We start from the raw sequence: 56,370 nt of genomic DNA on the forward strand, positions 1-56,370 counted from the left end.
GCCTGTGAGCCGCGCGTTGGAGCACCACAGTGTGGGTGGGGACGGCTAGATTCGGCCTCATGAGCACGCCCGACGTGGAGGTCCGCCGCTCACGTCGCCGCCGTCGCACGGTGTCGGCCTACCGTGACGGCGAGCGCATCATCGTGCTCATCCCCGCGTCGATGAGCAAGCGTGACGAGGCCACCTGGGTGGCCGACATGGTCGCGAGGATCGAGCGCCAGGAGAAGCGCAGGCTGCGCTCCGACGACGAGCTGGTCGCCCGCGCGGCCAAGCTCAACGACCTCTACTTCGGGGGCCTGGCCGTGCCGACGTCCGTGCGGTGGGTGACCAACCAGAACGCCCGCTGGGGGTCCTGCACGCCGGGCGACCGCACGATCCGGCTCAGCGACCGCCTGCAGCAGATGCCCGCCTGGGTGGTCGACTACGTCATGGTCCACGAGCTCGCGCACCTGCTGGAGGCCAACCACACCCCCGAGTTCTGGGCGTGGGTCGACCGGTTCCCGCGGGCCGAGAAGGCCAAGGGCTACCTCGAGGGCTACTCGGCCGGGGCGCGGCTCGAGCCCCCACCCGGCGGCGCGGACGAGCCGCTCGACTGAGCGTCCCCGGGGCTCGTCGCAGGCCTCAGCGGTCGCGGACCCGCGCCACCGCGACGTCGATGAGGGCGTACATGTCCTCGAACGTCTCCGGCAGCGCGTCCACCGGCCACCAGCGCACGTCGAGCGACTCGTCGCTCGTCGCGTGGGAGCCGTCGGGGTCGGCGACGGCGAGGAAGCGCACGTCGAGGTGGTGCACGGTGCCGCGCTCGGAGCAGAACTCGACGGCGTGCGCGTCGAGCGACAGCGGCTCGGGGTCGAAGTCGAAGACCGTCAGCCCCGACTCCTCGACGAGCTCACGTCGCGCGCCGTCCGCGAGCGAGGCGTCGCCGGGCTCGAGGTGGCCGCCGAACGCGAGCCACGCCCCGGCCTTGCGGTGGTGGTTGAGCAGGACGGCGTCGGCGCCGGGGGAGACGACGATGGCGCCCGCCGTCAGGTGATCGGGGAAGCAGGCCTTGGCGAGGCCGTCGGAATGGGCCGCGAGGTGCGTCAGGTAGCGCTCGCGGAGGGCTTCCTGACCGGGGGACGGCGGCGTCCAGCCGGCCAGCACCGCGACGGCGCTGGCGTGGAGGTCCGGGTTCACTCGGCCGGTCGGGGGGAGTCGCCGGACCCGGGCCCGTCGAGCAGGTCGCGCAGCTCGGCGTCGAACTGCTCCTCCGAGAGCTCGCTCGGTGCGTCCGACCCCTCGCGGAAGCCCAGGGGGTCGTCGAGATCTGCCGCGCTGGGCAGGAGGTGCGGCGACATCCACACGCCGTCGCGGGCCTCGGCGCCCTGACGGGTCCGCAGCGATCCCCAGAGGGTCGAGGCGTCGCGCAGCCGTCGGGGGCGCAGCTCGAGGCCGACCAGGGTGGCGAAGGTCTGCTCGGCCGGGCCGCCCGCGGCGCGCCGGCGGCGTACGGTCTCCTGCAGCTTGGCGGCGGCGGGCATCCGCTCGGCGGTGGCCTGGCTCACGACCTCGTCGACCCAGCCCTCGACGAGCGCGAGCGTGATCTCGAGCTTCTCCAGCGCGGCCTTCTGCGCCGGCGAGGGCTCGGGGTCGAACAGGCCCCCGGCGAGCGCGTCCTGCATCGCCTCGGGGTTGGTCATGTCGATGTCGCGCAGCTTGGACTCCATGCCGGAGGTGTCGAAGTCCATGCCCGCGCCGTACTCGGCGACGGCGCCGATCAGGTGGTCGCGCAGCCACGGGACGCCCGCGAACAGGCGCTGGTGCGCGGCCTCGCGCAGCGCGAGGTAGAGGAGGACGTCGTCGGCGGTGACGTCGGGCAGGTCCGCGGCGAAGGCGTCGACGTTGGTCGGCAGCAGCGCCGCCTTGCCGATCGGGCCGAGCGGGAGGCCGATGTCGGAGGCGCTCAGCACGTCGCCGGCGAGCGCACCGAGACCGCTGCCGACCTGGGAGGCGACCATCGCGCCGCTGGCCTTGCCGAGCATCGCCATGAGGGGTCCGGCGAGCTGGCGCATCTCCTCGGGCATCGCCTGGCCGAGGGCGGCGGTGGCGGAGCCGGCGATCGGCTCGACGAGCACCTTCCACACGTCGATGGTCTCCACGATCCACTCCGCCCGCGACCAGGCCGCGGTGGTGGTCACGCCGGAGGGGAACTCGGTGGTGGTGTCGAGCCAGTGGTCGGCGAGCCGCACGGCGTCGGCGACGGCGCCGGACTGCGCGGCGCTCACGGTCGGGTCGGGCTCCTGCGCGGCGGCGCGGCGCGCCAGGTCGGTCACGGTCTCCCAGTTGACGGGACCGTCGTGCGGCGCGAAGAGGCCCTGCATCTGCGCCATCAGGGCGTTGAGGTCGGGCATCTGCCCGCCACCCGCGCCGAAGCCGCCCATCTGCGAGAAGATCTGCTCGAAGGGCGTGCCTTTGAAGGGGTTGTTGTCGTCGGGGCCCTGACCGGACGGTCCGGAGTCTCCGGGGGTGTCACTCATGGGAGCAACGGTACCCACCGCGCCCAGCCTCGCCGCCCGGCCGCACGCCTACACTCGCCCTCGTGAGCGACCTCGTCCCCGATCCCGTGCGCCTCGTGGACATCCGCGACACCCCCCTCGACGTGGCGGAGGTGGTGGCGTCCCTCGGCGACCCCGGGGCCGGCGGGCTCACGCTGTTCGTCGGGCAGGTGCGCGACCACGACGGCGGCAAGGGCGTCACCGCGCTGGACTACTCCGCGCACCCGACAGCGCTGGCCAGGCTGGAGGACGTGTGCCGCCGGGTCGCCGACGAGCACGACGTCCGCGGCGTGGCAGCCGTCCACCGCGTCGGCCAGCTGGTGATCGGCGACCTCGCCGTCGTCGTCGCCACGACCGCGGCCCACCGCGGCGACGCGTTCGCCGCGTCGCGAGCCCTCATCGACACCCTCAAGGCAGAGGTGCCGATTTGGAAGCACCAGGTCTTCGACGACCGGACCGAGGAGTGGGTCGGCACGCCGTAGGTCGTCCGCACGGGGTTTCGACACGCTCGCTGCGCTCGGCGCTCAACCGTCGAGGTGCGCCTACCCTCGTGGTGTGGAGATCCTGCTGTGGCTCGTGCCCGCCGTCGTCGCGACGGCCCTGGCGATGGCCTGGGTCTCGTGGGTGGGCCGCGACGGGCGCGGCGAGGTCGACCGCGACGTCGCGGTCGAGAAGCTCGGCAAGGCACTCGCCAAGGACCTGCCGGCCAGCAGGCGGCGTACGCCGACCCGCACCGAGCAGCAGCCGCGTGACCGCAGCACCGGCATCGCCGTACGCCCCAGCCACGGGGTCGGCCGCGACGGCGACGCGACCCGCCGCGCCTCCTGAGCCACGACGTGGCCGGGACGCCCCGGCCACAGCCTGCATTCTCCGTTGTTGCGGTCGTTTGAGAGAGTTGCGCCCATGAGTCAGCGGACCAGGGCGGGGATTCTCGCGCTGTGCCTGCTGGCCGTGCTGTGGGGGACCGCCGCATTCGTGCCGCTTCCCTACGTCACCTACTACCCCGGACCGACGGTCGACATCCTCGCCAAGAACGGCGACCAGGAGACCGTCCAGGTCACGGGGCACCGGGCCTACTACGACGACGGCGAGATGAGGATGACGACGGTGTACGTCAGTCAGCCCCAGGAGCGCGTCACCCTGCCCACCCTGCTCAGGGCCTACTTCGACCCCGACGCGGCCGTGTGGCCGCGGTCCTCGATCTACGCCCCCGACGAGACCGACGAGTCGAGCGACCGTCAGTCCGCCGTGGCGATGGTGTCCTCGCAGGACACCGCGTTCGCCGCGGCGCTCACCGAGCTGGGGGAGGAGGTCGACCCGGTCGTCGAGGTCCTCGACGTCACCCCCGACCTCCCGGCGGCGAAGGTCCTGGAGGTGCGTGACGTCCTGCTCGAGGTCGGCGGCACGACCATCACCGAGCCGCAGGACGTGGTCGACGCCGTCTCCGGCGTGAAGGCAGGCGACCCGATCACCTTCGTGGTGCGCCGCGACGGCAAGCGGATGAGCGTCGAGATCACGCCCGAGCAGGTCGACGGCAAGCCGCGGGTCGGCATCACCCCGGGCGTCGGCTACGACTTCCCGTTCCAGGTGAAGGTCGACATCGCCGACAACATCGGCGGCCCCAGCGCCGGGTTGATGATGTCGCTCGCGATCTACGACACCCTCACTCCCGGCTCCATGACCGACGGCGCCGACATCGCCGGCACCGGCACGATCACGCCGGACGGCAAGGTCGGCCCGATCGGCGGCATCCAGCAGAAGGTCGCCGCGGCCCGCGACGCCGGTGCCGAGCTCTTCTTCGTCCCCGCCGACAACTGCAACGGCGTCGGGGGAGTGGACACCGGCACGATGCGGCTCGCGAAGGCGACCACGATGCGCAACGCCGTCCAGACCCTCGCCGACTGGGTCGACGACCACGACGCCGCACTCCCCACCTGCGAGGACACCGACTCATGACCGAGCGACCCGACGACCTGCCCGGCGAGATGGCCGCCGACGCCACCGTCCTGCCCGAGGACCCGGCCCTCGCTGCGGCCGTGCTGGAGATCGAGGCGCACGTCGCCCAGGACGGCTGGGACCAGCCGGCCCGGCTCTACGCGCTCGTCGACACCGCGAGCCTGGTCGCCCAGGAGCCGGCGCTGGCCGCCGCGATGTCGATCGACGGTCCCGGCGACGACGGCTCCTTCACCTCGATCGAGCAGGAGGGCCTGCCCCCCGGGCAGGCGCTCGAGGAGGCGCTCCACACGATCGCGTGGCCCGACAGCGTCAGCGGCTGCGCGGCCGTCATCGAGCGCCTCGTGCTGCCGCCCGACGTCGACGACGACATCCCCGACGACCCGAAGGCCGCCGAGCTGTTCGCACGCGAGCACCCCGACCGCCAGGAGGTCCGGATGGTGGCCGGCGTGACCCGCGCCGGTGCGTCGTACTGCGCCCTCCGGCTGCGCGCGCACGACGACGAGCAGTCGGTCGTCAACGGCACCGAGCTGGTCCCCGGGCTCCTCGAGCTCCTCCACGCGACGCTGCACGACACCCCCCCGAACTCCCAGAACCACGACGACACACCCCCCGACACACCCGAGCAGGGACAGGCATGAGCTCTCCTTTCAACAGACCAGGCGGACCGACCGGACCCGACGGCCCCCAGCGGCCCGGCGGGCAGGGAGGAGGCGGTGGCCAGGGCGGTCCCGGCGGCTCGGGTGGACCACGGTCCGCGGCGCCGTCGCGCCGGCCCGGCGCGCTCGTCATCACCGCGATCATCCTGATCCTCCTCTTCATGCTGCTCAGCGGCTTCGCGTCCTTCTGGACCGAGCGCCTGTGGTTCGGCTCGGTCGGCTACCGCGAGGTGTTCACGACCCTGCTGCTCACCCGGATCGGGCTGTTCCTCGTGTTCGCCGGCCTGATGGCGGCCACCGTCGCGGTGACCCTCGCGATGGCCTACCGCTTCCGCCCGGTCCTGTGGCCGGGCATGCCGGGCATGCCCGACGACGGCATGGACCGCTACCGCGAGGTGCTCGTGCCGCGGATGGGCTGGGTCATCGCGGCGGCGGCCGTGATCATGGGTCTCTTCGCGGGAGCCTCCGCGACGGGTCAGTGGCGCAGCTACTCGCTGTGGCAGCACAGCCAGTCGTTCGGCACCAAGGACCCCTACTTCGGCAAGGACGTCGGGTTCTACGTCTTCGAGCTGCCGTTCTGGCACTACCTCGTCGACTACGCGATGGCCCTCGCGGTGATCGGCCTGCTGGCCACCATCTTGATGAACTACCTCTTCGGTGGCATCCGGCTCTCCGCGCGACCCGGCGAGCGGCTCACCAGCGCCGCCCAGATCCAGGTGTCGTCGCTGCTGGCGATGTTCGTCATCTTCAAGGCGGTCGACTACTGGCTCGACCGCTTCGACCTGGTCACCACCACCGGCTCGATCTTCACCGGCATGGGCTACACCGACGACAAGGCGGTGCTCCCGGCCAAGGAGATCCTGGCCGGCATCGCGATCGTCTGCGCGATCCTGTTCCTCGCCAACATCTGGCGCCGCACCTGGCTGCTGCCCTCGGTCGGCGTCGCGCTGTTCGCGCTGTCGGCGATCATCCTCGGCCTGATCGTGCCGACCCTCGTCCAGGCGCTGCGGGTCAACCCCAACGTGCCCGATCGCGAGGGTCCCTACCTCGCGAAGAACATCGAGGCGACGCGCCAGGCGTTCATGCTCGACCAGATCGAGGAGGAGCGCTTCACGGGCACGCCGCTGGGCCAGGACGGACGGCTCCAGGCTGTGGACGGCATCACCTCCTCGGTGCCCCTGGTGGACCCGAAGGTCGTCAGCCAGACCTTCCAGCTGCAGCAGCAGGTCCGTCCGTACTACTCGGTCGGCGACGTGCTCGACGTCGACCGCTACAACCTCGGCGGCATCGACCGCGCGATCGTGCTCGGCGTGCGCGAGCTCGACCAGGACGGCATCGCGCAGGACAACCAGACGTGGGCCAACCTGCACACCGTCTACACCCACGGCAACGGGATCATCGCGGCGTACGCCAACCAGCGTCCCGAGGACGACGAGCGCCAGTCCACCAGCGTCCAGTGGGCCGAGGGTCAGGAGGCCAACCAGAATGCACTGTCGAGCATGTCCGACGGCTACGAGTCGCGCGTCTACTACGGCGAGATGAGCCCGACGTACAGCATCGTGGGCTCGCGTCCCAACGCCTCGCCGATCGAGCTCGACCTCACCACCGACTCCACCACGACGGACGCGGCGGACGAGGAGGACCGGGCCACGACCTACACCGGCCAGGGTGGGGTGCCGATCGGCAACATCTTCAACAAGCTGCTCTACGCCGTGAAGTACTCCGAGCCCAACCTGATCCTCTCGGGGCGGGTGCACGCGGACTCCAAGATCCTCTACGACCGCAAGCCGCGCGAGATGGTCGAGAAGGTCGCTCCGTGGCTGACCGTCGACTCCGATCCCTTCCCGGCCGTCATCGACGGGCGCATCCAGTGGATCCTCGACGGCTACACCACCACCGACAAGTACCCCGGCTCACAGCGGGCGTCCTTCGAGACGATGACCGAGGACGCGCTGCAGGACGACAACGCGTTCGCCACGCTGCCGACCGACGAGGTCAACTACCTGCGCAACTCGGTGAAGGCGACCGTCGACGCCTACGACGGCACGGTGACGCTCTACGCGTGGGACGACGAGGACCCGATCCTCAAGGCCTGGTCGGAGGTCTTCCCCGGCACCGTGCAGCCGAAGGACGCCATCCCGGACTCGCTGATGCCGCACCTGCGCTACCCGGAGGACCTGTTCAAGGCCCAGCGCTACCAGTACCAGCGCTACCACATCACCGAGGCGCAGGCATGGCTCGAGGGCTCCGAGCGCTGGGAGGCGCCGAAGGACCCGCAGGCCACGGACAAGCGGCAGCCGCCCTACCGGCTGTTCACCGACAACGACGGCAACCAGACCTGGTCGCTCACCTCGGTCTACGTGTGGCCCAAGCGCGACAAGCTGGCCTCCTTCATGGAGGTCAACAGCGACGCCACGTCGGACGACTACGGCAAGATCTCGGTCAAGGAGCTGCCTGACGAGGGCACCGACGGACCGCGCCTGATCGCGAACACGCTCAGCACCGACGACGAGGTCCGCGACAAGCTGCTGCCCTACACCAACGGTGACGCCGACATCATCTACGGCAACCTGCTCACCCTGCCGGTGGCCGACAGCTTCATGTACGTCCAGCCGCTCTACACCCGACGGCAGAACGAGTCGGCGTTCCCGGTCCTGACGTTCGTCCTGGTGTCCTACAAGGGCAACGTCGGCATCGGCACCACGCTGACGGCCGCGATCGGCGACGCGCTGGACGCCTCGTCGAACGGCGGGTCCTCCGACGGCGGTGACGGTGGGGACGGCGGGTCGACCGAGACGCCGACCGAGTCCCCGACCGCCGAGCCGACCGAGACGCCCTCGGGCGAGCCGTCGACCAACCCCCCGTCGGGCAATACCCAGCAGCAGATCCGCGACCTGCTCCAGCAGGCCGAGGACAGGTTCACGCAGGCCGACCAAGCGCAGCGCAACGGCAACACCGTGCGGTGGGCCGAGCTGATGGAGGAGGCCCGCCAGCTGATCGAGGAGGCTGTCGCACTGGCCGACTGACCCCGATTTGGGTCTGCCCCGACCGCCCCTGTAGTGTTCTGTTCACCGACGCGGGGTGGAGCAGCTCGGTAGCTCGCTGGGCTCATAACCCAGAGGTCGCAGGTTCAAATCCTGCCCCCGCTACAAAAAACAAGGCCTGACCTGCGGAAACGCAGATCAGGCCTTGTTGCTTGGTGGGGCTGTTCCCCACTAATTCCCCACTTCGAACTCAGACGGCGCGCAGTCTCGGGCTGTTGCTCGGCAGCACCATGACGCTCGCCGCCCGTGTGGGCTGCGTCTTACGGCCCAAGTAGCCAGCCGTGACGTTGGTGTCTGCGTGGCCGAGTTGGTTGGCAATCTCGGCCAGGGCACAGCCGTGCTCATCCATCCATGACGCGACGGTGCGCCGGAAGGTGTGGGTACCTGCCCACTGCACACCGGCTGTCGCGAACACTCGTCGCAGTGCCTTGGAGACGTTGTTGCGGTCGCGGGGCTGGCCTGCCTTGGTCGCGAAGTAGGTCACGCCGAAGACCAGTCCTTTAGTCCCGTAGTTCTCAGCTCGGGTACGCAGTCGCTCAGCGAGGTCTGGCGACATTGCGAGCACGCGGTCAGCCTGATCGGTCTTGGTTCCTCGGACGTGAACGGTGGCCGCGTCGAGGTCGAGGTCTGTCCAAGAGACGCAGTGCAGCGCCTCGTGGATGCGCACGCCGGTCCCGAAGAGGAATGCAGAGAGGTCGCCCACGTCGGCCTTGGCCGTGTCGGCAGTCTCCTGCACCAAGAGGGCTTCTTCCGGAGTGAACGCGCGTCGGGTGTCGAGATGCCGCTTGCCGCAGTCGTAGTCGCAGTCCTCGTTGCTGCACTTCCTGTCACCGGCGCTACCGGGCTTCACCCCCGGAGTGCGGACACGGTGCATCACGCTCGACGGGATAGCGCCACGACGCTCCGCAAGCGCGAGGATGCCGCTCAGCACCTTGCGCGAGCCCTTGGCAGCCGCCGGGCCGCGCTCGTCCGCGATGGTCGTCAACCATGCCTCGATGCGCGCCACGTCGTTGGCCCGTCCGATGGTGAGGTTGGCGAGACTGCTGCCCTTGACGGAGTTCTTCACGTACCCGCGATAGTCGCGCATCGTGTTGGTGCTCTTGCCCTCACGGTCCTTCCAGTCCAGCCACACGTCAGCGGCCTGAGACACGCTCGTCTTGTCGTTGAGCACGGTGTCCCCGCCCCGGAACTCCTTCTCGGCGGCATCCACCTTGGCTTGCAGCGCGCGCCGGATGGTCTCCTCCGACTTCGACTTGACGCTGACTGTCACCTCGCGACGGGTGTTGTTGTCGTCGCGGTAGTACCCGCGCGCCTGTGACGTCTTCGGCATGGTCGGGTGCGGAACAACAGTGATCTTGCCGAGGGTGTAGGGCAGTGCTGCTGGTCGTGCCATGTCGTGGGTCCTCCGTGTGGTGGTCGCTGACGACCATCCTCTCACAGTTTGTGGGGAATAGTAGTAACGGTTCAAAAGTGCCGCGCGCGCCGGGAGCGTCGGCGTGTTGCCGTGCAATGGATGGTTTGGTTCGCCGTCGTGTCGGGACAATGAGCAGCATGCGAACTGAGCGATCTGCGGAAGAGGTACGGCGCGCTTGCCAGGAACAGATCGCCCTACTTGTGCGATCTGCCGCTAGGTATGACTTGGGCGACCACCTTGAACACCTGACCATGGCCACGCGGCTCAGGGTCCTCCTGCACCACAACCCGAAGCGCCGATCGCATGCCCTGCTGGCGCAGGCGGGGGTGCTGGATCAAGCCGTGTTCACGAGCACTTGCGCGGACTTCGCGCCGGAGGACTACATGCCTCAGAAGTCGAGTCTCACGTTGACCAGAATGGACTTCGACCCCCGCGGTTGTGATGGTTTATATGTTCCCCGGTTGAACAATTTCCAGCCGGCGTTCCCTGCCAAGAGTCTTCCTCTGCGCCTGCAAGTTCATCGTCTGACGCACAAGATTGAGGTACGGAGGTCGGGCAGGGGTTGGCAGTTCGATGCGTGGTGGAAACAACCGGTCCTACGAAACATGCACAACAACTCCTTCACGCGGTCTGACTTGGTGTTGGTGACCGCCAACCAGGACGGCGGCGCACACTTCGACCCATCGCTAGACGCTATGCATCACGCGCTGACGCGCGGCAACTCGATGGGCATGTTCGCAGAAGATGTCCCGTTCGAGTCACCCGTGCCCCCAGCTCTACGCCAGATCACTTGGGAACTGCACGCGGCATTGGCTGAGCGTCGTCCTGAGATGTTGGAACTGTTGCGGCCCGATGAGCGTGTGCTGGCGTCCGCTGAATCTCTGTAGCTGAGGGTGCGGACGTGCCGGTGTTCGTTACGACGCCGGCACCGTCGCGGTGGGCCGGAACTAGGTCACGTAGAGCGGAGCGCCAGTACCAATCACGCGGAGTTCGATGCTCGGGTTCGACGCCAGTGCCTCGGATCGGCTGACGCAACCGCCAGGTCGTCTCGCGAGAGTTCGGCCAAGTCACCGGGCTTTGTCGAAGCAAGCCGACGAGCCGCTTGGAAGAGGTATCGCTCCTGTTCAAGAATGGCACGCACGCGAGGTCCCCCGAACAGACTCGCTTCCGCGAGGAGCGGGTACGCCCGCTGAAGCCAAGCGTCGTGCATGTCGTCCATCTGCTCAGGGTTGTTGATGTTGGTGTCGTCTGGCGGATCGAGCCGCCACCGCATGAGGCCGACGTATGCGTTTGCGCGGCGCTCCCACGCACGGGCGCGATGTTCCCGTCTCGTAATCGATTGCTGGGTAACCAGCACACCCAGCAACACCAGTACGCCCGTCAAGAGTGCCGTAACTACTGACGCCATGGAGGCAGCCTAGGGTGCGCCGTTCTGACAGCGTGCGGCCTCACGGGTTGGAGTTGTCGACTGGGATTCGTGATCCCACTAGCGTTCCTGACGTGCGCGAGACCTGGCTGACCATGAAGGAGGCGGTGGCAGCCAGCGGTGCAAGTGAGAGCACGATTCGCAGGCGGGTTCGAAGAGGTCAGTTGGCAGCTTCGCAGACGCGACCGCTGGTGGTGTCCAAAGCCTCACTAGAGGCGTACATGAGCGCGGAGTCGGACTGGCTCACTTGGGCCCAAGCATGCGAAGTCGTGGGTTGCAGTGAGCCGACTCTGGCACGTCTCATCCAGTCTGGGAGCATTCAGGTACGCGAGGTCCCCAGGGGGGTGCCGTCCCTAGAGTTGAGTTCAGTGCGGGCTGCCGGAACGGTTTGGCGGCGCAAGAGACGGACTGCAGCGAAGCGACGTGACAGGCGGGAGCGGCGGTCGACGAAGTTCGACCCTCCGGACGACGGCCAAGTCTGGGTGGGCTCCGCGGTTGCTGCGGCGGCGCTAGGGATCACTGCGAGCGCTGTGAGGCAGAGAGTCGCTGCGGGGACGCTTCCAGGAGTGATCAAGGCCAGCAAGCTTTGGTTGCGTCGCTCAGACGTCGAGGTCGCCGCCGCCTCTAGACAGTTCCAGGAGCGTGCGCTCCGGGCTGATGCTGAGGCTTGAGAAGAACGGCGAGCCTCGTGTGACAGTCGTACGACCAAACTAGGCTGGGCGTGTGCTGACTTCGCTCCCGACACCGTCCGGTTCAATCACCGCCGCCGAGTTCTTCGCAGGCATCGGTTTGGTTCGGATGGGACTTGAGTCTGCTCAGGTCGATGTGGTCTTCGCTAATGACATCGAGGCTGACAAGTACCAGATGTACGCCAAGCAGTTCGGAGAGGCCGCTGCGTCCCACTTTGCGCTCAAGGACATCGGTAAGGTCAAGAGCGAGCACATGCCGAAGGTGGACTTGGCCTGGGCGTCGTTCCCCTGCACGGACCTGTCTTTGGCCGGGAACCGCAAGGGTCTGAAGGGCGTCCAGTCGGGCACCTTTTGGGAGTTCACGCGCATCTTGGACGAGATGGGCGAGGACGACAGGCCGGGAGTGGTGGCTCTTGAGAACGTTGTTGGTTTGGCGACCTCACACAACGGCGACGACCTTGTTGCGGCCATCCGAGAGTTGAACCGCTTGGGCTACTCCGTCGACGTGCTCACGCTCGACGCTCGACGTTTTGTGCCGCAGTCTCGGCCGCGCCTCTTCCTGGTCGGCGCTAAGACTCCTCCGGATGATGTGGTGGATCCGAACAGCGAACTCCGCCCCGACTGGCTTCAGATCCCGTACGGAGACCCTGCGCTGAAGATGCATCGCGCGGCGTTGCCTGCGCCCCCGGCCCCGCTGACCAGCGGCCTTGGCGACTACGTCGAGCGCACCGGAGTCGAATGGTGGGACGACGAGCGAACCGAACGCTTCATCAGCTCGATGTCCGAGTTTCAGGCTGAGCGCCTCACAGCCCTCAAGAGGCAGAAGTCCACCACCTACCGCACGGCGTACCGTCGCACGCGCAACGGCGTGGCTGTGTGGGAGGTACGACCGGACGACATCTCAGGATGTCTGCGAACAGCTCGCGGCGGTTCCTCGAAGCAAGCCGTGGTGCGGGCTGGTCATGGCAAGGTCAGCGTGCGATGGATGACTCCGCGCGAATACGCGCGTCTCATGGGTGCGGGCGAGTACGACATCGACGGCATCCGGGCCAATCAGGTTCTGTTCGGCTTCGGTGACGCTGTGTGCGTTCCCGTCGTGGGTTGGCTTGCGGAGAACTATCTAGTTCCCCTCGTTCGCGGCGACCTTGCCGCCAAGTCCGACGCACGCGACCTGAAGGCCGTGTGACAGGTCGATGTCCAGCCAGAGCAAGGCTTCGATTTCGCACGCCGTGGCGCGTCCAGCCCGCGGCGACATCCCAGCGCCCATCGTCCAAGAGTTTCGTCGCCTGCTGAAGGTTGCTCTGGATGCTGAGGACACTCAGGGGCGCGCGTGGTCTAACGCCAAGTGGGGCGTGTACGCGTTCTACGACTATGACGGTGAGCCGATCTACGTCGGTCAGACCAACGAGCGGCTTCGAACTCGGGTCCGCCGTCACCTCACCAACCAGCGCACGGATGCAGTGGCAATGCGCATTCTGGATGTATTCGAGGTGGCTGAGCTGGAACTGTGGCCGCTCTGGGAGATGGAGCAGTCGCCGGCGTCCGATCGTGAATCGCGGGATCAGCTCAACGCTATTGAATACAGCGCCTACTTGGCCGCCATTGAGCGGAGCAAGTTCAAGGCCATCTTGAACGAGAAGATTCCGCCACTGTCCGACCCCGTCGAGCTGCCAACCTCCCACCGTTTCGCACTCGTAAGCGACGAGACGCGAGCTGAGCGAGGCCACCCCGACGTCAGGATTGCCCGCCGCGCCGAGACGATCGCTCGGCTGGCTGCGGTGGCACATGAGCGTGGCGAGGTATCGGACGGGCTTCGGCGAGTACTGGTGATCCAGGCCGTGCGCTTGGCGTACCTGTCAGCCGTGCGGCTCGCCGAGGTTGAGGGGCGTGCTGAGCCCGATCCTGCCGCCATTTCAGTGGAAGGACTTGTGGGCTCAGTGCTCTACGAACACGCCGATCCTGAGGGCGAGATGGATGCCTGAGGGCGACGCTGAGATTCCCATGTACGGAAACTCGTACAAGGCTGGCGAGATCGTCGCAGAGCGAATGCTTGTTCCGATCGGGGATTGGTTCGAGGACAAGCGCACACGGGCTGGCCGGGTGAACACGAATGTGATGACGGTCGGATTGATGCTGACGGAGCACATGGCGACAGTCGGGCTCCCCATGACGGAGGCCGACTTCCTCGCAGACTCCCAGGTGCGAGGACTCGGCGGGCGGCGGATCGAAACAATCCTGTCGAACCGCGGGGAGTTTCGCCCGTTTACCTCTGAGGGTGGTCGGACATCGCGCGGGAGCGCGCCCTTGGCTCGTCAGTTGGCAGCCGTCCTGAACCGCGCTGCCGAGAACAGTGGTTACCACCGCGTCGGCAGCCTGTCGCAGGAGCGAGCGCGGGTCAGAATCCAAGAGTGGTTTGTGGCGCGACTTCAGGTCGAGTACTTCAACCAGCAAGGCTTGAGAGCGGATCTTGATCCCCAGTTGCCGATGAGCGCGAGCATCGCGGCGCTTCTGGACGTCGCGCGCCGTCGGGGAGGCAATCTCGCGGGTGCCGTTGCGCAACATCTGGTGGGGGCCAAACTCTGCCTGCGATTCCCGAGCCAAGACGTAGAAAATATGGGCTACACGGTGGCTGATCAGCAGACCGACCGGGCCGGTGACTTCACAGTCGGCGACACTGCAATCCACGTAACGATGGTCGCGGGCTTTCCGCTCTTCGAAAAGTGCAAGCAGAACATTCGAGACGGGTTCCGACCACTGATCCTTGTCCCCAGCTACTACCTAGTTGGCACGCGGCAACAGGTCAGCATGCAGATGGGTGGCGAACGGATGTCTGTTCAAGCTGTTGAAGACTTCGTCGGTACGAATGTTGAGGAGATGGGCGGCCTCACGAGTCTCGGCATTAGGGGAAGTTTGCGAGACCTCTTGATGACGTACAACGAGCGAGTTGCAGCTATCGAGCCCGATCCCTCGCTTCTCATCGTCATCCCCTCCAATCTCTAGAGTGATGCGGAGACTACGGTTGCCGGGTGGCACCTGAATCGTGGGCCAGTTCGCCAAGCACGCGGACTGCAATGCGAGCCAATCGCTCACGCGACACCGGTCCGGAGATGGCCCTGCGCCGGGCGCTACACGCGCAAGGTCTGCGCTACCGCCTCAATGCGCGGCCGTTGCCTCAGATTCGGCGAACCGCGGACATCGTCTTTCGATCCAAGCGCGTGGCCGTCTTCGTCGACGGATGTTTCTGGCATGGATGCCCCGAGCACTATCGCGCGCCCAAGGCGAACGCGCAGTACTGGTCCGCGAAGGTCAATCGGAATGTAGCCAGAGACATCCAGGTCGATGAGATATTGCGCGATGCGGGATGGGTCTCAGTCCGAGTCTGGGAACATGAGGCGATCCCGAGCGCGGTCCAAAAGGTGACTGATGCGCTGACCGACTGCTCGGGGAGTCAGGAGGGCCGCTGAGCCCGAAGGCGAGCCTTGGTCACGCGGGACTTGGCGTTGTGCGCTTCCCTACATTCGTCGCAGCGGCATCCGACGTCGTAGCGGTAGGACGAGCCGTGATCGCCTGCGTCTGCCAGCTCGCCAGACCGCCGCACGCGCGCCATGTACTCGGCATGGCGGACTCGGTGCGCCTCGCGACAAGCGTCGCAGCGGCAGCCGAGGTTCCCGTAACCGTTGGCGGTACCGTGGCGCGGGTCGTCGTCGGCCAACTCAAACTGACTCTGCATAGGAGCATGCTACGTACGGCTTCTAGCCGTCTTGGCAGAACAGCCCTGCGTGAATCGCTAGGCTGCAGCGGTGTCGCCTGGATCTCGTGTGCATCCCTTTGCCCTCGCCGTGAGTCTCGTCAGCTTGTCTGTCGGCCTGCTCGTTGGCGTCACATTGGTGGTCCGAGAGCTGACGGATGACACCCCCGGTCCTCAAGACGCGAGTGTCATCGCTGCCCTAGTCTTCGCTGCGGTCGCAGTCGTAGCGGGATTTGTGGCCCTGCGCAGGGTGGTCGCCCAGTCCGAGCGACCGGGATCAGTCCGGGTTCACGCGCCGCTCTGGGAGGCAGACGATCTGCGAATGGCGTCGCTTAGGGAGTGGGCTTTCGACACGCTCTTGGCGCTGCCCAACTCGATCGGTAGTGACGCGCATGCGCGTGCCGCGCTGTTGGAAGTTGAGGAGGGTCTTCAGGACTTGAGGGACGAGATGGACCTCATCAGTGTCGACCTACCTGACATCGACATGCTGGAGGCGTATGCCCCCTTGCAAGAGCAATACCGTGCGCTCCAGCAGACGGTTGAGGCGGCTCGAGAACCCGTAAGGCACAGCGAGCGGCGAGTTACGGACTACCTAGATCGACTTCTGTCAATCCGATCCGAACTGTTGAGCATGGGCTACTCGGCGGAAGCGGGCGATCTAGGTGATGCTCTTCGAGGCCATCTAGAGCACACCTACTACTGGGACTATCTTGCACAACATTCCGATGCTTCGGGCCGGCCCGATCGGGATTCACGATGAGAGCGCCGCGACGTGGCGAATCACTTATCAGCAGTGCCGAGGGCGACATCATCCGCTCTGGCGCGCCGACGTCGGGCGTGCTGGTCCCCGTAGCCAGTTCGGGCAATATCGCTGCGCCTCACGCTCAGGCACTTATCCAGCCACCCAGGCAGCCACCCAACCAGCCACCGAGCCAGCCCTCACATGGTCTGGACCTCGTCACGATCCTCACATTGATCATCGCGGCGATCGCGGCGATCGGCGGCCTCGGTGCGGGAGTTAGCGCCGTTGCTGAGTGGCTCGAACCGGAACCGGTTGCGGTGGTCGCTTGCTCCGCTTATGTCGACGACATTCGTGATCTAGTCGAAGATGGAGCGCCGCCCGAACTCTTTACCTCGTGGCACGAAGCCGAACTTGAGGGTCGCTGTGGGGACGCGGACGACATCGCCACGACCTGGTACGAGGTGATCTACCAGGACGACCCCTCTGGAAGCGGAAGCGGGTCCTAGGACTGGATGCCCGCAGCCCGCGTCGGGTGGGGGTATGGCCCACTGCGTTGCTGAGGATGACCGGCCTGTCATAGCAGAGTGCAAGTTGCCACCATCAGAAGCCTTTATGGTAGCCCGCATCCTGAAGCGGCATCCCGTCTAGCGGCCCAGAATATTTACGCCACCATCAAGAGTTTCTGGGTCGATAGACGGCAGGAAGGGCTCCCCTGGCTGAGCAGACCGAGCGGGGAGCCCTTCCCGTCTTTGGGTGAGGCTTAGCTGATCCGGTTCGTGAACGTCAGATCAAGTTGGAGTGAGCGACCGAACCGGGAAGCGGTCACGAAGGGCTTGCTTCCCATCGCCTTGACAGAGGTCAGCCGTCCCAGATGCCCGATGCACTGGCTACCAGCGGCGTTCTCCAGCGCTTCGGTGGCTTCGGCAGGAAGGCGGTTGGTGTCGACGCCGGCGTGACCCGAGTACAGATTCAGTTCCATGCTGATGGTCGTTGTCCTGGTTCCGTCGTCGGCGACCGAGTGCGTCGGGGTGCCGATGTGGTGGACCGCTGCGAGCACTGAGCGCTGCTGGTCGCCAGTGCTGCCAGAGAACTGCGAACCGGTCATCGCAGACTTGGGCGCGTTCCAACGCTGACCGGCTGACGTCACGAATCCGGCGATCTGCTTTCCTGCGGCGTCAAGGTGGGCCGATGTGGGCTCGTGGGTGATGACCGGAACCTCGGGCCAAGCGTGCATCACGTCGAGAGTCGTCGTGTCGATCGCCAGCTCTTCGGTGGGGTAGGACGTGCGCTCACGCGGGGCACTCTTGAGGGCCACCCCGTTTCCTGCTAGTCCGCCCGCGAATCCGTCGAGCGGTCGAACGTAGGTCTGACGGAACAGGATCACTTCCACCTTGCCCGCCAGGCCTCCGCTCCGGTCGGCGTGGGGGATTGAGGGAGTGGTCTGCACGGCGAACAGGGCAGGCAGGCTGTCGGGTGCCTCAGGCATCACAGCCGTAGCCGTAATCGGGATGCCGAGGATCGAACCGCCCAAGGCGTCACAGACGGCCTGCGCCAGGTCGGGTACCTCGTTGACCAACCTTGCTCGTGCGGTCTTGATGCCTCGCTTGGCGGCCTCGTGAAGTGCGACGGTGCGCGAGACGTTGTTCTCTGCGTTGGTCAGGTCAGCGGCTGTGAAGGTGCTGTTGCCGTTCGCCCAAGCGCGCCGGATGGTCTCGGGTACGCCGGCAGCCTCTTCGCGTTCGTCAGCCGTGCGGGACTCGTTCGCGTAGGCGTCAGTGAGTGCCTGCCTGGATGCGGCAGCAGCTTCGGCCAGTGAAGGCGTCTTAGTCGCCTTCTTCGCCAGGGTGGTGCTCAAGATAGTGCTCCTATGAATGTCTAATGGTTCGTTCGTCGCGTAGGTCGCTACGAACGAATGGAACGGCTGGAACGGCTCGGATCGGCTGGACTGACGGGCCATCCCGAAGCGAGACGCGCGGTGAGGCGCGTCGATTTCGCACGGTTCGGGGCAGTGGCGTCCGTGCCTACGGAGCGCCGATACCCCCTTCGGGGGTCCCCATCTTTCGGTGCCGTGGAAGTGAGCCGTGGTGAGTGCTCCTGCCTCCCTACGGGAGTTCGGGAGTGAACGTCGTATCCCTACTACGTAGGTACATCGGTGATGCTGAGTGATCGCTCGATCGGTGGCAGGTCCAACGCTTCCCATGCTTTGCGGAATGCGTTGACCTCGTAGCCTCGTTCGCGTTCGCCTGTGCTGAGTTGGGTGGGCCGGATGCCGTGTTTCCTGAGCATGTTGCCGAGTCGCTGTGGGGTGAGGGCTGGTCGTGAACCCTGCAAGTGGCCCCAGGCGTCGGGGCCGTATTCGTGCAGCCCCTTGAGCAGATCGCCAGTCCGTGCGAAGCCCGAACAGTCGGGGTCTGCCAGATGCCAGATGCCGTAGATGTCTCGGATGATGAGGATGTGCGGGGGGAGGTACTCGGTGGCGTCGGCTCGGTCGGCCTCACGGTCGGCCAGTGCTTGTTCAACTAGGTGGGTGCAGCGGTCGGGCCAGGTTCCGCCGGCTGCCAGTGAGACAGCCATGAGCGGTCCGTACAGCTCTCTGGTTCTTCCTCTTGCTTCGGTCGGGAGCGTGACGGTCTCGGGGCTCGGAAGCGTTGTGGCTTTAGCCCACGCGGTGAGCTGATCGCCCAACGCCGTAGCGCCGTGGGTGAGTCGGCCCCACAACGTCTCTTCGGCTTCTCCGCGCACATCGGGGCTCAGGTGCACGAAGACGCATCGGGATGCGAACGCCGTCGGTAGACTTGGACTGATTCCCGCTAGGGCCACCGCCCCGTAGACGGGTAGGTGCGTGGGTACCCATGCCCCGCCACCTGGCGGCTGCTCCAGGACCACGTAACTGCCGCCTCGTCGATAGCCAGCGTTGACGATGCCGTAGAGGTCGCCATGGCTCCCGCGACCTGACGCTACGTGCATGTCAGCCTCATCGATCAGCAGAGTCTGTCCCGTCGCCAGTCGTGCCATGAGCGGTGCCGTGGGTGCGTTGGCCATGAGGTGTGGGTTGGCTGTCAGACGCTCCAAGTGTTCAAGTGCCGTGGTCTTGCCGGACTCAGGAAGTGCCGACATGAGGACGAGTCGTGCTGAGCTGTCGATCTGGTCGAGGAAGTGCGTATGTGCCGCCCACAGGGTGAGGGCGTCCAAGTCGTGAGGTTCGGTCGGAACGATGAACCGTTCTAGCCAAGTGTGGATCGCATCGAGTGGTGCGGGGTCATGGGTCATCGGCCCACCGAGTCGACGGTCTCCACGATGCGCTCCGACACGTACTCCTCCAGGTCGGAGAGCCGATACACGATCTTGGAGTTGAGCCGCACAAAGCGGGGGCCAACTCCCTTGTACCGCCAGTTGCTCAATACACCCCTTGTGGTGAGCAGGTACTCGGCAGCCTCGTCGGGGCTGAGCATGGTTCGGGTGATGGTTGATGTGGTCACAGGTGGTCCTTTCGGGGCCTTGTGCGGGCATGACAAAGAGACCGACTCCCGGAGTGGGGTCGGTCTGGTGGTGCGCGAAGAGCGGTCTGGATGGGGGCCGAAGAGTGGCCCGTCAACCACGGGTATCCAAGTGATGAGGACTGGCTACCGGAGGACGCGCGGTGACGAAAAGTGCTTGGCCCTCACCAATACAGTCCGCATCAGACCCTCCGTTTGGCAGCATCGGTTCGCCAACTATTTTCTGACGGTCTCGGGTCGCCAGTGCCGTCACTCGCCTGCATGTGCGGGCTGACCTGCACGTTTGCGATCGGGGCAGACCCATCGCCACTCGGAAGAAACTTCAGAAGTTAAGCACTAGTCTAGACCAGTTGGCATGCGCAAGGGCCGGTCCCAGAGATGGGTGCCGACGCTGGGGCCAGGTGACGGTGCGGGAGTTCCGCGTGGCCAAAGCGATCTGCCCTCACTCAGATAGTCGGTCGCGTACCCCCTGAAAGTTGCTATCGCCCGCCCAACTATTTTCTGGCGGATGATCCTGGGGGGAGTGGTCCTGCTCTTGCTGGGTCGGTCCTGAGCGGGGGTGGTCTGGTGTTCGGCCAGGTGTCGTCGCAAACGCGTGAGCAGTCCTCGCCTACCCCGCGATCCGGTAGTAGTGGGTTGAGTGCCCCCGGCATGCTGGGCCACGCTCGGCTGGGTGTGCAGCACGGCGCTTCGCGGCTGTGAGAGCTCGTTGCTTGCAGGGTTCGCCGATCCGACTTCATTCCCCACAAACCCCCGATATTCGTGGGGAATCAGGGTGTTGGCGGGTGTTCAGGTCAAGGGCCGATCGTCGCGAAGAAGGCGTCTGAACTGCACGAATGTGCTCCCAAGTGTTAGCCGGTGTCATGGGTACGGCGTTCCCCAGAGGTCGCAGGTTCAAATCCTGCCCCCGCTACAAGTTTTCAGGCTCGGAGATCACTGATCTCCGAGCCTGAAAGCATTTGAGAATTGATCACCCCGCCACAAACCCGCCAGAAACCCGGCGGCGAGTTGCCACAAACCCCGTACTCCGGAGTTCGTCATGGAGCGGTGTGGACCGCCGCGGAAGCGTGCGATGTCCCCGGCACACCTGTTCGGCATGGAGACCACCACCAGCACCACGCTGAGCACCACTCTGAGCACCCTCGAACCCCTGCTGAGCATCGAGGAGCTCGCCGAGTACCTCCACGTCCCGGTGACGACCATCCGGGACTGGCGCACGGACGGCAAGGGCCCGTGCGCGATCAAGGTCGGCGGTCGTGTGCGCTACGCGACCTCCGACGTCCTGGCTTGGCTGGAGAGCCAGCGCGAGAGCGAACCGGGTCACGGCCCCAGCGGGGGGTGACCTGAGATGCCGCGGCCACGGACACCGATCGGCACGTTCGGCGAGATCCACCTCGAGACCCTGCCCGACGGCCGCGGGTGCGCCTCGACGCGGTTCAGGGACTACGACGGCCAACTACGCCGCGTACAGGCGACGGCGGGCAGCTCTCGCGCCGCTGAGCGCAAGCTCAAGGAGATGCTCGCGGAGCGGGCGGCGCAAGCGCTCGGACAGGGCGACCTCAATCCGTCCAGCACGTTCCGACACCTTGTCGACGTGTGGCTGGCGGACCTCGACCTCGAAGGCGGTCTCGCGCCCAGCACCCGGGACCTCTACGAGCGCAACATGGTGCAACTCGTCCTTCCCGCATTCGAGAACTATGCGCTGCGTGAGATCAGCGTCCGCAAGGTCGACCAGTTCATCAAGACGCTGGCCAAGACCAAGAGCTACAGCATGGCCAAGCAGGCGCGGACCGTCCTGAGTCTCGCCTTCGGCCTGGCAGTGCGCTACGACGCCATGCGCCAGAACCCGGTCCGGGACATTGCGCGTCTCCGCAAGCCCACGACGCAGGTGATGTCCCTCGACAACGCGCAGATCGAACGCATCCGTCGATCGGCGCGGACGTGGCGCCGCGGCCCTGGCGTGGTGGGGCCTCCGCCCGACGGGCAGCTCGAGGACGTCATCGAGGTCATGCTGGGCACCTCCGGGCGTATCGGGGAGGTGCTGGCCGTCCGCCGATGCGACATCAACGTCACCACGACGCCGGCGACCGTCAGGATCTGCGGAACGATCGTGTCTCCGCGAGGCAAGCCCACGCATCGTCAGCCGTTTCCCAAGACCTCCAAGTCGACCCGCACCGTGTCCGTACCCTCCTTCACCGCTGCGGCACTCCGTCGACGGTTGTCGAAGATCGAGTCAGACGACCCAGAGCACCTGATCTTCGTCAGCCGCAACGGAACCCCGCTGACCACCAACAACATTCGCCGACGCCTGCGCGCGGTTCTGGACGGGGCCGGCATCAGTGGCGTGACCCCGCACTCCTTCCGCCGCACCGTCGCCACCGTGATCGACCGGGCGGGTGGCGCGGACCTGGCGGCAGAGATGCTCGGCCACACCTCGTCCGAGATCACCAAAAAGCACTACATCGAGCCCGACGAAGCCGTGAACCCGGTGACAGCGGAGATCCTCGAGTCGCTTGCACCTCGTGAGAACGGCGGCGACCTGGGCTAGAGGTCCAACGCCTGTGCTGAGGGCTCGAGAATCGGATTCCGTTGGGACAGGGCGGCTACCAGTTCGACTCGGGAGGCGTCCGGCCCCAGGGGCACCTGCGCAGTATTGGGAGCAAGCTGCTGGCGAATGACGCGGACGAGTGGCACGTCGTTGGAATCGGGGACCGGTCGGTAGCGCACGCGCACGGGTTGGACGAGGGACCCGGAGCTGGCGACCAGCCGGGGCAACTTCATTCTCTGGACGAAGTCGCCGCGCTCGATTCCTTCCTCGACGATCGAGGCGATCCGTTCGTCGACACCATCGGCGAGCGTCCTGAACGCTTTTAGTGCGCGCGGTTCGATCACCGTGCCGGCGTCGGCGTTGCGCAGGCGTGCCACGACGTGACCGGCCTCGGCTGCGGCCCGTTCGCCGCCACCCCAGATGCCGCCGATGTCTCGCAGCTGGCGCTGGATCTCGGCGTAGGTGGTGGCGCGCGCTTTCCAGAACGGGACCTCGGTCGGATCCGTGCGGCCGACGAGTGCGGACAGGCGAGTCGACAGCACGCGTTGGGAGTCGACGACCGACCGGAGACGCAGCGCGTGCGGGAATCCGCCGAGCCCGGCGAGGACGTTGTGCTCGGCCATGAGCACGCCCAACAGGCCGGCCGGGACGTCACCTCGCATCGGCCGAACTCGGGGGCGCCAGCCGGTGGCGTCGAGGCTGTAGTCGGGCGTCTTGAGGTTGGTGTCCAGGGCAGCAGCCAAGGCCGACCAGCCCAGGCTCGCGGCCTGAGGTATCGACGTCCACCCGTGGACGCGGTGGTAGCGCCGGTCGAGCACAACGAGCGCCTGGACGATCGTCGCGACGTCACCCACCAGTGCGCCTGCCTGTGGATGGGTGATGGCCTGCTCACCCATCCCGTCGAGGTCCGCCTCCGCCAGCGCGGCTGCTCGCGCGACCTGTCGCCAGTGCTCCACAAGCCGGTTCCGGTGGGGGGCGGTCAGCTGGTCCAGGACTGCGGGCGTGGTGTTCACGGCCCCCCGCGCGGCTGCGAGCTGTCGGGCGAGTTCACGAGCGGCGCTGAGCGTGCCAGTTGACTCGAAGGGGTTGGGGTTGCGGGGTGGGAGATTGCTGAAGGACACGGGCAGGGCAAGCTGCAGTCTCTCCGGGCCTGGCGGCGTGCGTACGGCGGACGACGTGGCAGCCTTCTGTCGGTCGAGTTCAAAACATAAGGTGCGCGCGGCGCTGGTGGTAGTGCCACTCATAGGTGAACCAGAAGCGCGTGCCATCACCAGCATCGACTCGCTCCTGAGCGAGATCGCGACCGTGTGAAAAATGGTCGAGCCCACACAAGCGCAATTCGCCATCCGCGAGCACCTCGGCCTCGACCTCCTGGTCCTTGCGCCAGCAGGGTGCGGGAAGACAGAAGCGCTGGCCCTACGTGTTCAAGGGTTGCTGCAGATCACCGATCTCCTCTGCGTCGGGATCGTCAGCGCAGCCGGGACGAACATGGACGAGATGGGCGGCCGGATCGCGGTCCTCGCCGGCGGCCTGGCGGCCATCCAAGTCACAGCGCCTGGTGCGGGGTCGATCCTCACGATCTTCCTGGCCAGCCTTGCAATCATGGGCGCCCTTATCGTCTGGTTCAGCCTGCTGATCCGCAAGGCGCTGCTGCTCATTGCGATCGTGTTCGCGCCAATCGCCCTGGCCGGCGCGAGCTGGGACCACACACGCTCGTGGGTCTCGCGGTGGGCGTCGTTCGTGATCGCGATGATCCTGTCCAAAGTCGTGCTAGTGGTGATATTCCTGCTCGCGACCGCGCAGGTATCGGCGCCCATCGAAGCGGACCTGGAGTCGGTGAGCCAGCCGATCGCGGGCGTGGTGCTGATGCTGCTCGCGGGCTTCGCGCCCTACATCACGTATAAGGCGATCGCCTTCATGGGCTTCGACATGTACCACGCGATGTCGGCCGAGCAGGAGGCCAAGTCAGCGCTGAGCCGCCCGGCTCGGGTGCCGGCCATGCCATCTCTCGGGCGCGCGGGTACCAGCCCGGCGTCGATTCTCACTCGTGGTGGTGGGGGAAGTGGTGGTGGTGCGCAGGGCGGTCTCGGGGGTCAGGGCGCCGGTCCGGCGTTGGGTGGCGGCCCTGGTGGATCGTCTGGTGGGGCTGCTGGTGGTTCGTCGGGCGGGGAGGCCGGGAGCGGCTCGGGCGTAGCTGCTGGTGGCGCGGTTGGAGGTGGCGCGGTCGGAGGCGCCGCCATGCTGGCGAAGGAGTCGGCCACTGCAGGGCCGCGTCTCGGTGAGTACGTCGCGGCGGCAGCGGCACGAGCGGCCTCGGCTGGTGGCGGGTCGTCGCCGTCGGCACCGCCGCACGTCGCGGACACGAGCTTGGCGGACGATCCGGACGGACGGTCCCGCAAGTGAGCGTCCCCGTTCCTCGCGCGTCCGAGTCGGCGCTGACGCCGATCAAGTTCTCGCGCCTTGCTCGACGCGGGGTCCTGTTGGGGCTCTCCGCGATGCAGCTCGCGCTGGTCGGCACTGCGGCGGCGGCCCTGTTGGTCGGGTTGTATCTCGGAGCGGTCGTTTTCGCGATGCCACCGATCGCGGCGTGCCTGATGGGCGCGTTCGTGCCGGTCGGGGGCCAGGCTCTCGTGGAGTGGGTACCGATCGGTGCGGCGTGGGTGTGGCGCTCGGCCGGTGACCAACTCGTCTATCGCCGCCGGATCCTGACGCCGCGCCCGGCCGGCACGCTAGCGCTGCCGGGCGACGCAGCTCGGTTGCGTCAGTGGGTCGACGCTAAGACCGGGGCGGTCATGGTCCACGACCCGCACGCCGCGACCCTCACCTCGGTCGTGGCCGTCACCCACCCGGCGTTCGTGCTCCTCGACCCCGCCGAGCAGGAACGTCGCGTCGTCACCTGGGGACGCGTCCTGGCGACCGCCTGCCGCTCCGGGAGGCTCGCGTCCCTGCAGCTCGACGGGGAACTCGAGGCGCTGCGGATGCTGTGTGATCGCCGTGAAGCACTCACCCGTCGGCGGGTCCAGACCGTCGACCGGTTGCAGGCCCTCTTGGCAGAACTCCTGCCAGGGCAGGCGAAGCTCAATATCACCACCGGCCAGGCCAAGGCGATGCTCGCGTCGGTCCGGCCGCGTGACATCGCGGGCAAGACCCGACGTCGGATCGCCGCCGAGGAGCTCGCCGAGCTGGTCGCGGTCGAGGCGAAGATCAAGAAGGCCACCGCAGAGTTGAAGGCCATCGTCCTGGCCCGCGGCTCACACCTGATGGACCTGCACGGCGTCGGACCCGTCATCGCCGCGCGAGTGCTCACTGACGTCGGGGACGTCACCCGGTTCGCCGACCGCAACAGGTTCGCGTCTTGGACCGGCACCGCACCCCTCGACGCGTCGTCGGGTGAGCAGAACCGGCACCGGCTCTCGCGAGCCGGGAACCGGCGGATGAACCACATGATCCACATCGCTGCTGTCAGCCAGCTCCGCCTCGACACCGACGGCCGCGACTACTACCGGCGCAAGCGAGCCGAGGGCAAGAAGTCACTCGAAGCACTCCGATGTCTCAAGCGCAGGATCTCGGATGCGATCTACCGCCAGCTCGTCGAAGACGCCCAACGAGCCGCGGTCGAGGACCTTGGCACGGGTCCGGGAGGGCACTGCAGCAGCAAGCTCGCGCGGGGTACAAAGCATCCGAAAGGATCTGGTCGCGAGGGCTCAAGCGGGCTTCACTCGGGCCATGAGCCGAAACGAGTTCTCGATGCTGGAGTTCATGTGCGAAGACGCAGTGGCCCTAGGAGGCTTCTGGTCCGAGTTGTTGGAGTTCCCCCTGGACGACGGTGCGAGCAAGGACTACGCGCAGTTCTCGCCACCCGAACCGCAGGCTAAGTGGCTTTTCGTGCGTTCGAGTCCGCACGGCAACAGCGATCGCATGGTCGTTGCGCTCACTTCATACGACCTTGATGTTGACGCTGAACGGGCCGTGTCCCTAGGCGCGACCAACGACGGCCGTCAGGAGTCGGGCGGTTTCGAGTGGGTGGAGATGCGAGACCCGGAAGGCAACCGGTTCACTTTCAACGCACCTCCGCCGAGCTAGGGGTCCCAGCCGACCCACAGGGCGCCTCCGGGCGTCACGAGACCAACTTGCAAGGACACTGACGTCCGTGAGGGACCCGACGGAGCAATGGCGCGGCCCCGGACGGTACGCGGCTACTAGACGATTCCCCTAGGACCGGTGTCTGGCCAGACTCGGTTCAGGTGATCGGCGGGCAGCTCTCTATGCGGCTGCCCACCGGCTGTTCTGGTGTGGCTCACTTCCGGTCTGCAGGGGGCGCCGTGGGACGAGATCCGAAATCGATAGCGGATGCACCGGCCGAAGGTCCTCCAGTGCGACGCGCGTGAGCAGCGGCGTCGCTTCACCGCTCACGTTGCGGTTCATCGTTGGCGTCTGAGCAAGGTTCGAACTCAAGACCCTTGACTGAGAAGTGGTCGCTCTACGGAGCCAAGGTCGGCCGCTCGGGACTCGATAAGCCGCCTTTTACCCGCCACTTACAGTCCGAGCATGATCACTGTGGTCCAGTAGAATCCGAGGCGCACCGCAAGGTGTACCCGCGTGAATCCAGCTAGATCCGCGATCCTCCGCGTCACTCCGTAGCGGCCGATCTCTTCCAGAGGTCGCAGGTTCAAATCCTGCCCCCGCTACCACCAGCACGACGTCAGAACCCCGGACCCTCATGGGTCCGGGGTTCTGTCGCTGTCGGAGGAGTGCGCTCGCTGCTGCGGTCCCGGCTCGGCCTGCTGAGCGCCCGCCCGGCGCCTCAGTGCGACTGGGCCGAGGCTGTGGCCAGCACGTGCAGGAGTGAGCGGAGCTCGCTCGCCGAGAGGCGCGCAAGTGGTGAGTCACGCAGCACCGTGGCGATCATGTCGGATCGGACCTGCACACCCTGCCGCGTGAGGGCGACCACGCGCCGGCGCTTGTCGGAGGAGGCAGTACTCCTGCGCACCAGCCCGGCGCTGTCGAGGCGGTCGAGCACGTAGGTCACGTTGGCCGCACTGCAACGCATCCCCGTCGCGATCTCGCCCATCGTCAGGGGATCGGCCTCGGGGTCCAGCCACCACAGAGCCAGGCCCGAGGTGAGCGACAGCCCATGGGTTCCGAGCACGTGCTCCGCGCTCGCGGTGGTGGTCGTCGCGAGGTCGTGCAGACCCAGAACTGCCCGCTCGAGATCCGTCGGCACGTCGACCCACCCTCCGTGAACCTTTCAGTGCCTGAAAGATAGCATGCGCGATATGCTTCAGTCATCGAAAGAAACGCCATGGAACCCGAGCTCGCTTCCCCGCGCATCCGACCGCGTCGTCGCGATCACCGGCGCCACCTCCGGCATCGGGTTCTTCGCCGCAGAGCAGCTGGTCGCCGCGGGCGCACGCGTCGTCCTGCTCGGGCGCAGTGAGGAGCGGCTCCGGCGTGCCGCACAGGCACTGTCCTCGCCGGCGGGGACGACGGCTCCACGAGCGGGTGCGGCGCGGGTCACCACGTTGTTGCTCGACACCTCCGACCTGGGGTCCGCCCGCGCGGCAGGGCGCGAGCTCGGGAGCCTGCCCCGCCTCGACGCCGTGATCGCGAACGCCGGAGTGGTTCAGCCCGCCGACGAGCGGCAGCTGTCCGTCGATGGCCACGAGATGGTGCTGGCGACCAACCATCTCGGTCACGTGGCGCTCCTGGCGTCCGCGTTCCCCGCGCTCGCGCGCACCCCTGGCAGCTCTTTCGTGTCCTGCGGCAGCTATGCCACGCGACACCGGCCCTTCGTGCTCGAGGACCTGCAGTCCGCGGACGACTTCTCTGCGCGATCGGCCTACGTCCAGTCCAAGCACGTCGTCGAGATCTTCGGCTTCGAGCTCGACCGACAGCTGCGCGCCGCCGGCTCGTCGGTGCGCTCGATCGTCACCCACCCGGGAGGCTGCATCGAGGCCATGACGCCACGGCGTCACGACATCGGCGGGTCTCCGCTCGCGGTGCGGGCAGCAGCATCGCCCTTCGGCCGGATCGCGCAGGGCAAGGACCGCGGAGCCTGGTCGATGGTCAGGGCTGCACTGGACGACTCCCTGCGCAGCGGGAGCTACGTGGGTCCTCGCCGAACTCGCACCGGACGCCCGGTCGTGACCAGCCCGGTGGACACCAGTCGTGACCCGCGGCTCGGGGCCGAGGTCTGGCGGACATCTCTCGCGCTGGCCGGCTCGAACGACCTGCACGACACGATCCGGCTTCTGGCCCCATGATCCTTACCTACCAATGGTAGGTTGACGTCATGACCACCGCACCGCGCACCCTCGTCGTCGTCGCCCACCCTGACCCCGACTCGCTCACCTGGACGGTCGCGGGTCGCGCCGCTGAACGACTGGCCGAGCTCGGGGGCGTCGAGGTGGCCGATCTCCACGGCGAGGGGTTCGACCCCGTGTTCTCCCCGGACGACCACAGGCACTACCGGTCGTGGACGGGAGCGGCGACGGCGGACGTCGTGGCGGAGCAGGCGCGCATCGACCGTGCCGCCCACCTGGTGCTGGTGTTCCCGGTCTACTGGTGGTCGATGCCGGCCATGCTCAAGGGGTGGGTGGATCGGGTCTTCGTCAACGGATGGGCCTTCGACAACGACCCCGACACCGGCATCTCGCCGCGCTTGGGGGACCTGACCATCCACCTCGTGGCGGTGGCCGGCGCGGATGACGGGCTCTACCAGCGTCACGGATACGAGAAGTCGATGCGCAACCAGCTCGAGCACGGGGTCATCGAGTACTGCGGTGCCGTGCCCGGTTCGACCGTCTTCCTCCACGACTCCGAGAACCGGGACCCGGCCGTGCGCGAAGCGGCCCTTGACCGCGCCGTCGCGGAGCTCGTCACGTCCGTCACCACGCCCACGCGGAACCGCCTCGGCAGGATCACCCCATCCGATCCGGCCGCAGCCGGATGAGCTGTCGGTGGGCGGGACGGTCGCACGGTCCGTCGGCCGGGTCCGGGCACGATGCTGTGCCATCATCCTCGCGATGGTGACGCGACGACGCATGACCAAGAGCGACCGGCGCGACCAGCTCGTCGAGGTGGCTCGCCGGATCGTGGTGGAGGAAGGCGCGGACGCCCTCACCCTGGGACACCTCGCCGTGGCCGCCGGCGTCTCGAAGCCGGTGGTCTACGACCACTTCGGGTCCAGGGCGGGGGTCCTGGTCGCGCTCTACGAGGACTACGACCGTCGCCAGACCGCCTTGCTGGTCGAGGCTCTCGACGCCACGCCCACGAGCCTCGACGCCCAGGTCGCGACGGTGGCGCGGTGCCACGTCGCCTGCGTCCTCGATCACGGCGCGGAGATCGGTGGCGTCGTGGCCGCGCTGTCCGGGACGCCGGCCATGGCGGAGGTCAAGCGAGGCTCCGACGCCGCCTACGTCGAGATCTGCCGGCGCGCCTTCGACCGGAGTGCCGCTCCGGCTGCGTGGACCGACGCCGCGGCCGTGGCCTTCCTGGGGGCGGCTGACGCGGTGTCGGAGGCCGCGCTCGACCAGACGATCACTCGCGCCGATGCCGAGTCCGCGCTGGTGGACCTGCTCGCATCCCAGCTGGCGCCCCGGCCAGGCGCCCGGCAGCAGCACTGAGCGGATCGGCCGGACAGGGTGCCCGCCTCCGGCCGCCGACGTCGGCGATCCTCGTGGCGTCAGCTCAGCGCAGGGCGCGCGCGAACAGCTCCCGCAGCTCGGTGAAGTGCCGCTCGGTGGCCGCCTCGTCGTACATCGAGGTGTCCGCCATCGTGTAGCCGTGGGGCGCGCCGGGATAGACGGCGGTGGTCGCCCTGACACCGGCCTCGCGCAGTGCGGTGTCGAAGGCAGCGATGGCCTCGGGAGGCATCGAGCCGTCGTGGTCGGCGTGCCCCGCGACGACCTCGGCGTGCAAGCGCGGCACGACGAGGTGGGGGCTGTCGTCGGCGTCGGTGACGATGCCGCCTCCGTGGAACATGCCGACGGCCCGGACCTGGTCGGGGAGCTGGGCAGCGGCGCGCAGCGCGAGCCGGGCGCCCATGCAGTAGCCGGTGACCCCCAGGACGCTCGCGTCGACATCGGGCTGGCCGGCCAGGGCCGCGACGTACGCAGGGAGGTCCCGCGCCGCCTCGTCCGGGGTGTGCGAGGCGACGAGCGGCATGACCGTGGGGAAGAACTTCTCGCGCTCGCCGGGGAGGCGGAGGTCGGTCGTGGGGGCGATGTCCGCCGCTGTTCCGTGCCGGTAGAAGACGTTCGGCGCCAGCACGGCGTAGCCCCAGTCTGCGATGCGGTCGGCCATCTCCTCGATGCGCGGTCGCAGGCCGATCGCGTCCATGAAGAGAAGCACCCCGGGCAGGGGTCCGTCCTGGGTGGCCGGCCCCGTCGCGTACGCCTCCGCGGTGCCGTCGTCGGTGGTGATCTGGATGCGACGTCCTCGAGTCATGCCGGCCATTGTGCTCTCGCCCTCGCGAACTGCGCCGGGCACCCGGCGGGCTGTTGTCAGGACGACGACTTGCCGATGCCCGGCACCTCGCTCGCGTGCGCGAGCCGACGGAAGGTGATGCGCGAGACCCCGGCCCGGCCGACGTATGCGGTGGAGGCGGGCTCAGCCCTGACGGGTCTTGAGCCGGGGGTTGCGCTTGTCGATGACGTAGGTCCGACCGCGGCGGCGCACGACCTGGGAGCCGGGCTGCTTCTTCGCCGACCGCAGCGAGTTGCGCACCTTCACGACGTCCTCCCGGCCCTGCCGGACGCGGGGCTGATCAGCCCGCGGTGCACGGCGCGGACCAGGCGTCGAGGGACGCGGTGCACCTCGCCGTCGACGGTGACGGCCACGAGGTCGGGTGCCGCTGCCTTCCACTGCGAGCGGCGGTGACGGGTGTTGCTGCGCGACGTGCGTCGCTTCGGGACTGCCATGGGCCCTCCTGGGTGGGGTGCGATGTCGTGCGTGGACGAGGAGAGGGGCGGTCAGGCGACGTCGCGGATGTCGCCGAGCCAGGGCTCGAGCCCGTCCTCGAGGACCCGCCAGCTCTGGGGCGCCCCGGCCGCCTCGGCGGGGGAGAGCAGGATGTCCTCGAAGGCGCGCGTGAGCTCGGCGGGTGGTGTGCCGAGGCCGGTGAACTGCAGCCGGGTGGTCGGCGTACGCCGACCCCAGGGTCCGTACGCGCCGATGCTCAGCTGTCCGCCGGCTCCCGACCACTCGAGCTGGCCGGCCGGCCGGGTCGGCAGCCAGAACGTGCCGCGTGCCCGGAACGGTCCGCTGCCCAGCCGTTCGATCTGGTCGAGCAGGCGGTCGGGGTGGAACGGGCGCGGTGAGCCCAGGCGGAGTCGCCAGGCCAGGCTCTCGCCCAGCGCAGGCAGCTCGGTCTCGAGGACCGGCGAGCACCAGCCCCGGGTGAGGACGTGTTGGTGCCGCCCGGTCGACATCTCGTGCGAGTCGACCTGGTCGACCCCCAGGACCAGGGGCACGCCCGGCCGCGCGAGCGCGCGCAGCAGGTCGGTCCCCTCGCGGCCGGGGTCGGCGTCGAGGACCACGTGGTCGGCGAGCTCGACCTGCGCGCACGCGACCTCGCCGACGCCGCGGTCGTCACCGGGGTTGGAGTGGACGTCGCGCTCGCGCAGCAGGTCGTTGCTGAGCAGGTCGCGCACCAGTCCGTCCGACGAGAGGGCGGCGACCACGCTGCTCAGCCGGAGGTGGCGGGCCAGCCTGCTGTCGCGGCCGAGGACGGTGGCCAGCCGACCGGCCTCGGTGCCCGTCGGCAGGCCGGCCACGATCGTGCTCCACTGGGGGACACGCGCCAGTCGCTCGAGGGTCGGCAGGATGTCCTCCCGCAGTGCGCAGTGGACGCACGCGTGCTCGAGCTGGACCTGCGCCTGCTCGAGCACGCCGGTCACGTCGCTGGCCGTCCGGGTGAGCACCTGTGAGTGCGGGTCGATGCGGTGTCGCACCGACACCGCCCGGGGCAGGTCCCAGGCGAGCGTCATCAGCGTGGAGTCCATCGCCACCGGGTCGACGCCGGTGACCACCACGAGCGAGGTCCTCATGCGCGACGTCCGTAACGCCGCTCGAACAGGCGACCGGTCGAGCGATCGCGGAAGGCCACGTGGCCGCAGGTGGGGTGGATGTCGTGCTTCATGCGTCCTCCTTGAAAACGAGAATCGTTCTCAAGTATGGCACACTCGAGGCGACGGGCAACTCCGCCCGGGACACGACACAGAGGAGCACCCATGAACCGCAAGGACCTCGTCGAGGACGTCGCCACCACGTCCGGGCTGAGCACAGCCCAGGCGGACGCCGCCGTGACCGCCGTCCTGACCGCCATCACCCGGAGCGTCGCCGGCGGGGAGCGCGTCACGCTGCCGGGCTTCGGCTCGTTCGAGCGGCGCGAGCGCGCCGCCCGGACCGGACGCAACCCGCAGACCGGTGAGGCGATGGAGATCGCGGCGGGCGCCTCGCCGGCGTTCAAGCCCGCGACGGCGTTCAAGGCCGCGGTGTCCGCGGGCTGACCTCGCGCCGAGCCAAAAGCGGTGGGGCCGGGTGCGAGGCATCGGGCAGACTCGCGCCGTGCTCCTCACCGTCACCACCACCCACCGGCCCGCCACGGACCTGGGCCACCTCCTGCACAAGCACCCGGATCGCGTGCAGGAGTTCGGCCAGTCCTTCGGGACGGTGACCGTGCTCTACCCCGAGGCCACCGAGGAGCGCTGCACGGCTGCGCTGGTGCTCAGCGTCGACCCGGTGCGCCTGGCACGCTCGCGCGCGAGGAACGCGCCCGACTTCAGCCTGTCGCAGTACGTCAACGACCGGTCGTACGCCGCCTCGTCGCTGCTCGGCGTGGCGATGGCCGACGTGTTCAGCACCGCGCGCAGCGGCACGTGCCGGTCTCGTCAGGAGCTCGCCGACTCCGCCATCCCGCTCGAGATCGGCCTGCCCGTGATCCCGTGCCGGGGTGGCGCCGACATCGCGCGCCGGGTCTTCGAGCCCCTGGGCTGGACGGTCGACGCGGAGCCGATCCCGCTCGACGAGGGCTTTCCCGAGTGGGGTGACTCGCGCTACGTCCGCCTGCGGCTGACGGGCGTCGTACGCCTCGCCGACGCGCTCAACCAGCTCCACGTGCTGCTGCCGGTGCTCGACGAGTCCAAGCACTACTGGCAGGGCGTCGATGAGGTCGACAAGCTGCTGCGCTCGGGTGACGGGTGGCTGGCCACCCATCCCGACGCAGCCCTCATCGCCCGCCGATACCTCGGCCGTCGCGGTCAGCTCACCCGCACCGCGCTGGCCCGTCTGGCCGAGCTCGGCGACGAGGTCGAGGAGGAGGTGGAGCCTGCGGCCGAGGAGGAGGTGCGGCAGCCGGAGGACGCGCGCGTGCCGCTCAACACGCAGCGCCACGACACGGTCCTCGCCGTCCTCGGCGAGCTCGGCGCCCGGTCGGTGATCGACCTCGGTTGCGGGCCGGGCCAGCTGCTCGACCGGCTGGTCGAGCAGGCCGACGTGACCCGCGTGGCCGGGACCGACGTGTCCACCCGGTCGCTGCAGCACGCCGCACGCCGGCTGCGGCTGGACCGGATGGGGGAGCGGCAGGCCGAGCGGATCACCCTGTTCCAGAGCGCGCTGACCTACGAGGACGACCGGTTCGCCGGCTATGACGCCGCCGTCCTGATGGAGGTGGTGGAGCACGTCGACCCGCCCCGGCTCGAGGCGCTCGAGCGGGTCGTCTTCGGCGCGGCCTCTCCAGGGGCGGTGGTGGTGACCACCCCCAACGCCGACTACAACCCGCTCTACGCAGACCTCGTCGGCCTGCGGCACCCCGACCATCGGTTCGAGTGGAGCAGGCAGGAGTTCGCCGACTGGTCCGACCGGGTCGCGGCGACGTTCGGCTACCGGGTCGAGCGGCGCGGCATCGGCGACCACGACGACGCGCTCGGACAGCCCACGCAGATGGCGATCTTCACCAGGACGGAGGACGACGATGACTGAGTCAGCGGACGTCCGGCGGCTGACGCTGCCCGCGATGGGACTCGTCGTCCTCGTCGGCGTCTCCGGCAGCGGCAAGTCGACCTTCGCGCGCCGGCACTTCAGGGCCACCGAGATCGTCTCGAGCGACTTCTGCCGCGGGCTGGTGGCCGACGACGAGAACGACCAGTCCGCCACGACGGACGCCTTCGACGTCCTGCACTACATCGTCGGCACGCGGCTGCGCAGAGGCCTGCTGACCGTCGTGGACGCCACGAGCGTGCAGCCCCCGGCGCGCGCGGCCCTGGTGAGGCTGGCGAAGAGCCACGACGTGCTGGTCGACGCCATCGTCCTCGACGTCCCCGAGTCGCTGGCCCACGAGCGCAACGAGCAGCGCCCCGACCGCGACTTCGGACGGCACGTCGTCGCCCGGCAGGCGCGCGACCTCAGGAAGTCGATGCGCCGGCTCACCAAGGAGGGCTTCCGCCGGGTGCACGTGCTGCGGGGGAGCGACGAGATCGACCACGTCGAGATCGCACGCGAGCGTCCGTGGAACGACCGGAGCGACGTGCACGGCCCGTTCGACATCATCGGCGACGTCCACGGGTGCGCCTCGGAGCTGCGCACGCTGCTGGTCGAGCTCGGCTGGACGCTGGCCTACGACGACGGGCTCGCTGTCGGCGCGAGCCACCCCGAGGGGCGGCAGGCCGTCTTCGTCGGCGACCTGGTCGACCGCGGACCAGACACCCCCGGCGTGCTCCGGCTCGTGATGGGCATGGTCGAGGCCGGCACCGCGCTGTGCGTGTCGGGCAACCACGAGGCCAAGCTGGTCCGCGCGCTGCGCGGCGCCCAGGTGAAGGTGGCGCACGGGCTCGCCGAGTCACTGGCGCAGCTGGCCGACGAGCCGGAGGACTTCCGCGACCGGGCCCTGACCTTCATGGACGGACTGATCAGCCACTTCGTCCTCGACGGCGGCCGGCTCGTCGTCGCGCACGCGGGGCTCAAGGAGAGCTACCACGGCCGGTCGTCGGGACGGGTGCGCGCGTTCGCCCTCTACGGCGACACGACCGGCGAGACCGACGACTACGGCCTGCCCGTGCGCTACCCGTGGGCGCAGGAGTACCGCGGCGAGGCGATGGTCGTCTACGGCCACACCCCCGTGCCCGCGGCGGAGTGGGTCAACAACACGATCTGCCTCGACACCGGCGTCGTCTTCGGCGGCAGCCTCACCGCGCTGCGCTATCCCGAGCGCGAGCTCGTCGCGGTGGAGGCGGAGCAGGAGTGGTACGAGCCGGTGCGACCGCTCGTGCCCGTCGACGACCGCGCCGCCACCGTGCTGCGCATCGACGACGTCGCCGGCACGCGGTGGCTGGAGACCACGCACGCCGGCAAGGTGAAGATCCCGGAGGAGAACGCCGCCGCGGCGCTGGAGGTGATGAGCCGGTTCGCCGTCGACCCGCGCTGGCTGGTCTACCTCCCGCCGACGATGTCGCCTGTCGCGACGTCGCGCCTCGAGGGCTATCTCGAGCACCCGGAGCAGGCGTTCGAGGAGTACGCCTCGTGGGGCGTCACGCGGGTGGTGTGCGAGGAGAAGCACATGGGCTCGCGCGCGATCGCGATCATCGCCCGGGACGCCGGCACCGCCGCCCGCCGCTTCGGGATCACCGACGGGTCGACCGGCGTGGTGCACACCCGCACCGGTCGGCCGTTCTTCGCCGACACGGCCCCGCTGGTCGAGCGGCTCCGCGACACGGCGGCACCGCTGTTCGCGTCGCTGGACACCGACTGGCTGGCGCTCGACTGCGAGCTGTTGCCGTGGTCGGCGAAGGCGACGGGGCTGATCACGTCGCAGTACGCCTCGGTGGGCGCGGCCGCGCGGCACGTCCTCCCCGAGGTGGTCGACGTGCTCGACCGGGCGGCTGCGCGCGGTCTCGACGTCGCGTCACTGAGGGAGGCGTCGATGCGACGGCTGGACCACGCGGTCGCCTTCCGCGACGCCTATGCGGCGTACGTCCGTCCCACCGACGGGCTCGACGGGGTGACGCTGGCGCCCTTCCAGGTCCTGGCGGTCGAGGGGCGCGTGCCTGCGCTGACCGAGTCGCACGAGTGGCACCTCGCCGAGCTGGCCAGGCTCGGAGGAGACCTCATCACCCCGACCCGGCACCGCTTCGTCGAGCTGTCGTCCCCCGAGGAGCGGGCGGCGGCGACCGAGTGGTGGCTCGACCTCACCGCCGCCGGCGGCGAGGGCATGGTCGTCAAGCCGGCGCACCTGACCGAGGGGCGCGTGCAACCGGGCATCAAGGTGCGCGGCCGGGAGTACCTGCGGATCATCTACGGGCCCGACTACACCGACTCGCTCGACGTCCTGCGCCAGCGCCACCTCGGCAAGAAGCGACAGCTCGCCCTGCGCGAGCACGGGCTGGGGCTGGAGGCGCTCACGGCCTTCGTCGGCCACGCGCCGCTCTGGAAGGTCCACCAGTCGGTGTTCGCCGTGCTCGCCCTGGAGTCCGAGCCGGTCGACCCCCGGCTGTGATCAGGCCCGGACGACGACGTCCTGCAGCTCGCCGGGGTCTGGATCGGGCTGGGAGGCGTCCGACCGGGTGCCGCTGCGCTCAGCCCCGATGCCGGCGGCGACCACCAGCAGGATGCCGGCGACAGCCACGCCGTTGGGCACCTGGCTCAGGGCCAGGAACCCGATGGCCAGCGCGAAGGCGGGCTCGAGCGCCATCAGCGTGCCGAAGGCGCCGGTCGTGAGGCGACGCAGGGCCAGGAGCTCGAGGGTGAACGGCACCACCGGCAACAGGATCGCGAGGCCGAGGCCGTAGACCAGCAGCTCCGGGGTCAGGTGGTCGACCACGCCCGGACCGGCGACGAGCGTGGCGACCACGCCCGCGACGGGCATCGAGATGGCCAACCCGCCCAGGCCGCTCACCGCGTCGCCCACGCGCTGCGTCAGCAGGATGTAGGCCGCCCAGCAGACCGCCGCGCCCAGTGCGCAGGCCACGCCCACCGGGTCGGCATGCCCGGTCCAGGGTTGCGTCAGGCACAGGACGCCGCCGGCCGCGAGCAGCGCCCACGCCCGACCGGTGCCGCGGCTGCGGGCCACGGCGATGGTCAGCGGGCCGAGGAACTCCAGGGCGCTGGCGGTGCCGAGCGGGAGCCGTGCCACGGCCTCCATGAAGAGGAGGGTGACGCCGGCGGTGACGACGCCGAGCGCGGTGCCGGCCAGGAGCGCCTCCCGGCTGTAGCGGCGGAGCCGGGGCCGGACGAGCAGGACCAGGAGGATGCCCGCCCAGAAGAGTCGCAGCCAGGCGGCACCGCTGGAGCCGATGTCGTCGACGAGGCCGACGGAGACGGCGAGCCCGAGCTGGACGCAGAGCATCGACGCCACCGCCATCGAGGCGCCGGTGCGGGCAAGGGAGCGAGTCATGGGGCCAGTGAAGGACATCGCGACTGTTCGTGTCCACGTGACTTTTCTGGACGTTTCGTTCACCTGATCGACACAATGGCGGGATGGACGTCAGGCGCCTGCGGATGTTGCTCGAGCTGTCACGTCTCGGATCGATGCACGAGGTCGCCGAGGCGTTGGGCACCACGACGTCCAGCGTCTCCCAGGGCATCGCTGCGCTCGCGCGCGACGTCGGGACTCCGCTGCTCGAGCCCGTCGGGAGGCGCGTCCGGCTCACCCCGGCCGGGCGGCGGCTCGCCGAGCACGCTGTCACGATCCTCGCCGCCGTCGAGGCCGCGCGGCTCGACCTGGACCCGACCTCGGAGCCAGCGGGGATCCTGCGTGTCGCCGGTTTCGCCTCGGCGATCCGCCGCTCGCTGCTGCCGGCCGTCGACGACCTCCGCCGCAGCCGGCCGGGCATCGAGGTGCGCATCCTCGAGCACGAGCCGCTCGAGGCCTTCGAGCTGCTGGCGCGCGACGAGGTCGACCTGGCCCTGGTCTACGACTACGACCTGGCGCCGGCGGAGTGGCGCGACGACCACGAGGTCACGTCGCTGTGGGGACTGGAGTGGGGGGTCGGGGTGCCGACGCGGGACCGGCGGCTGTCCCTGGCGGACCTCGCCGATCGCGACTGGATCGTGAACTCGCGCAACACCGCCGACGAGGACGCCCTGCGCACGCTCGCCTCCCGGGCCGGCTTCGTGCCGCGGGTGGTGCACCGCATCGACTCGCTCGAGCTGGTCGACGACCTCATCGTCGCCGGCGGGGGAGTCGCCCTGCTGCCGCGCGGGCGGACCGCGCGCCGCGGCGTGAGCGTCGTACGCCTGCGCGACACCGCGGTGACGCTGCGCGCGTTCGCCGTGGTCCGACGGGGGCGTGACACGTGGCCGCCCCTGCGCGCGGTGATGGAACGGCTGGCGGCGGGCTGAGGTCGCTCAGCGCACCATGCTGTTGCCGTGCACGGCGGCGAGGCGGGCCTTGACGCTGAGGAGGGTCTCGATGATGAGGTCCTCGCGGCCGTTGTCGAGGCGGCTGATCGGCACCGCGACGCTGAGGGCGTCGACCGCCGCGTGGCTGAACGGGAGCGCGACGCCGAAGCAGCGCACGCCCATGCAGGACTCCTCGCTCTCGGTGGCGTATCCCTGGACGACGGCGCGGTCGATGATCTCGAGCACCGCCTCCTTCTTGGTGGTCGTGTTGGGGGTGATCGCGGTGATGTGGTCGGGCACCATGTCGACGCGCATCGCCTCGGGCAGCTCGGCGAGCAGCGCACGGCCGAGCGAGGTGGCGTAGGCCGGCAGGCGGCGACCGACGGCGGAGTGCATGCGCAGCGGGTGCATCGACTCACGCTTGGCGGTGTAGATGACGTCGTGGCCGTCGAGACGTCCGAGGTGCACGGTCTCCTCCGTGGCCGTGGCGACCTCGTCGAGCACCGACTGCGCGCGGGCGAGCACCGGGTCGCCGTCGAGGTAGGCCGAGCTCACCACGAGCGAGTGGATGCCGAGCTGGTAGACGCTGCCCGTCGGGTCGGTCTGCAGCCAGCCGCGGTCAGTCATGGTGCGCAGCAGGGCGTGCAGGCTGCTCTTGGGGATGCTCAGCCGCGTGGACAGCTGGAGCTGGGTCCCGGGTCCGTTGGCCGCGATCTCGTCGAGGAGGTCGAGCGCACGGGCGGCCGACTTCACCGGTCCGGCGGGGCCCGTGCCGCTGACGTCCTTGAGCGCGGAACCGCCCTTGGTGGCTAGTCCGGTCTGTTGAGCCATGGCCGTTCTCCTCGGTTCGGAGTCATGAAGGCACCAGGACGTACCCCCGTACGAAAGTAGCGTAGCGCGGGTTCGCATATCTGGACAGCATTCAGGTGCTTGACCGGTGACGGCCGTCACGTATATCGTCGAACTCAGTTCACATAGACGAACGCAGTTCATAACGCCGAGGAGTGTCACCACCATGCAGGTTCGCTATTCCACGTCTCCGACCAGTGCGGAGACCGCCACCACGGCCGACCTGCGTGAGACCTTCCTGGTCCAGGACCTGTTCGTCGAGGGCGAGGTGAACGCGACGTACACCCACGAGGACCGCATGGTCATCGGTGGCGCGGTCCCCGGCTCCGGCCAGCTCGAGCTGCCGGCGTACACCGACGTCCTCGGCACCGAGAGCCACCTCGAGCGCCGCGAGCTCGGCATCATCAACGTCGGCGGTGCCGGCCACGTCCTGGTCGGCGACGAGAAGTTCGAGCTCGAGCACCTCGACGGCCTCTACGTCGGACGGGGGAGCGAGGTCACCTTCGCCGGCGCCGACGCCGCCTTCTACTTCGTCTCCGCCTCCGCCCACGCGACCTACCCCTCGGCGCTGCTCAAGCACCAGGAGGTCGAGCCCGTCGCGCTCGGCTCGTCCGACGCCGCGAACGAGCGCAACCTCTTCCGCTACGTGTGGGGGCAGGACGTCGAGACCTCCGTCCTCCAGTTCGGGGTCACCGTCATCGCCAACGGGTCGGTGTGGAACACCTTCCCGCCGCACCTCCACGCGCGCCGCACCGAGATCTACTGCTACGTCGACCTGGCCGAGGACGACCGCGTCTTCCACTTCATGGGGCAGCCGGGCCAGACCCGCCACCTCGTCATGAAGAACCGCGAGGCCGTCATCGCCCCGCCGTGGTCGATCCACGCGGGCGCCGGGACCGGTTCCTACGCCTTCATCTGGGCGATGGCCGGCGAGAACAACTGCTACACCGACCTCGCGCCCGTCGCGGTGGAGGACCTGTGACGTCCTCGCCCTTCGACCTGACCGGCCGCAGCGCGGTCGTCACCGGCGCGAGCCGCGGCATCGGCCTGGCGATCGCCCTCGGGCTCTCGCGGGCCGGGGCCGAGCTCGTCCTGGTCGGTCGCCCCGGGAGCAACGACGCGACCCGTGAGGCCGTCGTCGACCTCGGTGGCAAGGTCGACGTGGTCGACCTCGACATGGGCGACCTCGACGCCGTCGAGCGTGTCGGCGGCGAGCTCGCCGCCTCGCGACAGGTCGACATCGTGATCAACAACGCGGGCGTCATCGACCGCCAGGACACCGTCGACCTCGCACGCGAGGACTGGCAGCGCGTCCTCGACGTCAACCTCAACGGCGTCTTCCTGCTCAGCCAGCAGGTCGGCCGCACCATGGTCGAGCGCGGGCACGGCAAGATCGTGAGCATCGCCAGCCTCCTCACCTTCCAAGGCGGCATCCGGGTGGCGTCGTACGCCGCCAGCAAGCACGCCGTCGCGGGCGTGACCAAGGCCCTGGCCAACGAGTGGGGACCGCACGGTGTGCAGGTGAACGCGATCGCGCCGGGCTACATCTCGACCGACAACACCACGGCGCTGCGCGAGGACCCCGACCGCTCGCGCTCGATCCTCGAGCGGATCCCGGCCGGACGCTGGGGCTCCGCCGACGACATCGCCGGCGCCGCGGTGTTCCTCTCCTCCTCCGCCGCCGACTACGTCAACGGCCACGTGCTGGTCGTCGACGGCGGCTGGATGGCTCGCTAGACCTGCACCATCCTCTCCACCCGCACCACCGCACCACCGCACCACCGCACCACCGCAAGGAATCCATCACCTCGGGGCACCACCTGACCCAGTCAGTCCCACCGCCGGACACCGGCACCGAAAGAGAATGAGGATCGACCATGAAGTTCACCTCTCGACCGACCGCAGTCGTGCTCGGCCTGACCCTGGCTGCCGCCGCTCTCGCCGGCTGCAGCGAAGAGGCAAGCGGCGGCGGCGGTGGCGGCGGCTCCGAGGCCTCCGCCTGCGCGCCCGAGGACGTCACCCTGGTGGGCCAGGTGCGCAACGAGTCCAACCCCTACGAGGCGTCCTGGCTCGACGGCGGCGACGCCTTCGCCGAGCAGGTCGGCCTCGAGCAGCAGCGCCTGACCTACGACGCCGACTCGACCAAGCAGCAGGAGCAGATCAGCCAGCTGCTCGCCGGCAACACCGACTGCCTCGTCATGAACATCCTGCCCAACGGCGACTCCGACACCCTGCCGATCGTCGAGGGTGCCCAGGAAGCCGGAGCGTTCCTCGTCACCCAGTGGAACAAGCCGGCCGACGTCAACGTCGCCGACTACGACCAGTGGCTGAGCCACATCACCTACAACGGTGTCGAGTCGGGCAAGCAGATCGGCGACGCGCTCGCCGAGGCCATCGGCGGCTCCGGCGGCATCATCGCCCTCCAGGGCATCCTGGACACCGGCGCCGCGAAGGACCGCTACGCCGGTCTGGAGGAGTCGCTGGAGGAGAACGGCGACGTCGAGCTGCTCGACCAGCAGACCGCCAACTTCTCGCGCGACGAGGCGCTGTCGGTCACCAAGACGCTGCTCACCAAGCACGGTGACAAGATCAAGGGCATCTGGGCCGCCAACGACGACATGGCGCTCGGCGCGCTGGCCGCCCTCGAGCAGGCCGGCCGTGACGACGTGGCCGTCGTCGGCATCGACGCCGTCCCGGACGCGCTGACCGCCATCGAGGACGGCACCATGACCGCGACCGTCTCCTCCGACGGCCCGTGGCAGGGTGGCATCGGCCTGGCGATCGGCTACTGCGTCGCCACCGGCGAGCTCGCCGCCGAGGACATCTCCGACGACGACCGCGCCTGGTTCGCCGAGCAGTTCCTCATCACCGACGACAACGTCGGCGACTTCACCTCCCCGGTGGTCGACGAGGCCGACTTCGAGTGCGACAACGTGTTCAGCCGTTCGCAGGGCGCGATTTCGTGACCATGACATCCCCCGCCAAGGCCGACGACGAGGTCGTGCGCGCGCCACGCCCCCAGCCTCGGCGGGGGGTGTCGCTCGGGGACGCAGGTCCCCCGATCGCCCTGGTGGTCATCATCGGCATCTTCTCGCTGCTGAGCCCCGACTTCCGCACGATCGCCAACCTGCAGAACGTCATGGACGCGGCGGCGGTGCTCGCCGTCGCGACCTGCGGCATCTCCTTCGTGCTGATGATGGGGTCGATCGACCTCTCGGTGCCGGGAGTGATGGGGGCCTCCGCCATCGCGGTCGCCCTCCTGGTGGCCAACAACCGCAACGACAACGACCTGGGACTTCTCGGGGTCCTGGTCGCGGTCCTGCTGGGTGCGGCCCTCGGCTGCCTCAGCGGGATGGCCCTCGTCAGCCTCAAGGTGCCGTCCTTCATGACCACGCTCGGCGTCTCGGCCGTCGGGCTCGGCATCGCGACCCTGATGTTCTCGGGCGTCCAGCCCAACATCTCCGACGCGATGCTGCGCGGCTGGGCCGTGAACCGCTTCCTGGGCCTGGCCTACCTGACGTGGATCGCTCTCGGGTGCGTGCTCGTCGGCTGGCTCATCCAGCGCTACTCGCGCCTGGGCCGCTACGCCTACGCCATCGGCGGTGCCGAGGAGGTGCTCGCGCTCTCCGGGGTCAAGGTGGCCCCCTACAAGGTCGCCGTGTTCACCCTGGCCGGGTCGTTCTACGCCCTGGCGGGCGTGATGGTGACCAGCCAGCTCAGCGCGGGCCTGGTCCAGGCGGGCAAGGGCTACGACTTCGCAGCGATCACGGCGGCCGTCGTGGGCGGCACCCTGCTCACCGGCGGTCGCGGGGGAGTGCTCCACTCCGCCGTCGGCGTGCTCCTCGTCATCGTCCTCCAGAACGGCCTGGTCCAGATCGGCGTCAGCCCCTACTGGCAGGGCGGTGTGCAGGGCCTCATCGTGGTCGCCGCCGTCTCGGCCGCGGTCCTTCCCCAGCGTCGTAGGAACCAGGTGACGAAATGACCACCAACCTGCAGCCCCACCCCGAGACGGACGCCTCCGCACCGGTCAACGCCCTCGAGGTGCGCGGCCTGGTCAAGCACTATCCGGGCGTCAAGGCCCTCGACGGCGTCGACCTGGTCGTGCGCCAGAACGAGGTGCTCGGCCTCGCCGGCGAGAACGGCGCCGGCAAGTCCACCCTGCTCAAGGCCCTGGTCGGCCTGGTCCGGCCCGACGCGGGCGAGATCTGGGTGCGCGGCGAGAAGGTGAGGCTGCGCAGCGTCGTCGAGGCCGCCGACCACGGCATCGGCATGGTGTTCCAGGAGCAGTCGCTCGTCCCGAACCTCACCGCCGCCGAGAACATCGTGCTCGGCAGCGAGGGCCCGGGCGTCCGGCGCGGCATCTACCGCTGGGACACGATGCGCAAGCTGGCGCAGGAGCAGCTCGACAAGATCGGCTCGCACATCGATCCCCTCGCGCGCACCGACTCGCTGTCGTTCGCCGAGCGCCAGATGGTGGAGATCGCCAAGGTGCTCCGCATCGAGGAGCGCACCTCCCACCCGCCCGTGATCATCCTCGACGAGCCGACCTCGGTGCTGGAGTCGAAGGAGATCGAGACGCTCTTCAGCCAGGTGCGTCGGCTGCGCGAGTTCGCCTCGGTCGTCTTCGTCTCGCACCGCCTCGACGAGGTGCTCGACGTCTGCGACCGCGTCGCCGTGCTGCGCGGCGGCCAGTCGGTCGGCGAGACGCCCACGGCCGGCGCGGTCCCCTCCGACCTGCACCGCCTGATGATCGGCTCCACCGGGTCCGACGACCACTACCACGAGGGCCTGTCCGAGCGGTCCGTCGCCGACAGCGAGCCGCGGCTGGTCGTCAAGGGCATGTCCGGCAAGACCTTCCGCGACGTCGACCTCGACGTGCGCGCAGGCGAGATCGTCGGCATCGTCGGCGTGCACGGCTCCGGGCGCGAGGACGTGTGCCGTGCCCTCTTCGGGGCCGAGCCGACCCTGGCCGGCGAGGTCACCCTCGACGGCGCGAAGCTCGACCTGTCCGGCACGCGTGCCGCGGTCGCGTCCGGGATCGGCTACGTCCCGGCGGAGCGCAAGATCGAGGGCATGGTCGGGCCGATGTCGGTCGCCGACAACATGACGCTCACCAAGCAGAAGTCCCGCTGCGCCGGACCGATGGTGGTGCCGCAGAAGCAGGCGACCCTCGTCGACAAGTGGATCGAGCGGCTCTCGATCCGCACCCCGCACCGCGGCACGCAGATCGGCCGGCTGTCCGGCGGCAACCAGCAGAAGGTCGTCCTGGCTCGCTGGCTGGTGGCCGGCGACATCCGGCTGCTCCTGCTCGACCACCCCACGCGCGGCCTCGACATCGGCGCGCGCTCGGAGGTCTACCGCCTCATGCGCGAGCTCGCCAACAGCGGCGTGGCCACCGTGCTGCTCGCCGACAGCCTCGAGGAGGCCATCGGCATGTCCGACCGGATCATCGTGATGAACGACGGCCGGGCGACCAAGGAAGTGGCCTGCCCCTCCGGTGGCAAGCCGACGCCCCTCGACCTGGTGAAGGAGATGGTCTGACATGAGCACCCCCGTCATCGCCGACCCCGCGTCCAACCCGGCGGCCGAGCCGGCCGTCGTCAAGGGCGGGCCCACCCTGGGCCAGCGCGTCACGTCGTTCATGCCGGTCATCGCCCTCGTGGCGCTGCTCACCGCGCTCACGATCGCCGATCCCGACTTCCTGACGCAGCGCAGCCTCACCGCGGCCGTCCGCACGTCGGCGCCGCTCGTCGTGCTGGCAGCAGGTGCCACGCTCGTGGTGCTGTGCGGAGGCATCGACCTGTCGATCGCGGCGCTCTGCTCGCTGTCCACCGTGCTCTTCGCGATGTGGCTGCCGGACATGGGGGGGCTCACGATCCTGGCCGTGATCGCTGCTGCGGGTGCGATCGGAGCCGTCCAGGGCCTCGCCCACGTGCTGCTCCGGATCCCGTCGTTCGTCGTGACGCTCGGTGGTCTGAGCATCTTCTCCGCGATCGCTCTCGTCATCTCCGACGCCGGCCCGATCCGCGTCGTCGACCGCGACTCGACCAAGTGGCTCAACCTCTACGTCGCCGGCTACGTGCCGATGTCGTTCTTCGTCGCGCTGCTCGTCGTCGCGGTCGTGTCCCTGATCCTCAAGCTCACGCCCCTCGAGAGCTTCGTCAAGGCCATCGGCTACTCCGAGTCCGCAGCGCGGCTCGCCGGCACGCCGGTCGACAAGGTCAAGGTCGCTGCCTTCACGGTCTCCGGCGCCTGCGCCGGCCTCGCGGCGGTCATGCTCGCCTCCCGCAACTTCAGCGGCAGCCCGACCATGGCCGACAACCTGCTGCTGCCCGCCGTCGCGGCCATCGTGGTCGGCGGCACCGCGATCACGGGCGGCCACGGCTCGCTCTGGCGCAGCCTCGCGGGTGCCCTCGTGGTCACGCTCCTGCGTGTCGGCCTGCCGATCGTCGGCGTCCCGTCGGCCTGGGAGCAGATCCTCTACGGCGCGATCATCGTCGCCGCCGTCGCGCTGACCCTCGACCGTTCGAAGGTGGCGATCATCAAGTAGTCGCGCCTGGCCGATCCCCCCGCCACACCAGAACCCCGCACGCAATCTCGCACCGGAAGGCTTCTCATGTCCGAGAACTCCCAGCTCCTGCCCGCCGTCTCCTCGTTCCTCTCCTCCCCGCGCCAGCTGCTCATCGACGGCGAGTGGGTCGACGCGAAGGACGGCAAGACCTTCGACACGATCAACCCCGCCACCGAGGAGGTCCTCGCCACGGTCGCCCAGGCCTCGGCCGTCGACGCGGACCGCGCCGTCGTGGCCGCCCGCAACGCCTTCGAGTCCGGCTCGCCCTGGTCGAAGATGACGCCGCGCGACCGCTCGCACCTGCTCTGGCGCATCGGCGACCTGATCGACGAGCGCATCGAGGAGTTCGCCCAGCTCGAGTCCCTCGACAACGGCAAGAGCCTCGCGTCCGCCCGCGGCGACGCCGGCGTGGCCGCCGAGCTGTTCCGCTACTTCGCCGGCTGGGCCACCAAGATGGAGGGCACGACCATCCCGATGTCGGTGCCGGGTCGTGAGTTCCACGCCTACACCCGTCGTGAGGCCATCGGCGTCGTCGCCGGCATCGTGCCGTGGAACTTCCCGCTCACCATGGCGGCCTTCAAGGTGATCCCGTCGATCACCGCCGGCAACACCGTCGTCCTCAAGCCCGCTGAGCAGACCCCCCTGACCGCGCTCTACCTCGGCCAGCTCCTGCTTGAGGCCGGCGTGCCCGCCGGTGTCGTCAACGTGCTGCCCGGCTTCGGCGACGCCGGTGCCGCGCTCGTCGACCACTTCGACGTCGACAAGGTCGCCTTCACCGGCTCCACCGAGGTCGGCAAGAAGATCGCGGCCGGCGCCTCGAAGAACCTCAAGAAGGTCTCGCTCGAGCTCGGCGGCAAGGCGCCCAACATCATCTTCAACGACGCCGACCTCGAGGCGGCCATCGCGGGCGCCGCGCTCGCCGGCTACTTCAACGAGGGCCAGTGCTGCGTCAACGGCTCGCGCCTCTACGTCCAGCGCGACGTCTTCGACCAGGTCATCGAGGGCGTCGCCGCGGCGGCCAAGGCGATCAAGGTCGGCGACGGCTTCGACCCCAGCACCACGATGGGCCCGCTCGTCTCGCAGGAGCAGCACGAAAAGGTCATGGGCTACGTGGCCGGCGCGGTCAAGGACGGCGCCAACATCGTCGCGGGCAGCCCCGAGCGTGCGGCCGAGAAGGGCTACTTCTTCTCGCCGACCCTCATCACGGGCGTCACCGAGGACATGGCCGTCCAGACCGACGAGATCTTCGGCCCCGTCATCACGGCCATCCCGTTCGACACCGAGGAGGAGGTCGTCGCCGCCGCCAACAACACCGTCTACGGCCTCGCCGCCGGCGTGTGGTCCAAGGACCTCGGCACCGCCCACCGCGTCGGCAGCAAGCTGCGGGCCGGCACGGTGTGGCTCAACACCTGGCACGCCGACGACGTGACGCTGCCCCGTGGCGGCTTCAAGCAGTCCGGTTGGGGTCGCGAGCTGGGCTCGTTCGGCCTCGACGACTACACCGAGCTCAAGACCGTCATCGCCGAGCTCCGTTGATCGAGGGGTCTGTTCCTACCGTGAATCCCACTGACGTCCTGGGCGGCCACCGCATCGTGCCGGTGGTCGTCCTGGACGACCCAGCCAAGGCCGACGCCCTCGGCGCGGCCCTCGTGCAGGGCGGGCTGCCGGTCGCCGAGGCGACCTTCCGCACGCCCGAGGCCGCGGCGGTGCTGCGCCGGCTCGCCCTCAACGACGACCTGGTCGTCGGCGCCGGCACCGTGCTGACCGAGCGCCAGGTCGACGAGGCGATCGAGGCCGGGGCGCGGTTCGTCGTGTCCCCGGGGCTCAGCGCGGCCGTCGTACGACGCTGCCAGGACGCCGGCGTGCCGGTGATCCCGGGCGTCGCGACGCCGAGCGAGATCATGCTCGCCCTCGACCTGGGCCTCGACACCGTGAAGTTCTTCCCGGCCGAGGCCAACGGGGGACTGTCGACGATCAAGGCGCTCGCCGCCGCCTTCCCGCAGGTGCGCTTCATGCCCACCGGCGGGATCACCGTGGACACCGCCCCGACCTACCTGGCCCACCCGTCCGTCGCCGCCGTCGGCGGCAGCTGGATGGTGGCCGGCGACCTGCTCAAGGCAGGTCGCTGGGACGACGTGGCCGCGAAGTGCGCTGCGTCCACCGCCCTCTACGCACCAGACCTGCAAGGAGCGACTGCATGACCATCGAGACCCGACCCGTCGAGGAGTGCGAGCTCGACATCGTCGCGCTCGGGGAGGTGATGCTGCGCCTGGACCCGGGGGAGGGGCGCATCCGCACCGCCCGTCGGTTCGAGGCCTGGGAGGGTGGCGGTGAGTACAACGTCGCCCGCGGCATGCGGAAGGTCTTCGGCAAGCGCGCCGGAGTAATCACCGCGCTGGCCGACAACGAGATCGGCCACCTGGTCGAGAACCTGGTCATGCAGGGTGGTGTGGACACCTCGCTGATCCGCTGGGAGTCCTACGACGGCATCGGGCGCACGGTGCGCAACGGCCTCAACTTCACCGAGCGCGGCTACGGCGTCCGCGGCGCGGTCGGCGTCTCCGACCGCGCCAACACCGCCATCGCCCAGATGAAGCCCGGCACCATCGACTGGGACGACCTCTTCGGCCGCCGTGGCGTCAGGTGGCTCCACACCGGTGGGATCTACGCCGCACTGTCCGAGAACGCCGCAGCGGTGGCCGAGGAGGCGATGGCGGCCGCGCAGAAGCACGGCACCGTGGTCTCCTTCGACCTCAACTACCGCCCGAGCCTCTGGGCCGGCATCGGTGGCCCCGAGTTCGCCCGCGACGTCAACACCCGGCTCGCCGGGCACGTCGACGTGATGATCGGCAACGAGGAGGACTTCACCGCCGCGCTCGGCTTCGAGGTCGCACACGTCGACGAGAACCTGAGCTCGCTGCCGATGGACAGCTTCGAGGTGATGGTCGGAACGGTCGCGGAGAAGATGCCGTGGTTCAAGGTGATCGCCACGACGCTGCGCACGGTCCACTCGGCCAGCGACAACGACTGGCAGGCCATCGCCTGGTCGCCGGACACGGGCGTGCTCGCCTCGACCCCCCGCGACCACCTCGGCATCTTCGACCGGGTCGGCGGCGGCGACGGCTTCGCCTCCGGACTCGTCTACGGCCTGCTCGAGGGCGAACCCCTCCAGCAGTGCCTCGAGCTGGGCGCCGCCCACGGCGCGCTGGCGATGACGACACCCGGTGACACGTCCATGGCGACAGCCGCGGAGGTGCGTGCCCTGGCCGGTGGCGGGAGCGCGCGCGTACGTCGCTGAGCCGACCGGCTGAGCACCGGAGACGGGCCATCCGGCCCCACCCCCAGACCAGGTCTGGGCGGTCGACCCCGTGCGGGGGATCGGCCGCCCAGGCCTGTTTTCACGTATCTGAACGTCTTTGATACATAGTTCACAATTCTGGACAGAGTTCTTGACTCTGTGTGATGGCCGTCATACCTTCCTCGATGTCTCGTGAGCGCTGACCGCACCCGCCGCCCGCCGAGCTCCGCCCCGCCGAGCCCCTAGGGAATCGAAGATGAAACTGCTCCGCAGATCTGCACGGCGGCGCCAGGTCAGTCGCCTGCGCCGCGCGTCCACCCACCTCGTGGCCGTGACGGCCGCCATGGCCGTCGCGCTGCCCCTCGCCGCTGCCGGCACGGCCCAGGCCGCCGGCCCGGCCCCGGCCACCGCCGCGGCCGCCGCCGCGCCCGGCTCCGTCCCGGACGGCACCTTCAACCTGCTGCTGTTCTACAAGCCGAACTTCCACGCCTCCCACGTCCAGGGACGCCAGGCGATCCGCGAACTCGCGACGGAGCTCGCGACGGAGTACGGCCAGGTGATCAACATCCAGGAGACCGACGACCCGTCGGCCTTCACCGCAGCCAACCTCGCCACCAAGGACGCGGTGGCCTTCATGCAGACCGGCGGCGTGCTCTTCAACGAGGCCCAGCGCACCGCGCTCGAGGCCTACATCAGGGGCGGCGGCGGCTACTTCGGCCAGCACTACGCCGGCTGGTCGGTCGGTCAGAGCGAGCACGACGTCAACCCGTTCTACCTCAGGCTCGTCGGTGCCATGTCCGAGGGCCACCCGGAGAACCCGGCCGTTCGTCCCGGCCGCGTCGTCAACGCGGCCACCTCGCACCCCCTCACCACCGGCCTGCCGGCGGAGATCACCCGCAGCGACGAGTGGTACGACTGGGTCGTCAACCCGGCCCCCAACGTCAAGACCCTCCTCTCGATCGACGAGTCGTCGGTGCAGAGCCTGGGCCACAACGGAACCACCCACCCGGTGACCTGGTGCCAGACCATCGACTCCGGTCGTTCCTGGTACTCCGGCCTCGGTCACGAGGGATCGGCCTACTCCGAGCCGTTCATCCGGACGATGATGAAGAACGGCCTGGCCTACTCGGCCGGCTTCCTCGAGGCCGACTGCGCCCCGCCGGTCAAGGACCAGCAGGGCTCCTGGAGCGGGGTGACGCCGTGGCCGCTGATGCCCATCAACGCCGCGCTCACCTCCGACGGCAAGGTCCAGTCGTTCGGCTCGGTGGCGAGCTGCACCCCCAACGACCCCTACGCCTGGAGCGGCAACAACTGCGTCACGCAGGGCGGCCAGATGGAGATCGACGTCTGGGACCCGCAGGTGCCGCGGACGATCGCCAACGTCGTGTCGGGCGTGATCCCGAACGTCACCTACACCGACCTCTTCTGCTCGATGCAGGTGCAGATGCCGCACCGCAGGGCGACCATGACGGTCGGCGGTGACGACGGCCTCGGCGGCAACGCGCCCAACGAGTCCGCCATCGGCGTCACCAGCTACACGACCAACTCGGGGCTGCGCAACGAGGCCCCGATGAACTTCCCGCGCTGGTACCCCACCGGCACCACCATGCCCGACGGCTCGATCGTCGTGCAGGGCGGCGCGCTCGAGGGTGGCCCCGGCGGCCCGGGTGTCATCACGCCCGAGCGGTACACCCCCCACCAGGGCAGCTCGTGGAAGCTGCTCACCGGCGCGGCCAGCGCGCAGGCCTACGGCGAGCCCAACGGAGCGGTGGACACTGAGAACCGCTGGTGGTACCCGCGCGCCTTCGTCAACCCGACCAACGGCAAGCTCTTCACCATCACCGGCACGCAGATGTTCGAGCTCGACCCCGACGCCGACAACGGCAACGGAGCGATCGCGATGCGCGGCGGCCTCGGCAGCGGCACGGTCGGCAACCAGGGCAACCTGGGCAACCCGGTCGGCGCCACGTCCACCGCGACGATGTACCGCCCCGGCAAGATCCTGCAGGTCGGCGGTGGCGCTTGGTCCAACGGTGGTGGCGGCGACGGCGCCCGAGCCGGCTTCACGGTCGACATCAACGGTGCCAACCCGACGCTCGCCGCGACCGACCCGATGACGTACGCCCGCCACTGGCCGACCTCGACGGTCATGCCCGACGGCAACGTCATCGTCACCGGCGGCTCGCGCGCCAACAACGGCAACGGCGGCTACGTGACCAACGCCGAGATCTGGGACCCCACCAAGCCGAGCGGCCAGCAGTGGACCGAGGTCAAGGTGCCCCACGAGCGTGCTCGCCTCTACCACTCGATCGCGCTGCTCCTGCCCGACGGCCGGATCATGATCGGCGGCGGCGGTGCCCCGGGGCCGCGCAACTACACGGACGTGGAGTACTACTCCCCGGCGTACCTCTTCGACGGCAACCAGCCCGCGGTGCGTCCGGTGGTCACCAACGCCCCGAAGAAGGTCGGCTACAACGGCTCGTTCACGATGTCGACGGCGAGCAACGTCAGCCGCGTCACCCTGGTCCGCAACGGTTCGGTCACCCACGGCTTCAACAACGACCAGAACTTCCAGGACCTGACGTTCAGCAAGAACGGCAACACCCTCACGGTCAACTCGCCCAGCAACGCCAACTTCGCGCCTCCCGGCTCCTACATGGTGTTCGTCTGGGACGCCAACGGCACCCCCTCGGTCGCCAACATCGTGCAGATCGACCCGCAGGTGAAGATGGACTCGGCGGCCCCCAAGGTCGTCGACCAGTTCGAGTACCCGCGCCTGCCGTCCGGCTGGCAGTCGGGCACCTACCCGAACACCGCCGACGTGGCAGCCGGCAGCGGCCGGATGGCTCCGTGGGAGATCGCCAGTGCCGTGCAGCTCGTCCGGGCGCAGACGCCCGGCCTGCGGGGCCTCGGCCAGACCGGCTACGTCCTGTCGGTCGGAGCCAACGGCGACCTGTCGCGTCCGGTGCAGGGTCTCGACGTCGGGCAGGAGTACCGCCTGTCGATCCGCTACGCCCGTGACAGCCGGGCAGCCGGCACCGCCCCGGGCACGGCCAACCTGTCGATCGGCACCCTCGACGCCGCCCTGTCGGCCGGCGCGGAGACGTCCTCGACCGGGGCCTTCGGCACCTACGTCGGGACGTTCACGGCCACGTCGCGCCGGATGCCGCTGTCGATCAAGGGTGGGGGAGCAGCGGCCAACCTCGTGCTCGACAACCTGGTGATCGTGCCCACGCGGGCCGGCGCCTCCGAACCGGCCGTCCACTACAAGCTCGACGAGGGCACCGGCACCAAGGCCGCCAACTCGGGCACGGACGTCACGGTCGGCGCTGCCGACCTGGTCGGCACCACCGGGTGGAGCCCGACCGGCAAGGTCGGCGGTGCGCTCGACATGAAGGGTGGATCCAACGCCAACACGGTCGACCTGCCCGACAACCTGCTGCAGAACGAGGCCGACTTCACGACCGCGTTCTGGGTCCGTCCCGACACCAAGGGGAACTGGATCAACCTGTTCCACATCGGCGACGGCCTCGGCGACGCCGGCAGCTTCTTCCAGATCCAGATGCAGACCCAGGCCGCCGGCAACACCGGACTGGCTGCGACCTTCAAGAAGAAGGGTGACGCGCTGCAGGAGCGGGTCTACGCCACCAACCCGACCCGCGACGTCACGGCCAACCAGTGGAACCACGTCGTCTTCACGCGGCAGGGCACCACGGGCACGCTCTACCTCAACGGCGCTCAGGTCGCGACCCGCAACAACCTGACCCTCACGATGACCGACGTCGGTCCGACGACGAACAACTGGCTGGGTCGCAACGGCTACAACGACCCGTCGTTCGACGGCCTGATGGACGACGTCCGTCTCTACACCACGTCGCTGAGCGCAGCTGACGTCGCCGGTCTCTACGCCGACGGCAACCAGCTCGACACGACCACCACGGTCAGCGTCTCGCCTGCGTCCCCGTCGCCGTTCAACACCCCCATCACGGTGTCGGCCACGGTCAAGGACTCCGCCAACGCCAACGTGTCCGGCACGGCCGAGCTCTGGGTCAACGGCTCCCGTGAGGGTGCCCAGGCCACGGTGACCGACGGTGCGGTGTCCTTCCCGGCCCTCACGCTGCCCCCGCGGCAGCACGAGCTCGAGGTCCGCTTCCTGGCCGGAACCGGGTTCCGGGACTCCTCGGCCAAGGTGACCCACACGGTGGCGCGTCCGCCGGTGGGTGAGGGCATCCCGGTCCACTACAAGTTCGACGAGGGCAGTGGCACCACCGCTGCCAACTCGGGCTCGGACCCGGCCATCGGCAATGCCACGCTCCAGGGCAACGCCGGGTGGGTGGCTTCGGCGAAGTACGGCGCAGGGGTCAACCTGCCCGGTGCTGGACACGTCAACCTGCCCAACGACGTCACGTTCGGCATGGACGAGCAGGTCACCGTCTCCACCTGGATCCGCCCGACCAACCTGCCCAACTGGACCACCCACGTCCAGATCGGCAAGAGCACGGCGAACTTCCTGCTCCTGCAGTCGAGGATGGAGAACGGCACGCGCGGCTTCGGCGTCACCCTGCGCAAGAACGAGGGCGTCCAGTACCGGACGATGCTGCCCGGCAACGCCGACCTCCCGCTGGGCCAGTGGACGCACGTCGCGGTCACCCTGGGACGTACGCCCAACGGCACGGGCACGACCGTGAAGATCTACCTCAACGGGGCGCTTCAGGCCACCAGCAACGATGTCCCGGTCACCATCGGTGAGATCGCGCAGGGCGGCACAGCCGCCAACTTCCTCGGCAACGGCAGCTGGAACGACCCGCGTCCCACCGAGCAGCAGGACGACTTCCGGATCTACGGCTACGAGCTGAGCGCCGCAGACGTCCTGGCGATCTACAACGGCACGTCGAACGCCGCACCGGTCGGCGTGGCGGACGCCTACACGACGGCCGAAGGCGTGGCGTTGAGCGTCCCGGCTCCGGGCGTCCTGGCCAACGACACCGACGCCGAGGGCGACACCCTCACCGCCGGCGACGTCACGCAGCCGGGCAACGGGGAGGTGGCGCTGGCCGCGAACGGCTCGTTCACCTACACGCCGGTCACCGGGTTCTCAGGCACCGACACCTTCACCTATCGCGCCAACGACGGAACGTCGAAGTCCGCGCCCACCACGGTCACCATCACCGTGGAGAAGGCCGCCGCCGAGCCCAACGCCGAGCCCGTCGCCGTCGACGACGCGTTCACGACGGTGTCCGGTGAGCCGCTCACCCTGGCGGCGCCCGGTGTGCTCGGCAACGACACGGACGCGGACGGGGACCAGCTGACCGCCACGGCGACCAGCCAGCCCGTCAACGGCTCGGTCGTGCTGAGGGCGGACGGATCCTTCACCTACACCCCCGATGCGGGCTTCGTGGGCAAGGACACGTTCACCTACACGGCGAGTGACGGCACGGACACCTCGGCGCCCGCCACGGTCACCATCACCGTCAAGCCGACAGGCGGCGGTGGCGGGGGCGGCGGCACCGGTGGAGGCAACGGCGAGACCGGACCGCTCAACTCCGCGGTCGCGGGTGCCTCGGCGTCCTTCACCTACGGCAAGGCGGGTTCGCTCGTGGTCAGCGTCGCTCCCGCGGCGGCCACGGGTCGCGTCGAGCTCGTCAGCGGCACCGACCTGGTCGCGGCGGGCACGCTCGCGGCCGGCCAGGCGCGGCTGGACCTCGCGGCCCAGGGCCTGGTGCCCGGGACGCACCGGCTCACGCTCCGCTACGTCGGGGACGGCGCCCACAAGGCCTCGTCGTCCGTCGTGGAGGTCGTCGTCGACAAGGTCGTGCCGCGGATGAGCGTGAAGGCGCCGAACAAGGTGAAGAAGGGCAAGCGCGCGACCGTCCGGGCCGTGCTGCGGGCGCCCGACGGGGTACGCGTCACGGGTGACGTGACCTTCAAGATCAAGGGTGGGAAGAAGATCGCCGGCACGTTGAAGGACGGCCGCGTCTTCGTCCAGCTGCCGAAGGCGAAGGGCAAGCGGATCCGCCTGGTCGTGACCTACCAGGGCAGTGCCACGGTGGAGTCCACCCGCGAGCAGCTCACCATCAGGGTGCGCAGGCGCTGAGCGGAGGAACGTGAAACGGCGAGGGCCCGGGGGGAGATCCCCCCGGGCCCTCGCCGTCGTCGGTGCGAGGTGCGGAGCGGCCGTCAGTCCTCGGCGAGCGCGGCCACCACGCCCGCGCGGCTGTCGTCCTCGCTGGCGAGCACCCCACCGTTGGCCACGATGTCGGGAGTGATCTCGCTGAAGACCATGCGGACGTCCTGGCGGCGGGCGCCGAGGATGTCCACGGCACTGTCGGCCACGGCCTTCGCGAACTCGCGACGCTGCTCGACCGAGCGGCCCTTGAGCAGCTCGACGGTGATGTTGGGCATGGAAGTTTCCCTTCGTTGGTTCACACGTAAGATCTTGATTCGGTGACCTGAATCACGGTAGTGGCAGTTCACATCCTTGACAACAGTTCCGCATGCTGGTTGTGTGAGGACGGTCACCCGACCACGCCAGGAGTCCTGATGAACCGCACCCGCGCGACCGTGCGTGCGGTCGTCCCGGCGATCGCGATGGGCGCGGTCGCACTCGCAGCGGGTCCGGTCGCCGCCCACGTGACCATCACGCCCACCACCACCGCCGCGGGAGCCAGGGCAGAGGTGCGCATGGAGGTGCCGCACGGCTGCGAGGGCTCCGCGACCACCGAGCTCGCCGTGCGGCTGCCGGCGCAGGTGAGCGACGCCGACGTCGAGACCACCGACCGCTGGGCGGCCGACGTGGCGAGCGACAGCATCACCTTCCGCACCGACGCCCCGCTCCCGGATGCGCTGCGAGACCAGGTCGTGTTCTCCGTGCGGCTGCCCGACGAGGTGGGGGCCGAGCTGGTGTTCCCGGTCGTGCAGCGTTGCGAGGAGGGGGAGTCGGCCTGGACCGAGGTCGCCGAGGACGACGCGAGCCGCGAGGCGCTCGACATGCCCGCCCCGGTCATCGTGGTGACCGCTGCTGACGCCTCGGGCTCCGACGCGACGAGCGCCGCGAGCTCGCCCG

At 68.9% G+C, this 56,370-nt stretch carries 53 protein-coding genes, 1 tRNA gene and 1 pseudogene (2 of these 55 cut by a window edge); 39 read left to right on the forward strand and 16 right to left on the reverse strand.

Annotated features, from left to right (window positions below; translation table 11 throughout):
• A protein-coding gene (locus IEZ25_RS14735; RefSeq protein ID WP_318152252.1) for a PHP domain-containing protein crosses the window boundary here: on the forward strand, positions 1-8 show its 3' end. Its footprint begins 1,042 nt before the window's first position; the window shows 8 of its 1,050 coding nt (coding positions 1,043-1,050); its start codon lies beyond the left edge, outside the window; it ends in the stop codon at positions 6-8.
• A 51-nt stretch (positions 9-59) separates the two neighbouring features.
• Positions 60-596, forward strand: coding sequence for a M48 metallopeptidase family protein (locus tag IEZ25_RS14740; protein ID WP_191200222.1), 537 nt, complete (start codon positions 60-62; stop codon positions 594-596).
• 25 nt (positions 597-621) lie between these two features.
• Here IEZ25_RS14740 and IEZ25_RS14745 read toward each other — a convergent pair whose 3' ends face one another.
• Positions 622-1,176 carry an NUDIX hydrolase gene (locus tag IEZ25_RS14745; RefSeq protein WP_191200223.1) on the reverse strand — a complete coding sequence of 185 codons (555 nt, stop codon included), beginning with the start codon at positions 1,174-1,176 and terminating at the stop codon, positions 622-624.
• On the reverse strand, positions 1,173-2,516 hold the full coding sequence (locus IEZ25_RS14750) for a zinc-dependent metalloprotease (protein WP_191200224.1): 1,344 nt from the start codon (positions 2,514-2,516) through the stop codon (positions 1,173-1,175). The genes IEZ25_RS14745 and IEZ25_RS14750 overlap by 4 nt, the downstream gene beginning before the upstream one ends.
• 62 nt (positions 2,517-2,578) lie before the next feature.
• Here IEZ25_RS14750 and IEZ25_RS14755 point away from each other — a divergent pair, with 62 nt between their 5' ends.
• The 6 genes from IEZ25_RS14755 (at position 2,579) to IEZ25_RS14780 (ending at position 8,295) form a co-directional block, all read left to right on the forward strand.
• Complete coding sequence (locus IEZ25_RS14755) at positions 2,579-3,016, forward strand: molybdenum cofactor biosynthesis protein MoaE (protein WP_191200225.1); 438 nt, start codon at positions 2,579-2,581, stop codon at positions 3,014-3,016.
• 73 nt (positions 3,017-3,089) lie between these two features.
• A complete protein-coding gene (locus IEZ25_RS14760; RefSeq protein ID WP_318152253.1) occupies positions 3,090-3,362 on the forward strand; it encodes a hypothetical protein in 273 nt (90 codons plus the stop codon).
• Between the two features lie 75 nt (positions 3,363-3,437).
• Positions 3,438-4,490, forward strand: coding sequence for a YlbL family protein (locus IEZ25_RS14765; protein ID WP_191200226.1), 1,053 nt, complete (start codon positions 3,438-3,440; stop codon positions 4,488-4,490).
• On the forward strand, positions 4,487-5,128 hold the full coding sequence (locus tag IEZ25_RS14770; protein ID WP_224749069.1) for a PPA1309 family protein: 642 nt from the start codon (positions 4,487-4,489) through the stop codon (positions 5,126-5,128). The genes IEZ25_RS14765 and IEZ25_RS14770 overlap by 4 nt, the downstream gene beginning before the upstream one ends.
• A complete protein-coding gene (locus tag IEZ25_RS14775) occupies positions 5,125-8,172 on the forward strand; it encodes a UPF0182 family membrane protein (RefSeq protein ID WP_191200227.1) in 3,048 nt (1,015 codons plus the stop codon). Before IEZ25_RS14770 ends, IEZ25_RS14775 begins: the two co-directional genes overlap by 4 nt.
• 49 nt (positions 8,173-8,221) lie before the next feature.
• Positions 8,222-8,295 (forward strand) — tRNA-Met (locus IEZ25_RS14780).
• Between the two features lie 85 nt (positions 8,296-8,380).
• On the opposite strand, the gene IEZ25_RS14785 is transcribed toward IEZ25_RS14780, so the two are convergent.
• The gene (locus IEZ25_RS14785; protein WP_191200228.1) at positions 8,381-9,583 is read right to left on the reverse strand and encodes a tyrosine-type recombinase/integrase; all 1,203 of its coding nucleotides are present in this window, start codon (positions 9,581-9,583) and stop codon (positions 8,381-8,383) included.
• A 272-nt stretch (positions 9,584-9,855) separates the two neighbouring features.
• Here IEZ25_RS14785 and IEZ25_RS14790 point away from each other — a divergent pair, with 272 nt between their 5' ends.
• From IEZ25_RS14790 to IEZ25_RS14820, 8 genes are all read left to right on the forward strand, one after another.
• The gene (locus tag IEZ25_RS14790) at positions 9,856-10,491 is read left to right on the forward strand and encodes a hypothetical protein (RefSeq protein ID WP_191200229.1); all 636 of its coding nucleotides are present in this window, start codon (positions 9,856-9,858) and stop codon (positions 10,489-10,491) included.
• A 634-nt stretch (positions 10,492-11,125) separates the two neighbouring features.
• Positions 11,126-11,701: a hypothetical protein gene (locus tag IEZ25_RS22475; protein WP_397184175.1), complete on the forward strand. Its 576-nt coding sequence runs from the start codon at positions 11,126-11,128 to the stop codon at positions 11,699-11,701.
• Positions 11,702-11,753: 52 nt separating this feature from the next.
• Positions 11,754-12,905 (forward strand): DNA cytosine methyltransferase, encoded by a 1,152-nt coding sequence (locus IEZ25_RS14795; protein WP_318152254.1) that lies wholly within the window; start codon positions 11,754-11,756, stop codon positions 12,903-12,905.
• 7 nt (positions 12,906-12,912) lie between these two features.
• Positions 12,913-13,701, forward strand: a complete 789-nt coding sequence (locus tag IEZ25_RS14800; protein WP_191200230.1) for a GIY-YIG nuclease family protein — start codon at positions 12,913-12,915, stop codon at positions 13,699-13,701.
• On the forward strand, positions 13,694-14,719 hold the full coding sequence (locus IEZ25_RS14805; protein WP_191200231.1) for a DUF4928 family protein: 1,026 nt from the start codon (positions 13,694-13,696) through the stop codon (positions 14,717-14,719). The genes IEZ25_RS14800 and IEZ25_RS14805 overlap by 8 nt, the downstream gene beginning before the upstream one ends.
• Before the next feature lie 26 nt (positions 14,720-14,745).
• The gene (locus IEZ25_RS14810) at positions 14,746-15,183 is read left to right on the forward strand and encodes a very short patch repair endonuclease (protein WP_318152255.1); all 438 of its coding nucleotides are present in this window, start codon (positions 14,746-14,748) and stop codon (positions 15,181-15,183) included.
• A gap of 375 nt (positions 15,184-15,558) precedes the next feature.
• Positions 15,559-16,227: a hypothetical protein gene (locus IEZ25_RS14815; RefSeq protein ID WP_191200232.1), complete on the forward strand. Its 669-nt coding sequence runs from the start codon at positions 15,559-15,561 to the stop codon at positions 16,225-16,227.
• Positions 16,224-16,715 (forward strand): hypothetical protein, encoded by a 492-nt coding sequence (locus IEZ25_RS14820; protein WP_191200233.1) that lies wholly within the window; start codon positions 16,224-16,226, stop codon positions 16,713-16,715. The genes IEZ25_RS14815 and IEZ25_RS14820 overlap by 4 nt, the downstream gene beginning before the upstream one ends.
• Positions 16,716-16,969: 254 nt before the next feature.
• Here IEZ25_RS14820 and IEZ25_RS14825 read toward each other — a convergent pair whose 3' ends face one another.
• The 3 genes from IEZ25_RS14825 to IEZ25_RS14835 all read right to left on the reverse strand — a co-directional run bounded on the left by IEZ25_RS14825 (position 16,970) and on the right by IEZ25_RS14835 (position 19,688).
• The gene (locus IEZ25_RS14825; RefSeq protein ID WP_191200234.1) at positions 16,970-18,064 is read right to left on the reverse strand and encodes a hypothetical protein; all 1,095 of its coding nucleotides are present in this window, start codon (positions 18,062-18,064) and stop codon (positions 16,970-16,972) included.
• Between the two features lie 281 nt (positions 18,065-18,345).
• Positions 18,346-19,479, reverse strand: coding sequence for a DUF3631 domain-containing protein (locus IEZ25_RS14830; protein WP_191200235.1), 1,134 nt, complete (start codon positions 19,477-19,479; stop codon positions 18,346-18,348).
• A complete protein-coding gene (locus tag IEZ25_RS14835; RefSeq protein WP_224749070.1) occupies positions 19,476-19,688 on the reverse strand; it encodes a helix-turn-helix domain-containing protein in 213 nt (70 codons plus the stop codon). The genes IEZ25_RS14830 and IEZ25_RS14835 overlap by 4 nt, the downstream gene beginning before the upstream one ends.
• Positions 19,689-20,778: 1,090 nt before the next feature.
• On the opposite strand from IEZ25_RS14835, the gene IEZ25_RS14840 reads away from it, so the two are divergent.
• Positions 20,779-21,048, forward strand: coding sequence for a helix-turn-helix domain-containing protein (locus tag IEZ25_RS14840; RefSeq protein WP_224749071.1), 270 nt, complete (start codon positions 20,779-20,781; stop codon positions 21,046-21,048).
• 6 nt (positions 21,049-21,054) lie between these two features.
• Complete coding sequence (locus tag IEZ25_RS14845; RefSeq protein ID WP_191200236.1) at positions 21,055-22,254, forward strand: tyrosine-type recombinase/integrase; 1,200 nt, start codon at positions 21,055-21,057, stop codon at positions 22,252-22,254.
• On the opposite strand, the gene IEZ25_RS14850 is transcribed toward IEZ25_RS14845, so the two are convergent.
• Positions 22,251-23,267, reverse strand: a complete 1,017-nt coding sequence (locus IEZ25_RS14850; RefSeq protein ID WP_191200237.1) for a hypothetical protein — start codon at positions 23,265-23,267, stop codon at positions 22,251-22,253. The genes IEZ25_RS14845 and IEZ25_RS14850 overlap by 4 nt on opposite strands.
• Positions 23,268-23,568: 301 nt before the next feature.
• On the opposite strand from IEZ25_RS14850, the gene IEZ25_RS14855 reads away from it, so the two are divergent.
• The 3 genes from IEZ25_RS14855 to IEZ25_RS14865 are packed head-to-tail and all read left to right on the forward strand — an operon-like array spanning position 23,569 to position 26,337.
• Entirely contained in the window at positions 23,569-24,657 is a 1,089-nt protein-coding gene (locus tag IEZ25_RS14855; protein ID WP_191200238.1) for a type IV secretion system protein, read from the forward strand.
• Positions 24,654-26,129, forward strand: coding sequence for an SCO6880 family protein (locus IEZ25_RS21540; RefSeq protein ID WP_318152256.1), 1,476 nt, complete (start codon positions 24,654-24,656; stop codon positions 26,127-26,129). Before IEZ25_RS14855 ends, IEZ25_RS21540 begins: the two co-directional genes overlap by 4 nt.
• Positions 26,014-26,337 carry a VOC family protein gene (locus IEZ25_RS14865; protein ID WP_224749107.1) on the forward strand — a complete coding sequence of 108 codons (324 nt, stop codon included), beginning with the start codon at positions 26,014-26,016 and terminating at the stop codon, positions 26,335-26,337. The genes IEZ25_RS21540 and IEZ25_RS14865 overlap by 116 nt, the downstream gene beginning before the upstream one ends.
• Before the next feature lie 721 nt (positions 26,338-27,058).
• On the opposite strand, the gene IEZ25_RS14870 is transcribed toward IEZ25_RS14865, so the two are convergent.
• Positions 27,059-27,478 (reverse strand): MarR family winged helix-turn-helix transcriptional regulator, encoded by a 420-nt coding sequence (locus IEZ25_RS14870; protein WP_191200240.1) that lies wholly within the window; start codon positions 27,476-27,478, stop codon positions 27,059-27,061.
• 52 nt (positions 27,479-27,530) lie between these two features.
• Here IEZ25_RS14870 and IEZ25_RS14875 point away from each other — a divergent pair, with 52 nt between their 5' ends.
• The 3 genes from IEZ25_RS14875 (at position 27,531) to IEZ25_RS14885 (ending at position 29,879) form a co-directional block, all read left to right on the forward strand.
• The gene (locus IEZ25_RS14875) at positions 27,531-28,517 is read left to right on the forward strand and encodes an SDR family NAD(P)-dependent oxidoreductase (protein WP_191200241.1); all 987 of its coding nucleotides are present in this window, start codon (positions 27,531-27,533) and stop codon (positions 28,515-28,517) included.
• A 29-nt stretch (positions 28,518-28,546) separates the two neighbouring features.
• Positions 28,547-29,206 carry an NAD(P)H-dependent oxidoreductase gene (locus IEZ25_RS14880; protein WP_191200242.1) on the forward strand — a complete coding sequence of 220 codons (660 nt, stop codon included), beginning with the start codon at positions 28,547-28,549 and terminating at the stop codon, positions 29,204-29,206.
• Between the two features lie 91 nt (positions 29,207-29,297).
• On the forward strand, positions 29,298-29,879 hold the full coding sequence (locus IEZ25_RS14885; RefSeq protein ID WP_224749072.1) for a TetR/AcrR family transcriptional regulator: 582 nt from the start codon (positions 29,298-29,300) through the stop codon (positions 29,877-29,879).
• 64 nt (positions 29,880-29,943) lie between these two features.
• Here the strand turns inward: IEZ25_RS14885 and IEZ25_RS14890 are convergent, their stop codons facing one another.
• The 5 genes and pseudogenes from IEZ25_RS14890 to IEZ25_RS14910 form a co-directional block, all read right to left on the reverse strand.
• Positions 29,944-30,702, reverse strand: coding sequence for a dienelactone hydrolase family protein (locus tag IEZ25_RS14890; RefSeq protein ID WP_191200244.1), 759 nt, complete (start codon positions 30,700-30,702; stop codon positions 29,944-29,946).
• Between the two features lie 56 nt (positions 30,703-30,758).
• Positions 30,759-30,842, reverse strand: a pseudogene (locus IEZ25_RS22480) (30S ribosomal protein S14); the annotation flags it as partial.
• 22 nt (positions 30,843-30,864) lie between these two features.
• Positions 30,865-30,987, reverse strand: coding sequence for a 50S ribosomal protein L36 (locus IEZ25_RS14900; protein WP_191200245.1), 123 nt, complete (start codon positions 30,985-30,987; stop codon positions 30,865-30,867).
• Complete coding sequence (gene rpmF / locus IEZ25_RS14905; protein ID WP_191200246.1) at positions 30,984-31,175, reverse strand: 50S ribosomal protein L32; 192 nt, start codon at positions 31,173-31,175, stop codon at positions 30,984-30,986. Before rpmF ends, IEZ25_RS14900 begins: the two co-directional genes overlap by 4 nt.
• Before the next feature lie 51 nt (positions 31,176-31,226).
• Positions 31,227-32,303, reverse strand: a complete 1,077-nt coding sequence (locus IEZ25_RS14910) for a CobW family GTP-binding protein (protein ID WP_191200247.1) — start codon at positions 32,301-32,303, stop codon at positions 31,227-31,229.
• Between the two features lie 183 nt (positions 32,304-32,486).
• On the opposite strand from IEZ25_RS14910, the gene IEZ25_RS14915 reads away from it, so the two are divergent.
• The 3 genes from IEZ25_RS14915 to IEZ25_RS14925 are packed head-to-tail and all read left to right on the forward strand — an operon-like array spanning position 32,487 to position 36,745.
• The gene (locus tag IEZ25_RS14915; protein ID WP_191200248.1) at positions 32,487-32,765 is read left to right on the forward strand and encodes an HU family DNA-binding protein; all 279 of its coding nucleotides are present in this window, start codon (positions 32,487-32,489) and stop codon (positions 32,763-32,765) included.
• 58 nt (positions 32,766-32,823) lie between these two features.
• On the forward strand, positions 32,824-34,236 hold the full coding sequence (locus tag IEZ25_RS14920; RefSeq protein WP_191200249.1) for a 3' terminal RNA ribose 2'-O-methyltransferase Hen1: 1,413 nt from the start codon (positions 32,824-32,826) through the stop codon (positions 34,234-34,236).
• Positions 34,229-36,745 (forward strand): polynucleotide kinase-phosphatase, encoded by a 2,517-nt coding sequence (locus tag IEZ25_RS14925; RefSeq protein WP_191200250.1) that lies wholly within the window; start codon positions 34,229-34,231, stop codon positions 36,743-36,745. Before IEZ25_RS14920 ends, IEZ25_RS14925 begins: the two co-directional genes overlap by 8 nt.
• On the opposite strand, the gene IEZ25_RS14930 is transcribed toward IEZ25_RS14925, so the two are convergent.
• Positions 36,746-37,642 (reverse strand): EamA family transporter, encoded by an 897-nt coding sequence (locus IEZ25_RS14930; RefSeq protein ID WP_224749073.1) that lies wholly within the window; start codon positions 37,640-37,642, stop codon positions 36,746-36,748.
• 83 nt (positions 37,643-37,725) lie between these two features.
• Here IEZ25_RS14930 and IEZ25_RS14935 point away from each other — a divergent pair, with 83 nt between their 5' ends.
• The gene (locus tag IEZ25_RS14935) at positions 37,726-38,589 is read left to right on the forward strand and encodes a LysR substrate-binding domain-containing protein (protein ID WP_191200252.1); all 864 of its coding nucleotides are present in this window, start codon (positions 37,726-37,728) and stop codon (positions 38,587-38,589) included.
• Between the two features lie 6 nt (positions 38,590-38,595).
• On the opposite strand, the gene IEZ25_RS14940 is transcribed toward IEZ25_RS14935, so the two are convergent.
• A complete protein-coding gene (locus IEZ25_RS14940; protein WP_191200253.1) occupies positions 38,596-39,420 on the reverse strand; it encodes an IclR family transcriptional regulator in 825 nt (274 codons plus the stop codon).
• A 184-nt stretch (positions 39,421-39,604) separates the two neighbouring features.
• Here IEZ25_RS14940 and kduI point away from each other — a divergent pair, with 184 nt between their 5' ends.
• The 10 genes from kduI to IEZ25_RS14990 all read left to right on the forward strand — a co-directional run bounded on the left by kduI (position 39,605) and on the right by IEZ25_RS14990 (position 55,401).
• On the forward strand, positions 39,605-40,420 hold the full coding sequence (gene kduI, locus IEZ25_RS14945; protein WP_191200254.1) for a 5-dehydro-4-deoxy-D-glucuronate isomerase: 816 nt from the start codon (positions 39,605-39,607) through the stop codon (positions 40,418-40,420).
• Entirely contained in the window at positions 40,417-41,175 is a 759-nt protein-coding gene (locus IEZ25_RS14950; protein WP_191200255.1) for an SDR family oxidoreductase, read from the forward strand. Before kduI ends, IEZ25_RS14950 begins: the two co-directional genes overlap by 4 nt.
• A gap of 140 nt (positions 41,176-41,315) precedes the next feature.
• Positions 41,316-42,404 carry a sugar ABC transporter substrate-binding protein gene (locus IEZ25_RS14955; protein ID WP_191200256.1) on the forward strand — a complete coding sequence of 363 codons (1,089 nt, stop codon included), beginning with the start codon at positions 41,316-41,318 and terminating at the stop codon, positions 42,402-42,404.
• Between the two features lie 2 nt (positions 42,405-42,406).
• Positions 42,407-43,420: an ABC transporter permease gene (locus IEZ25_RS14960; RefSeq protein WP_224749112.1), complete on the forward strand. Its 1,014-nt coding sequence runs from the start codon at positions 42,407-42,409 to the stop codon at positions 43,418-43,420.
• Positions 43,417-44,979, forward strand: coding sequence for a sugar ABC transporter ATP-binding protein (locus tag IEZ25_RS14965; protein WP_191200257.1), 1,563 nt, complete (start codon positions 43,417-43,419; stop codon positions 44,977-44,979). Before IEZ25_RS14960 ends, IEZ25_RS14965 begins: the two co-directional genes overlap by 4 nt.
• Position 44,980: 1 nt before the next feature.
• Positions 44,981-45,988, forward strand: a complete 1,008-nt coding sequence (locus tag IEZ25_RS14970; protein WP_191200258.1) for an ABC transporter permease — start codon at positions 44,981-44,983, stop codon at positions 45,986-45,988.
• Between the two features lie 66 nt (positions 45,989-46,054).
• Complete coding sequence (locus IEZ25_RS14975) at positions 46,055-47,545, forward strand: aldehyde dehydrogenase family protein (protein WP_191200259.1); 1,491 nt, start codon at positions 46,055-46,057, stop codon at positions 47,543-47,545.
• Positions 47,546-47,565: 20 nt separating this feature from the next.
• The gene (gene eda / locus IEZ25_RS14980; protein ID WP_191200260.1) at positions 47,566-48,210 is read left to right on the forward strand and encodes a bifunctional 4-hydroxy-2-oxoglutarate aldolase/2-dehydro-3-deoxy-phosphogluconate aldolase; all 645 of its coding nucleotides are present in this window, start codon (positions 47,566-47,568) and stop codon (positions 48,208-48,210) included.
• Positions 48,207-49,307 carry a sugar kinase gene (locus tag IEZ25_RS14985; RefSeq protein WP_191200261.1) on the forward strand — a complete coding sequence of 367 codons (1,101 nt, stop codon included), beginning with the start codon at positions 48,207-48,209 and terminating at the stop codon, positions 49,305-49,307. Before eda ends, IEZ25_RS14985 begins: the two co-directional genes overlap by 4 nt.
• A gap of 256 nt (positions 49,308-49,563) precedes the next feature.
• Positions 49,564-55,401 carry a LamG-like jellyroll fold domain-containing protein gene (locus tag IEZ25_RS14990; RefSeq protein WP_224749075.1) on the forward strand — a complete coding sequence of 1,946 codons (5,838 nt, stop codon included), beginning with the start codon at positions 49,564-49,566 and terminating at the stop codon, positions 55,399-55,401.
• An 83-nt stretch (positions 55,402-55,484) separates the two neighbouring features.
• Here the strand turns inward: IEZ25_RS14990 and IEZ25_RS14995 are convergent, their stop codons facing one another.
• On the reverse strand, positions 55,485-55,709 hold the full coding sequence (locus tag IEZ25_RS14995; RefSeq protein WP_191200262.1) for a tautomerase family protein: 225 nt from the start codon (positions 55,707-55,709) through the stop codon (positions 55,485-55,487).
• 138 nt (positions 55,710-55,847) lie between these two features.
• Between IEZ25_RS14995 and IEZ25_RS15000 the strand changes: the two genes are divergently transcribed.
• Positions 55,848-56,370, forward strand: partial view of a YcnI family copper-binding membrane protein gene (locus tag IEZ25_RS15000; protein ID WP_191200263.1) — the 5' portion only. It continues 95 nt past the right edge of the window; 523 of the gene's 618 nt are visible here — the first part of the coding sequence; the start codon lies at positions 55,848-55,850; its stop codon lies off the right edge, out of view.

Origin of the sequence: Nocardioides hwasunensis, assembly GCF_014779665.1 — a bacterium.
In the GTDB taxonomy this organism is placed as follows: Bacteria; Actinomycetota; Actinomycetes; order Propionibacteriales; family Nocardioidaceae; genus Nocardioides; species Nocardioides hwasunensis.

Bases quoted from the DNA above. Each gene is read 5' to 3' on its own strand.
- IEZ25_RS14740 (WP_191200222.1), top strand. From the start codon at position 60: ATGAGCACGCCCGACGTGGAGGTCCGCCGCTCACGTCGCCGCCGTCGC.
- IEZ25_RS14750 (WP_191200224.1), bottom strand. From the start codon at position 2,516: ATGAGTGACACCCCCGGAGACTCCGGACCGTCCGGTCAGGGCCCCGAC.
- IEZ25_RS14765 (WP_191200226.1), top strand. From the start codon at position 3,438: ATGAGTCAGCGGACCAGGGCGGGGATTCTCGCGCTGTGCCTGCTGGCC.
- IEZ25_RS14770 (WP_224749069.1), top strand. From the start codon at position 4,487: ATGACCGAGCGACCCGACGACCTGCCCGGCGAGATGGCCGCCGACGCC.
- IEZ25_RS14775 (WP_191200227.1), top strand. From the start codon at position 5,125: ATGAGCTCTCCTTTCAACAGACCAGGCGGACCGACCGGACCCGACGGC.
- IEZ25_RS14785 (WP_191200228.1), bottom strand. From the start codon at position 9,583: ATGGCACGACCAGCAGCACTGCCCTACACCCTCGGCAAGATCACTGTT.
- IEZ25_RS14790 (WP_191200229.1), top strand. From the start codon at position 9,856: ATGGCCACGCGGCTCAGGGTCCTCCTGCACCACAACCCGAAGCGCCGA.
- IEZ25_RS22475 (WP_397184175.1), top strand. From the start codon at position 11,126: ATGAAGGAGGCGGTGGCAGCCAGCGGTGCAAGTGAGAGCACGATTCGC.
- IEZ25_RS14800 (WP_191200230.1), top strand. From the start codon at position 12,913: ATGTCCAGCCAGAGCAAGGCTTCGATTTCGCACGCCGTGGCGCGTCCA.
- IEZ25_RS14805 (WP_191200231.1), top strand. From the start codon at position 13,694: ATGCCTGAGGGCGACGCTGAGATTCCCATGTACGGAAACTCGTACAAG.
- IEZ25_RS14820 (WP_191200233.1), top strand. From the start codon at position 16,224: ATGAGAGCGCCGCGACGTGGCGAATCACTTATCAGCAGTGCCGAGGGC.
- IEZ25_RS14830 (WP_191200235.1), bottom strand. From the start codon at position 19,479: ATGACCCATGACCCCGCACCACTCGATGCGATCCACACTTGGCTAGAA.
- IEZ25_RS14840 (WP_224749071.1), top strand. From the start codon at position 20,779: ATGTCCCCGGCACACCTGTTCGGCATGGAGACCACCACCAGCACCACG.
- IEZ25_RS14845 (WP_191200236.1), top strand. From the start codon at position 21,055: ATGCCGCGGCCACGGACACCGATCGGCACGTTCGGCGAGATCCACCTC.
- IEZ25_RS14855 (WP_191200238.1), top strand. From the start codon at position 23,569: ATGGTCGAGCCCACACAAGCGCAATTCGCCATCCGCGAGCACCTCGGC.
- IEZ25_RS14865 (WP_224749107.1), top strand. From the start codon at position 26,014: ATGTGCGAAGACGCAGTGGCCCTAGGAGGCTTCTGGTCCGAGTTGTTG.
- IEZ25_RS14875 (WP_191200241.1), top strand. From the start codon at position 27,531: ATGCTTCAGTCATCGAAAGAAACGCCATGGAACCCGAGCTCGCTTCCC.
- IEZ25_RS14880 (WP_191200242.1), top strand. From the start codon at position 28,547: ATGACCACCGCACCGCGCACCCTCGTCGTCGTCGCCCACCCTGACCCC.
- IEZ25_RS14885 (WP_224749072.1), top strand. From the start codon at position 29,298: ATGACCAAGAGCGACCGGCGCGACCAGCTCGTCGAGGTGGCTCGCCGG.
- IEZ25_RS14890 (WP_191200244.1), bottom strand. From the start codon at position 30,702: ATGACTCGAGGACGTCGCATCCAGATCACCACCGACGACGGCACCGCG.
- rpmF (WP_191200246.1), bottom strand. From the start codon at position 31,175: ATGGCAGTCCCGAAGCGACGCACGTCGCGCAGCAACACCCGTCACCGC.
- IEZ25_RS14910 (WP_191200247.1), bottom strand. From the start codon at position 32,303: ATGAGGACCTCGCTCGTGGTGGTCACCGGCGTCGACCCGGTGGCGATG.
- IEZ25_RS14915 (WP_191200248.1), top strand. From the start codon at position 32,487: ATGAACCGCAAGGACCTCGTCGAGGACGTCGCCACCACGTCCGGGCTG.
- IEZ25_RS14925 (WP_191200250.1), top strand. From the start codon at position 34,229: ATGACTGAGTCAGCGGACGTCCGGCGGCTGACGCTGCCCGCGATGGGA.
- IEZ25_RS14930 (WP_224749073.1), bottom strand. From the start codon at position 37,642: ATGACTCGCTCCCTTGCCCGCACCGGCGCCTCGATGGCGGTGGCGTCG.
- IEZ25_RS14935 (WP_191200252.1), top strand. From the start codon at position 37,726: ATGGACGTCAGGCGCCTGCGGATGTTGCTCGAGCTGTCACGTCTCGGA.
- IEZ25_RS14940 (WP_191200253.1), bottom strand. From the start codon at position 39,420: ATGGCTCAACAGACCGGACTAGCCACCAAGGGCGGTTCCGCGCTCAAG.
- kduI (WP_191200254.1), top strand. From the start codon at position 39,605: ATGCAGGTTCGCTATTCCACGTCTCCGACCAGTGCGGAGACCGCCACC.
- IEZ25_RS14955 (WP_191200256.1), top strand. From the start codon at position 41,316: ATGAAGTTCACCTCTCGACCGACCGCAGTCGTGCTCGGCCTGACCCTG.
- IEZ25_RS14960 (WP_224749112.1), top strand. From the start codon at position 42,407: ATGACATCCCCCGCCAAGGCCGACGACGAGGTCGTGCGCGCGCCACGC.
- IEZ25_RS14965 (WP_191200257.1), top strand. From the start codon at position 43,417: ATGACCACCAACCTGCAGCCCCACCCCGAGACGGACGCCTCCGCACCG.
- IEZ25_RS14970 (WP_191200258.1), top strand. From the start codon at position 44,981: ATGAGCACCCCCGTCATCGCCGACCCCGCGTCCAACCCGGCGGCCGAG.
- IEZ25_RS14975 (WP_191200259.1), top strand. From the start codon at position 46,055: ATGTCCGAGAACTCCCAGCTCCTGCCCGCCGTCTCCTCGTTCCTCTCC.
- IEZ25_RS14985 (WP_191200261.1), top strand. From the start codon at position 48,207: ATGACCATCGAGACCCGACCCGTCGAGGAGTGCGAGCTCGACATCGTC.
- IEZ25_RS14990 (WP_224749075.1), top strand. From the start codon at position 49,564: ATGAAACTGCTCCGCAGATCTGCACGGCGGCGCCAGGTCAGTCGCCTG.
- IEZ25_RS14995 (WP_191200262.1), bottom strand. From the start codon at position 55,709: ATGCCCAACATCACCGTCGAGCTGCTCAAGGGCCGCTCGGTCGAGCAG.